38 protein-coding genes (2 of these 38 cut by a window edge) are annotated in these 57,671 nt (G+C 48.3%); 9 read left to right on the top strand and 29 right to left on the bottom strand.

Translation table 11 applies throughout. The features are described from left to right. The 10 genes from CSD97_RS01460 to CSD97_RS01415 all read right to left on the bottom strand — a co-directional run. Positions 1–758, bottom strand: the 5' portion of a protein-coding gene (locus CSD97_RS01460) for an MFS transporter (RefSeq protein ID WP_005824990.1). It extends 622 nt beyond the left edge of the window; the window shows 758 of its 1,380 coding nt (coding positions 1–758); it begins with the start codon at positions 756–758; the stop codon falls past the left edge of the window. Between the two features lie 17 nt (positions 759–775). Next, positions 776–1,948, bottom strand: a complete 1,173-nt coding sequence (locus tag CSD97_RS01455; protein ID WP_098031869.1) for a glycosidase — start codon at positions 1,946–1,948, stop codon at positions 776–778. A 22-nt stretch (positions 1,949–1,970) separates the two neighbouring features. Continuing rightward, on the bottom strand, positions 1,971–3,086 hold the full coding sequence (locus tag CSD97_RS01450; RefSeq protein ID WP_098031882.1) for a glycosyl hydrolase: 1,116 nt from the start codon (positions 3,084–3,086) through the stop codon (positions 1,971–1,973). A 131-nt stretch (positions 3,087–3,217) separates the two neighbouring features. Next, positions 3,218–4,678 carry a PD40 domain-containing protein gene (locus CSD97_RS01445; protein WP_005834841.1) on the bottom strand — a complete coding sequence of 487 codons (1,461 nt, stop codon included), beginning with the start codon at positions 4,676–4,678 and terminating at the stop codon, positions 3,218–3,220. A 10-nt stretch (positions 4,679–4,688) separates the two neighbouring features. Beyond that, the gene (locus CSD97_RS01440; protein ID WP_098031868.1) at positions 4,689–6,455 is read right to left on the bottom strand and encodes a DUF6057 family protein; all 1,767 of its coding nucleotides are present in this window, start codon (positions 6,453–6,455) and stop codon (positions 4,689–4,691) included. Between the two features lie 50 nt (positions 6,456–6,505). Next, complete coding sequence (locus CSD97_RS01435; protein ID WP_098031867.1) at positions 6,506–7,981, bottom strand: PD40 domain-containing protein; 1,476 nt, start codon at positions 7,979–7,981, stop codon at positions 6,506–6,508. Between the two features lie 3 nt (positions 7,982–7,984). After that, positions 7,985–9,436: a DUF6057 family protein gene (locus CSD97_RS01430; RefSeq protein ID WP_098031866.1), complete on the bottom strand. Its 1,452-nt coding sequence runs from the start codon at positions 9,434–9,436 to the stop codon at positions 7,985–7,987. Further along, entirely contained in the window at positions 9,408–10,022 is a 615-nt protein-coding gene (locus CSD97_RS01425) for a DUF4369 domain-containing protein (RefSeq protein ID WP_034532693.1), read from the bottom strand. The genes CSD97_RS01430 and CSD97_RS01425 overlap by 29 nt, the downstream gene beginning before the upstream one ends. A gap of 79 nt (positions 10,023–10,101) precedes the next feature. Next, positions 10,102–11,229, bottom strand: coding sequence for a Rid family hydrolase (locus CSD97_RS01420; RefSeq protein ID WP_098031865.1), 1,128 nt, complete (start codon positions 11,227–11,229; stop codon positions 10,102–10,104). A 260-nt stretch (positions 11,230–11,489) separates the two neighbouring features. After that, positions 11,490–12,815 (bottom strand): VapE domain-containing protein, encoded by a 1,326-nt coding sequence (locus CSD97_RS01415; RefSeq protein ID WP_098031864.1) that lies wholly within the window; start codon positions 12,813–12,815, stop codon positions 11,490–11,492. 359 nt (positions 12,816–13,174) lie between these two features. On the opposite strand from CSD97_RS01415, the gene CSD97_RS01410 reads away from it, so the two are divergent. Next, the gene (locus CSD97_RS01410) at positions 13,175–13,816 is read left to right on the top strand and encodes an HU family DNA-binding protein (RefSeq protein ID WP_098031863.1); all 642 of its coding nucleotides are present in this window, start codon (positions 13,175–13,177) and stop codon (positions 13,814–13,816) included. Between the two features lie 321 nt (positions 13,817–14,137). Here CSD97_RS01410 and CSD97_RS01405 read toward each other — a convergent pair whose 3' ends face one another. The 14 genes from CSD97_RS01405 to galA all read right to left on the bottom strand — a co-directional run bounded on the left by CSD97_RS01405 (position 14,138) and on the right by galA (position 39,044). Beyond that, positions 14,138–14,860 carry a hypothetical protein gene (locus CSD97_RS01405; RefSeq protein ID WP_005825006.1) on the bottom strand — a complete coding sequence of 241 codons (723 nt, stop codon included), beginning with the start codon at positions 14,858–14,860 and terminating at the stop codon, positions 14,138–14,140. 70 nt (positions 14,861–14,930) lie between these two features. Next, on the bottom strand, positions 14,931–15,788 hold the full coding sequence (locus CSD97_RS01400) for a hypothetical protein (protein ID WP_005834823.1): 858 nt from the start codon (positions 15,786–15,788) through the stop codon (positions 14,931–14,933). Between the two features lie 26 nt (positions 15,789–15,814). After that, positions 15,815–17,584 carry a RagB/SusD family nutrient uptake outer membrane protein gene (locus tag CSD97_RS01395; protein ID WP_057256130.1) on the bottom strand — a complete coding sequence of 590 codons (1,770 nt, stop codon included), beginning with the start codon at positions 17,582–17,584 and terminating at the stop codon, positions 15,815–15,817. A 12-nt stretch (positions 17,585–17,596) separates the two neighbouring features. Next, positions 17,597–20,845 (bottom strand): TonB-dependent receptor, encoded by a 3,249-nt coding sequence (locus tag CSD97_RS01390; protein ID WP_098031862.1) that lies wholly within the window; start codon positions 20,843–20,845, stop codon positions 17,597–17,599. 405 nt (positions 20,846–21,250) lie between these two features. Further along, entirely contained in the window at positions 21,251–22,948 is a 1,698-nt protein-coding gene (locus CSD97_RS01385; protein WP_098031861.1) for a glycosyl hydrolase, read from the bottom strand. A gap of 67 nt (positions 22,949–23,015) precedes the next feature. Next, the gene (locus tag CSD97_RS01380; protein WP_098031860.1) at positions 23,016–25,001 is read right to left on the bottom strand and encodes a hypothetical protein; all 1,986 of its coding nucleotides are present in this window, start codon (positions 24,999–25,001) and stop codon (positions 23,016–23,018) included. A 21-nt stretch (positions 25,002–25,022) separates the two neighbouring features. Next, positions 25,023–26,324 (bottom strand): glycan-binding surface protein, encoded by a 1,302-nt coding sequence (locus CSD97_RS01375; RefSeq protein ID WP_005834814.1) that lies wholly within the window; start codon positions 26,322–26,324, stop codon positions 25,023–25,025. 16 nt (positions 26,325–26,340) lie between these two features. Continuing rightward, positions 26,341–28,062, bottom strand: a complete 1,722-nt coding sequence (locus CSD97_RS01370; protein WP_005825019.1) for a RagB/SusD family nutrient uptake outer membrane protein — start codon at positions 28,060–28,062, stop codon at positions 26,341–26,343. Between the two features lie 20 nt (positions 28,063–28,082). Then, positions 28,083–31,349, bottom strand: a complete 3,267-nt coding sequence (locus CSD97_RS01365; RefSeq protein WP_005825021.1) for a TonB-dependent receptor — start codon at positions 31,347–31,349, stop codon at positions 28,083–28,085. Positions 31,350–31,583: 234 nt separating this feature from the next. Next, a complete protein-coding gene (locus CSD97_RS01360) occupies positions 31,584–32,555 on the bottom strand; it encodes a glycoside hydrolase family 5 protein (protein WP_098031859.1) in 972 nt (323 codons plus the stop codon). Positions 32,556–32,667: 112 nt separating this feature from the next. Beyond that, positions 32,668–33,960 carry a beta-galactosidase gene (locus CSD97_RS01355; RefSeq protein ID WP_005825026.1) on the bottom strand — a complete coding sequence of 431 codons (1,293 nt, stop codon included), beginning with the start codon at positions 33,958–33,960 and terminating at the stop codon, positions 32,668–32,670. Positions 33,961–34,051: 91 nt separating this feature from the next. Beyond that, positions 34,052–35,335, bottom strand: coding sequence for an acetylxylan esterase (locus tag CSD97_RS01350; RefSeq protein ID WP_005834805.1), 1,284 nt, complete (start codon positions 35,333–35,335; stop codon positions 34,052–34,054). Positions 35,336–35,407: 72 nt separating this feature from the next. Further along, positions 35,408–36,295: an AraC family transcriptional regulator gene (locus tag CSD97_RS01345; RefSeq protein WP_009037794.1), complete on the bottom strand. Its 888-nt coding sequence runs from the start codon at positions 36,293–36,295 to the stop codon at positions 35,408–35,410. Between the two features lie 304 nt (positions 36,296–36,599). Beyond that, on the bottom strand, positions 36,600–39,044 hold the full coding sequence (galA, locus tag CSD97_RS01340) for a beta-galactosidase GalA (protein ID WP_098031858.1): 2,445 nt from the start codon (positions 39,042–39,044) through the stop codon (positions 36,600–36,602). A 222-nt stretch (positions 39,045–39,266) separates the two neighbouring features. On the opposite strand from galA, the gene CSD97_RS01335 reads away from it, so the two are divergent. The 5 genes from CSD97_RS01335 to CSD97_RS01315 all read left to right on the top strand — a co-directional run bounded on the left by CSD97_RS01335 (position 39,267) and on the right by CSD97_RS01315 (position 46,381). After that, a complete protein-coding gene (locus tag CSD97_RS01335; protein ID WP_005834800.1) occupies positions 39,267–41,753 on the top strand; it encodes a glycosyl transferase in 2,487 nt (828 codons plus the stop codon). An 18-nt stretch (positions 41,754–41,771) separates the two neighbouring features. Further along, positions 41,772–42,776 carry an aldo/keto reductase gene (locus tag CSD97_RS01330; protein WP_057256137.1) on the top strand — a complete coding sequence of 335 codons (1,005 nt, stop codon included), beginning with the start codon at positions 41,772–41,774 and terminating at the stop codon, positions 42,774–42,776. A 6-nt stretch (positions 42,777–42,782) separates the two neighbouring features. Then, positions 42,783–44,798, top strand: a complete 2,016-nt coding sequence (locus tag CSD97_RS01325) for a glycoside hydrolase family 97 protein (RefSeq protein WP_098031857.1) — start codon at positions 42,783–42,785, stop codon at positions 44,796–44,798. Positions 44,799–44,989: 191 nt separating this feature from the next. After that, a complete protein-coding gene (locus tag CSD97_RS01320) occupies positions 44,990–45,628 on the top strand; it encodes a DUF4136 domain-containing protein (RefSeq protein WP_005834796.1) in 639 nt (212 codons plus the stop codon). 123 nt (positions 45,629–45,751) lie between these two features. After that, positions 45,752–46,381, top strand: coding sequence for an outer membrane beta-barrel protein (locus tag CSD97_RS01315; RefSeq protein WP_005834794.1), 630 nt, complete (start codon positions 45,752–45,754; stop codon positions 46,379–46,381). Between the two features lie 107 nt (positions 46,382–46,488). Here the strand turns inward: CSD97_RS01315 and CSD97_RS01310 are convergent, their stop codons facing one another. The 4 genes from CSD97_RS01310 to CSD97_RS01295 are packed head-to-tail and all read right to left on the bottom strand — an operon-like array spanning position 46,489 to position 54,280. Next, positions 46,489–49,533, bottom strand: a complete 3,045-nt coding sequence (locus CSD97_RS01310) for a glycoside hydrolase family 3 N-terminal domain-containing protein (RefSeq protein ID WP_098031856.1) — start codon at positions 49,531–49,533, stop codon at positions 46,489–46,491. A gap of 20 nt (positions 49,534–49,553) precedes the next feature. Beyond that, a complete protein-coding gene (locus CSD97_RS01305; protein ID WP_098031855.1) occupies positions 49,554–52,568 on the bottom strand; it encodes a glycoside hydrolase family 3 N-terminal domain-containing protein in 3,015 nt (1,004 codons plus the stop codon). A gap of 1 nt (position 52,569) precedes the next feature. Beyond that, entirely contained in the window at positions 52,570–53,487 is a 918-nt protein-coding gene (locus CSD97_RS01300; protein ID WP_098031854.1) for a metallophosphatase, read from the bottom strand. A gap of 22 nt (positions 53,488–53,509) precedes the next feature. Further along, entirely contained in the window at positions 53,510–54,280 is a 771-nt protein-coding gene (locus tag CSD97_RS01295) for a 5'-nucleotidase (RefSeq protein ID WP_016273980.1), read from the bottom strand. A 259-nt stretch (positions 54,281–54,539) separates the two neighbouring features. Here CSD97_RS01295 and rplS point away from each other — a divergent pair, with 259 nt between their 5' ends. Further along, positions 54,540–54,893 carry a 50S ribosomal protein L19 gene (rplS, locus tag CSD97_RS01290; RefSeq protein WP_004292313.1) on the top strand — a complete coding sequence of 118 codons (354 nt, stop codon included), beginning with the start codon at positions 54,540–54,542 and terminating at the stop codon, positions 54,891–54,893. Positions 54,894–55,650: 757 nt separating this feature from the next. Here the strand turns inward: rplS and CSD97_RS01285 are convergent. Next, on the bottom strand, positions 55,651–56,631 hold the full coding sequence (locus CSD97_RS01285; RefSeq protein WP_005825067.1) for an ROK family protein: 981 nt from the start codon (positions 56,629–56,631) through the stop codon (positions 55,651–55,653). Between the two features lie 176 nt (positions 56,632–56,807). On the opposite strand from CSD97_RS01285, the gene CSD97_RS01280 reads away from it, so the two are divergent. After that, the gene (locus CSD97_RS01280; protein ID WP_005825069.1) at positions 56,808–57,524 is read left to right on the top strand and encodes an ABC transporter ATP-binding protein; all 717 of its coding nucleotides are present in this window, start codon (positions 56,808–56,810) and stop codon (positions 57,522–57,524) included. Positions 57,525–57,578: 54 nt separating this feature from the next. Next, a protein-coding gene (locus tag CSD97_RS01275; protein ID WP_005825072.1) for an ABC transporter permease crosses the window boundary here: on the top strand, positions 57,579–57,671 show its beginning. Its footprint extends 1,167 nt past the window's final position; 93 of the gene's 1,260 nt are visible here — the first part of the coding sequence; its start codon is at positions 57,579–57,581; the stop codon falls past the right edge of the window.

Here is a 57,671-nt window from a genome sequence, read left to right as displayed (position 1 = left end):
TTGAAGAAGTAGGCGGCAGTAGCTCCGCGTACCGTATTGAAGAAATTCGACAACAACGCCGCACCATTCAATATCCACCAAGGCGAATTGCGCACCAGTGACTTCACATCCTTACCGATGGATTCGGACGCCACACTCTTGACATGCTCGCGCGTCATGCTAAAGCAAAACAGAAAACCCAAAAAGCAGAGCGTGGCAATGCATACCATGGCATATTGCCAACTGGAAGCATTGCTATAGTCCATTGATTTAAACCAATTACACAATGGCTCCCATGCTCCCAAAGCGATAAAACTACCTCCGTATGCAAAAAACATACGGTAAGAAGAGAAAACCGTTTTTGTATTCGAATCATCAGTCATTACTCCCAGCATAGCCCCGTATGGTACATTGATTGCCGTATATACCGTCATCATCAGGATGTAAGTGACATAAGCCCATACCAGCTTACCCGTTGTCCCCATGTCGGGCGTTGTAAAAAGTAAAATCCCGGCAATGGCAAAAGGAGCTGCAATCCACAACAAATAAGGACGGTATTTGCCCCAACGCGTATGAGTACGGTCTGCAATGACTCCCATCATCGGATCGGACACTGCATCCCAAATACGTGTCACCAGCATCAGCAATCCTGCATCAGCCAAGCTCAAGCCAAAAATATTCGAATAGAAGAACGGTAAGTAATAGGAGAATATTTTCCAGAACATAGAGGAAGACATATCCCCAAAACCATAACCGATTTTCTCTTTTAGTGTTGCCATAGTATGTTGTATTTTTATTATTTCATTATCTGCAAATTCTTGTCTATCAGCTTCTTCAACGTTTCTACCGAAGCTGATGAAGACAAGCCGTCAGCAGGCGTATTCATGCAATAGTCCACCAGCTTGTCAATGGTAGAAGTGGCTACATGCATCCGCGTGTCGGAAGAAGCGTAGTAAATAAATACAGCTCCGTCTTCATCGGCAATCCAGCCGTTGGTGAAAAGCACATTGCTTACGTCACCTATACGCTCCTCACCCTCGGGTACCATAAAGGCCCCACCGGGAGTGGCAATCAGTTTCGTCGGATCTTCCAAAGAAGTCATGTACATATAAAGCACATAACGCAATCCGGCGGCACAACCGCGGACACCATGAGCCAGATGCAACCAGCCTTTCGGAGTCTTGATGGGATGCGGACCTTCACCATTCTTCACCTCCTTGATGGTGTGATAGTAGCGCTGGTCGATAATCTTCTCTTCCTTCACCTCGGCATGGGTTATGTCGTCCACCAGCGCCCAGCCGATACCACCACCGCTACCGGCATCAATAAAGCCATCCTGCGGACGGGTATAGAGGGCATATTTGCCATCTACAAACTCCGGGTGCAGCACCACGTTGCGCTGCTGACTCTTGGTCTTCAGGTCGGGCAGGCGTTCCCAATTCTTCAAATCCTTGGTGCGAGCAATGGCAGCTGTAGCCGTAGCCGAGGACAAGTCACCGGCGGGCGCATTGTCGTCGTGGCGTTCGGCGCAGAAGATACCGTAAATCCAGCCGTCCTCATGAGCCGTGAGGCGCATGTCGTATACATTCGTTGCCGGAATCGCGTCTTCGGGCATGGTGATGGGGTAATCCCAAAACCGGAAATTATCAATGCCGTTGGGACTCTCGGCTACGGCAAAGAACGACTTGCGGTCAGCGCCCTCTACACGTACCACCATCAGATACTTGCCATTCCACTTAATGGCCCCCGAATTCATGGTCGCATTCATACCGATACGTTCCATCAGGTACGGGTTGGACTTCTCATCCAAATCATACCGCCAGAATACAGGTGTATGAGCAGCCGTCACTACCGGATATTTATAGCGGGTGAATATGCCATTGCCGTCTTCCACGGCCACATTCTTTCTCGTAATCAACTCTTCGTGTCTCTGAAAGAGCCTCTCTACCTTTTCTTTAAAAGCTTCCATGTCTGTTATATTGATTGTTTGTTTATTGATACAGATTTACATCAGCTGCAAACAGCGTCTTGGGATTGTTATAGAACTCCACAAAATCCTCCGCAGATGTCTGTCCCGGATAGGGGGCATAGTAATGGGTCACCTTTTCACGGGCATTGCGCCACACCAGCACATAGGCAAGCGGATATTTCTCCAACGCAGGCAGCAGAGTACCAGTCCACCATTTGGCATCGGGAATTCCTTCGTAACCGGTTTCGGTCACAGCAATCACCTTATTATGTGCTTTCCCTATACTGTCGATAATGGAAAGTGCCCTATCCATCCCGGCAAGATAGGTATCCCGGTCGAACTGATAAGTATCGAAGCCGATAACGTCTATCAACTCGTCGCCCGGATACTTCTTCAAGTATTCCGTCGTGTCCTTGGGTTCCGTGCCCGGAGAGTAAGCATAGAGTGCATTATCCACTCCCCTGGCCTGCAGAGTATCCACTGTCATGTGCCACAATGTCTTATACTCTTCAGGGGTACACAGTTTTTCGCCCCACCAGAACCAGCTGCCGCTGTGTTCGTGCCAGGGACGGAAAAGTACGGGTATCTTCACGCCGTCTGCCGTCTTCAGCGAATGAAGGAAATCGGCCACTCCTCCCAACCAGCCGGCAAACTTCTGATGATTCTCGCCACCGGGCAGGATGGACTTCACCACCGTCGTATCCGATACATCCCAGGCATCACCGCCCGTCTTGGGATTGCGCGCATGCCAACTGAGCGAAACCATGCCGCCCCGCTGATACTGATTGATTATCTCTTTCCTGATTTTATCGAAGGGCACCTTATCCAGATTGGCGGCATTCCCTAGTTCCAGCTCTCCCAAATCAAAGCTGATGACAGCCGGATAGTCGCCACACACGCTTTTCACATCCGAACGGCCTTCCTCACCTTCCCAGCCGATACCATATACCGTATCGTCATGATGGCCGAGCATGATACCTTTGGAAGGGATTTTTTTCAAGTTAGCCAGTAAGTTCTCCGTTTCCTGCGTACGCGCAGCAGCCGTCTCTTCATTCACACTCTGTTCTTTCTTGGAAGAACCGCAGGCGGTCAACAGACTTGCCGCCAGAATCATCATAGCAAATTTTACTTTTCTCATATCCATGTTTTTCAATCTGGTATTGTTATTGGTAACACTAATTCCTGGCACAAAGATAGCGGATTGCACCAAGAGAAAATGATACAATTTTATCCCTTTACTGTATTAAAAAGCAGAATATAAAAAACGTATCATCTAACTTTCACCGGAACGCGCTTCCGCGAGACAATTCCCCGTTCCACTTTCCGGCGTTCCAGCTTCACCGGTTCGCTTGTAAAATCGGGAACATTGTACGAGTAGACCAGACGGTCGTAATACTCCCAAGGATTTTCCTGAGGAAGCAGGAAAGGCTTGCCCACCACCCCATTCTCATCCATACTTGCCAGATACAGACGGGTATAAAGCCCATCTCCCCTGCGGCTACTGAACACAAACCATCGGGAGTTACTGCTCCAGTTATGGAAACTTTCCGTATCATCGCTGTTCACCTCCTTTATGGGACGCATACCGCCATCCTTCAAATCCAACAGCCATAAATCGGCTTCTTTATGCCAAATTGAGAAATTCCCGTAATCCGACAAAGTAAACATGATATACTCGCCATCGTACGAGGGTCTCGGGAAGGAGATGCTTTTCTTCATAGCTGCCGCATTGACCAGCGTATCTATCTTTTCGCCAAATGTCCCGTCTTCCGGATTGAAATCTATACTACACAAGCTATAACGTATTTCCTTATATTCCGCCGGTATCGGCTTGGCCTCCGCAGTACAGAAATACAGTTTGCGTCCGTCCGGTGAAAATACTGGAAAGGTTTCGAAGACTTCCTTCTTCTGAAGCAAGGGAGAGAGCAGTAATTCATGTGTCTCGGGATGATAGACCAGTACATCCGATTCCAAGTCGAGCACTTCCACACGCTCATCCTTCACCGCATGGAAAGACTGGCGCGTATTGTTGACAGAATAGGCAATATATTTGCCGTTTGGATGCCAATAAGGGTACACCCCCGCAGAGAGAGTGGAATCCGTTTTCGTATCCAGCATTTCGCGCTTCCCGTCTATCTGCATCAAGGTCCCTCCGTTCTTTCCACGGATATGCAGGCTCAGATGGTCCGGATTTGTTTTGTTGAAAGCATGACAATTCAGGCACATGCCCGGCACCATGGTATTCTCCAGCAAGGGACGCTCCTCGAACGAAGCAAGGTCACGCTCATAAATGCCCATCTTGCTATAAACTTCATATCCGGGAGCCAGCTTGCGGTATACCACCCCATAATCTATAGGATACGGACTGACATACATGGGAAAAGAGCGGTACTGTTTCCACTCGCCGTCTTTCCGGATACATACCGTAAACAGAAGGCTATCACCCTTATTCTCCTCCAAAAGCTCTTGCCATGCATCTTGCGGAAATGATACTATTTTATCATTTACGTGCATCTCTCCGGACTTTCCTCCGGTCACGGTCACATCCACACGTTCGTACGCTCCACCAATACAATTGAAATTCATAGGAGCAATGGTTGCAGGAATAGTCACACCGATATAGTCGGGATAGATATCCGGCCATTCATCCACCCTTTCCGGGGAAGTCACCGGATTGCCGCAAGCGGCAAACCACCATGCAGCCATTATGCAAACAGCTATATTCTTCATCTTTTTCATTTTACTTTCTTAGTAGCAAATAATTCCAGTATGTACTGCCGAAACGCGCCTCCAACATCTGCCGGGCATTCTGCTGCGAGGTATATATCCGCGCAAATTCCGTTACATCCCGCACCACTTGGGGCGAAATGCTCCACGGCATACCCTGGAAGTTCTTGTGCGTCTGTGTCCATACATATATCAACGCCTCTTGATAGCTGCGGGGAATATGGTCGTAGCCGGCATGCTTACCCAGCGGATAGTACTTCATGAAACGTTCCAAATCACGTTGCTGCAGGACATAGGCCAGCATATACTCAAATGCCATCCGGTTCCGGTGGTTGTGCTGGTAAAGCAACCCCAGCATGATGTCCGTTTCCTGGCTGCTGAACAAGAAGTCTTCCGTATAGCGTATCTGCCTCAACCAACCCCACTCCTTGTGGGCATTGATTTTTTCCTCATTATACAGATAGGTCATGGCATCCTCTGCCCAATCCTTGTAGAAGATTGTCTTCCTCAACAAACGCAGGTACTTGGCTGCCACTTCGTATTGCCCGTTTATCAAGTTCGTCTCCGCCAGACGCTTGAAGCAACGGCCACTCTTGTTGAAGTTAGGTATGGCCTCCATCGCCTCAAAAGTGAAACGCTGTGCCGTATTGACCATACCCAAATGATAATATGCCTCACTGGTGGGCAACGGAGAAGTAAAATCACGCTGAAACTCCGGCAGCAGCCCTTCCGTCCCGTTCTGATAAAACTCGAACATACGGTCGCCCATCTGTCCCGTCTTTCCCAAAGCAAGATTCAGGCAGGTCACGCCGAAAGGTGAAACCGGTGACTTCTCTTCTGCCTTTTCTATAATCTCCTGCCATTGTTTATTACGTACCAGCTGGTCATACTCCATCGCTTCCTCTTTATCCATATCGCAACCGGCCACCACGTAGTAATAGCCGAACAATGTTACCGCCACCACTTGCAGAACTCCATAAAATACCGGCTTCTTCTTCAAAGCGGGCAAAGCGGACAGCAGGAAGGGGAGAACAACCAGTAATACGGCAAGCCCTATCTCTATCCAGGGAATCACTGCCGGGAAACGGTAATATCCTATACCGCCCATCAGACGGTAAATGGGGAATTGTACCCACATGCTTGCCAATAGCGGACAACCGATACCCCACAATCCTACACCCCAGAACACTCCGACACCACCCCAGAAATTCTTACCTTTAAGATTCAACCGGAACTCGCGTACAATCACCCAGCCCATAAAGATGAAGTGTGCCGCACCCGCTGTCCAGTAAAGCAGCGGAAGGACTATCAGAATGTATGCCACACGCTGCCACTTCCCTTTCAAATCCGCATACCAGCAGGATGCAGACAATGCTAACAGCAGAGCCACCACCAATGACAGCATCGCATTTTCATCACCCATGAAATGCCACAAGACAATGATGGGCAGAAAACTCAGCGGATAATACACATCAGCCGCACCCTGCTCCTTCGCCAGTTTCCAAACCAACCGTTGCAACAACACGTACAAAAAAGCCAGAATACAAGCTCCCGCCCACACGTGATAATAGAACTGCGTCAGATACTCAGCGATATAATCGGCCAACCCACCGGGAACCACTATCCGTTCCCACCAGTAGTCGGCATCGAACAAGAAAAGCTGGAACTGCTCCTGATAGGAAATATGGGCCGGATATACGCTTCCCCAAAAGAGAAGCACCGCTACGCCAAAAAGTATCGACAACCCTATCTTCCAAGTCTTTTTCAGAAATAAGAACATTTACTATTTACAATTTATTATTTACAATTTGGTACTCTCTGTATGTCTTGTCATTTGAATTCCTCAGCCTTCAGTTGCCGGTTTATCCGCTTGATGGAAGAAGCATCAAAAGGAACGGGAGTAGCCGACAAATCGGGAATATTGTAGGATTTCAATGTCAAATCGTCTTTTTCAGGGTCCGACTGGGGTAGCACAAAAGGCTTATGCGCCTTCCCTTCAGCATCCAGATAGGCAAAATAAACCCGCCCGTACTGCCCGTCACCCCGCTTGCTGGCAAAGGCAAACCAACGGCTGCCTGACGACCAACTGTGATAAGTGTCCGAACGGCTGGAGTTGACCATTGGCAGGGAGTCGATGGCGCCCGTCTGCAAATCCATCAGCTGCAATTCCGTCTCCCGGTGCCAAATGGGGAATGTTCCATAATCAGCAACGGTATAAAGCAGGTAGCGTCCGTCCGGTGAGGCTTTCGGATGACACACGGAGCCTTTCTCCAGCCGGGCATTCCAAAGGGTATCCACGCGGTCACCCCATGCGCCGTGATTGGCATCGAACGCAATGCGGCAAAGCGAATAGCGTAATTGCTGTACGCTGTCCGGCAATGGCACAGTCGGAGCTGAGCAGTAATATATCCATTTCCCATCGGCAGAGAATGTGGGAAAAGTTTCCAATACGGTGGAATCCGCCGTAAGCGGAGATAGAATCATCCGGTTTCCGTCAAAATCGGCGACAGCCAAATCGGAGACGGTATCGTAAACTTCCAGACGGCGGTTACTTTCCGTATGGAACATGGGAATAATCACATTAGACGAGAACACACCATACCGCCCGTCAGGATGGAAATCCCCGTAGACAGCCGCAGATATCATCTGTTCATTCTTCAAGGCAAGCTTACGGAGCTTGCCGTCACGGTTCAGGACAGTCCCCCCTCCCTCACCCCGAAGATGGAACATCGAAAGGTTGCCACTATTTCCTCCGTGCACATGACAGTTCATGCACTTGCCGTCTGTCTGACTGTTATCCGCCAAAATACGCTCTTCGAAATTCTCAATACAACGTTCACGTATCTGCAAGGCATTCCATACCTCATAACCGGGCTCTATCAGACGGTAACTGACATAGGCGTCAAGCTTGTCCGCCACTACCTGCCATGCAAAGGAAGGATAGCGCAGCCAGCGGCCGTCGGTACGGGCAGTAACAACTACTTCCAAAGTATGTTCCTTCTCCGCTTCCAGCAATGCACGCCAAGCTTTCAAGGGGAATATCGCCTTGTTCCCGCGCGCATTTATCTCCAAGCTGTCCGATGCTCCCTTTACACTCACGCACACCGCATCCACCCCTTCATTTCGCACAAGGAAATTCAAAGGAGCCACATTGTAGGGAATGGTTACATCCTGATATTCCGGATAGAGCACCAATAACCGGTCTGCAGGCTGTACAGACTCCGGACGGGGACTGCAAGCATATAGGCAGTAGCACAGTAACAGCCCCACAACAACTTGTATATATTTCATATCTATGTTCATCATAAATCACTTCCCCTTTTTCATCGTAGCATAGTGGAAATAAAACCAATATGTTTTTCCGTATTTGGCTTGCAAAGGGGCACCATTACCATCGTTTGCCTCGTACAGCCGGGTATATTCACTGAATTCATCCAATACTTGAGGCGGTATATTCCATTTTTCCACTTCATCCAACGAAGCCTTTTTCCCGGCAAGATAGATAAGTAAACCTTCGGCATACAATCTGGAAGGAAACTTCTTTGCAGCAAACTCCCGATAATCTCCGGCGAAAGCCCCAATATCCTTATTCAGCAAATCAAAGCAGAGAAGGTAATCGCATGCCAACGTATTATCAGGTTTGTTACGCAACAGATGACGAAGTGAAAGCGGAATGTCGGCAGAAGAGCGCAAAGTATCCGTTGCAGGCAACAACAACCGCTTCCGTTCCAGCCATTGGCAGACTTCGGCCGTCTGTTTTCCGGGAATACGCCGTTCTGCCCAATCACGGTAACACATTGTCTTTTGCAGGAGACGAAGATATTTCATAGCCGCCGCCTCATCACCGTTCACCAGGTTGATTTCCGCCAAACGCTTGACAGCTCTTGCTCCGGTATGATGCGGAGAAAAAATCATTCCCAGAATGGCAGCATGTTCAGCCATCGTCATATCTCCCAACGCAAACCAGACTTCATTGGCTGCATAAATAGTGAGGTAGGTAGAATGGGGAGCCACGGGCAGAAACAGCCCTTGCGAAGCCGGTTGATAACCATCCATCAGCCGGTCGGGAAGTCGGTCCTGCTGTGCATTCAGCAAATTATAATAATAGGCAGTGAACGGAGAGCGGTATTCACCCTCCGCCAACAGTTTCCGTACTTTTTCCGAACGGCCGAAATACATTTCCGAATCCAACTCCAAAAGATATTCTCGCCCTAAATCGGGCATATTGTACCATCGTGACGACCAATCGCCACAGCCAAACAGCCAATAGCCGGACAATACCGCCAATATGCTTACCGGTAAGCCCGACTTCCACGAACGTCGCATGCAGCTACGACACAACAACAAAACACCTCCGATACCGGTTAAAGCGATTGTGCCGGAAAGCGGATAACTCAATCCGCATTGCCTTCCTGCCTCCCAAGCCACCGCCAACACCGTAGGAACCCACGCCCAACGTCCCATGTACGGAACCAACAAACGAAACACCACCACTCCCCAAAGCAACAGCACGACAGCCATTATGGCCGGACCACCCCCTTCGTAATAAAAGAATTGAGTGAGGAAATCTCCTGACAGACGTGCCAGAGCCGCCGGATGCCGCAGATACCCGGCCAATGGTTCGGTGGCAAGCAAAAAGAGCTGTGTCTGCTCCCGATGGAACAGATGATAGGGCAATATCCGGAAGAAAAAAAGGAACAACGCCAAAGCGCCGATTCCTGCCGCTCCCCATTCAATGTATTTCCTTCTGCAAGCTTTCATCCAACAGTTTTTGTTGTTCTTCCGTCAAGGAGCCACGCACCATCTTCCGCATGAATGTTCCCAACGTATTGTTTCCCTGCTCTTTCAGGAAAAGAAAGTTCGTTTCCTGCTCCTGCATCCTCAGACTGTCACGTATCCGTATCAGATGCAGTGAATCTTTTCCGGTGGCATTCCGTAGTCCCGTCCGGATGAAATGGTAAGCCTCTTGCATCTTTTCCCTCCCCTCTTTCCATTTCTGAAGGGCATCATTTTGTGGAGTGCCCGTTACCGAACCGACAGAGTCGGCCTTCACATGTATGGTTCCCGGCTCCGTCACCACCAGCAGTTCCTGGATGTAGATACGCAGCAGATGGCGCAGACGCAACACCCTCATCTCCTCCCCTTGTCCGGAAAAAGAAAAAGAGGCATTGGTTATCTTTACAGAATCCACCCGCCCCGGCGCATTCTCCATCGGCACGAGGTATATCCATTCCCCGTCGTATTTCACCGACGGCAACGTTCCTTCAATCACATAATTCTGTCCGGAATTTCCACAACTTGCCCAAAGAAGGCAACTGATACAGAAAAGCAAGATACGTGTTTTCATCCTTATACATTAGAATTTCAACAAAGGTAGGCGTTTACCAACTGTCAGCCTAATATTCAATTAACCAAAGATAATATTTTTAATCAGAGATTTTCTTCACCGCCATACACTCCATTTCCACCAGCCACCCCGGGCGACAGACGGGAGCCAGCGTAATCACTCTCGGCGTATCGGGAAAACGCTTGTCAAACATCTTTTTCACTACAGCATAATCCGCAATATCACGCAGATAGACAATGATATGCCCTACATCTCCAAAGCCGCAGTCAGCTTCCTTCAGCAGAGCCTCCACATTCTCCCACATCCGTTCTGTCTGATGGCGTACATCTCCGGCATACATCACTTCCCCACGGTTGTTGATACTCGCCGTACCGGAAATGAGTACTTGCCGACGGTCGTCGTAATCCACCGCCGTTCCCCGTTCGAAACTGACTCCATACTCATAAGTGGGGTTCAGGTGTGTGCGGGCATAGAGATATTTGATTTGTCCGGGCTTTAATCCCGCTACAGCAAAAGCGTCAAGCATCACCAATGCTTTCGGATCGGCATGACGCCCACCGATACCGGTACTGGCAATATAGTGCGTGTTCTCCGTCAGGTTCTGGGTGACGAACATCTCATTGCGTGCCTTGACTACACCGGCATAATTGCAATCCACATTCTGCACAAATATCCAGGTACGCAGGCAATTGTCGGCCAGAGTACACCCTTCCTCCATCAGTTGCATGGCATAGTCGTTGAGCAAAAGACGCATCTGGTATTCCGAATTGGCGGCACGATTGAAGCTGCCTCCCATCCAGAGCTGGCGGTAAGCACCGTGTTTCACTTCATACAGTCCGTTCGGCAGCACTCGTGTCTGCACATCGGTCTGCAGATAGGCCCACAAAGCAATCTTGGTGCCATCCAGCGGAGGCTGTTCCACCACAGACAGCGCGCAATCGGAGCTTTCTGCCGTAGCGGCAAGCAACAGTTCCGCTTGGTTGGCGGCATCACTCAGGAAGTATCTTTTAAAAACCGCCACGGCTCCGGACAGTTCTTTTTTCAGTAAAGCGGCATACGCATCCAACACGACATTCATCTGTTCACGATAGGTCTGTTTCGGGTCAGTGGCATGTATCATCACATGGTATTCCGTCACTCCGCCGGTCACAACAAATGCAGCCACTTCCGCCCTGCCTGAAGGATAAGAGTATGATGTGTATTTCATATCATTAACAAGAGATTGTTTCAATCGCAAAGATAAGTTTTTTATCCGACAAGGAGTAGTGAAAATCGCAACTTTCGCTTGTTTTGTTCTTATAAAAAAGTTACTTTTATAGAAATCTATAAAATATACAGTTATTATGAGCGAAAATATTTATCCCATCGGCATCTACAACCTGAATTAATAGGAATCTATGTCAATCCGTAATGAGACTATAAACCGGCTTTCTCTTCCTTCACCCCTTCACCTTTCGCATTATTTCCCTATCGTTCAACCCTTTCCGGTGAAACTTCTTTCTTCCTTCTCACCACCTCATATACATTGCCGTACTTCGTATGCCGGCGTTTCAGTCCCACCCGCAGCAGCACCGAACCGAACTGCATGGGATTGCTGCCACGCATCAAGGCGGGATGCGTTTTTTGTAACTCATCAAAGATGTCGGCGGCAGTCAGGTCGAAGCTCTTCTCTGCCGGAAGCGGGGTACGAAACAAGCTGTGAACCGCCTCCTCCACAAGGCTGACACGATAGAAAGCCTCGTTATGCCATTGCAGTTCCTCCTCCGGCTTGGTGAACCAGTTGCGCCGCCCGGCAATGAGTTCCGCTTTCAGTTGGGCAAAAATCTGGTCGTGCTCTATGCCTATGCAGTCAATATTGTGCTTCACCTCGATGCAGAGGAAGCGCCGGCTCCCGGTGGGGTCGGTCAGCAGGTCGAACCGGTTGCTGGTGCCGATGAACGAGGCGATACGGGGCAGTTGCCTGAAGTTCTGCTGATAGGCCTTGCGGATGTTGAGCACCGACATCTGCATCAGATTTTTCAGTAAGGGCATTTTGTTGTCGGCATACTTGTCGAACTCGTCCATATTGAGCAGCCCCATTTCCGCCAGCATTCTCTCAGCTTGTCCCTGCGAGGTCAGTTTCAGGTTGTCGGCGTAGTAACGCGTCAGCACGTCAGGCATCAAGGCGCGACAAAAGCTGGATTTCCGTCGTCCCTGCTCGCGGCTGACGAGAACGGGAGCCACGCTGTTGGCATGCAGTCCGGACACGCCCATCCATTGCGAGGCAAGTCCCAGCATCCAGGTATGGAATCCCCGCACCCAGTGAGGCCGAGAAGAGACGCGGCAGGCAAGCGCAGTCAGCCGGTCCTTGCCGTCCCAATCGGGCAGTTCGTCCATGTAGAGCAGGAAGGGATGGTAGGCAGGGATGTAAGTGGAATAGACGTATCGGTTCAAGTCCTTGTCCCAGCAAGGAATACCTTCGGCATGGGCTTCGATGCAGAAAGTGTTCAACTCGCGCTTGCCCACGGGGATGAAGGCGGCAGAGCGTTGTCCGGCGGGGCGGAACTCGGTTTCATCCGTCAGCAGATTATAGCGAAAGTCGTAGCGCGAAGTGAGGAACTCCTCGATGTCGCCGCTCAGTGCAGTCACGGTGCTTGCGGCTTTCGCGCTCCGGCGGCGCTGCTCTTCCCGCTCCTTCCAGTTTCGGTCGGTCGTTTCTTTTTGTGCGTGTTTCAGCCTTTCGGAAAAGGCTATCAGTTGTCCCGCTTCCTTCAAGAGCCGGTGTTGCTGCAAAGTCATCAGTTTTTTCTTCATAAATATTTTTTATTAAAATGATTATTGGGAGGTTTCGAGGAAGGGAATCATCCTTTCTTTCCTCTCGCCTCTTCGCCAAAGTTACTGCCTGCCGAGGGCGTTTTGCAAACCATTCTCCGCTTATTCTTCAAAAATCATTCCTGCCGACAAACATACTTATTTATGCTTCGGAACCCTTTATTTTCAGTACCTTTGCACGGTTCTTTATAAGTGAACGCCCCGGGTCGTCCAATCGACTGACTTAGGTCGTTCAATCGAACGACCCGGGTTATTCGTTCGGCCGACCGGAGTCGTTCACTTACAGGAAGACACTTCCGAGGGAAGAAACAAGTATGTTGAACGCACTAAAACCTATTGATATGGCAATACTATATGACTGGTACGAGAATCCGGGCACTAATGAGGAAGCCCCTGAAGAGAGAGGCCTCCATCCCCGCCCGTTGCTCAACGGGAAAGTAACCATGCGGCAGCTCTACAACCGCGTGCATGCCCGCAGCTCGCTCACGGTGGGCGACGTGATGAACGCGATAGACTGCCTGGCGCAAATTTGCGGCGAAGAACTGCGCGACGGCCACGAGGTGCACATCGAAGGGCTGGGCTACTTCGCCCCCACCCTGGAAGCCACACAGAAAGTGACCCGCAGCACCCCGAACAAGCACCTGAAACTCCGGCTGAAAAGCATCAGCTTCCGTCCCGACGTCAGGCTGAAACAAGCGATGACGGGAGTCAGTGCCATCCGCAGTAAATACACCCGCCACTCCCTGAAGCTTTCGGAAGTGGAGATAGACATGAAGCTGAAAGAATACTTTGCCGACCACGACGTGCTGATTCGCAGTGACTTCCAAGCGCTCTGCGGCATGGCGCGCACCACCGCGAACGTCCACCTGAAACGGTTGCAGCAAGAGGGCAAGCTGAAGAATGTGGGGAAGCCCACGCAACCCATCTACCGGGCCATGCCGGGATACTACGGCGTGTCGCGCGATGCAAAGGCGGGGCGATGAGGGTGGAAAGCGGTTTCACCGGGAAAGCCAATGAACAGGAGGATGGGAGAAGGAGGTGAAGGAGATGCAGGGATAAAAAGAAACATTCTGCGCCCTGAAATCAGGGGTAATACAAAAAGGAATGTGAATTGCATCCGGAAAGGCAATAGAGAATGAATGCGAAAAGGCGAATCTCACGACTCGCCTTTTCCTGATTTAACCATTAAACAATTGTACTATTCGGTTAATGCATTTACAATTATCCGATGTTACGGGCGACTAATAAAGTCGGGGGGGTAACGACAACTGCTTTGAGTTGAATAATTCATTTATAGATTATTCTTAAAGTGCCTTTTTAGAAAACACAATGGAGAAGAATGACGCAGGAACTGTGAAAGTCCTACCAGCAGAAAGCGGTTGTCTAACATTTCCATACTCCAAATAAATATAATTTCCATTGGTAGCACTCAAAGATTTTATAGTGTATGTGCCTGGCTTAATGTAAAAGTAATGAGCACCGCCTATATGTCCGGTATAATTAAAGATACCATATTCTTTTTTGTCAGAATCAACCAACACCCCACCGCCGTTTGTCTCTATTCCATACACTTTCATTATATTGTAACCTACTTTGGAAGGAGGAACATTATCATCAGTACCCGATGCTTGAACAATACTTGGAGTAGAGATTGTTCCTATATAATTTAAAGAAATATAGCCACCTCCTGTCACTTCGAAAATTGTACCAACCGTAAGTGCGCCCCAATTAGATTGTGCTGTACAATCCTCTAAAGCGACCACGCGGTAAACGCCATAAGCCAAGAAATAACAATATGGAGCAGCATTTGGGGTAGTAGTTCTCAAAACATACTGTTGACCACTTTCGTCACAAACAGTTATGCTTACGGCTACCGAAGCGTCAGCACCTCCTATCGGAAGTACAACCCGAGCATATCCGGTTGGTGTGGGAGGTACATTACTATCCATTGTATACGGTCCCAAAACATCCGCTTTAACAAAAAGAGCACAGAAGAACAGTAATATCAAAAAGAAAGTTCGTTTCATTGTTGCATTTTTTTAATTAGTAATAAAAGTATACGAGTGGTCGTTACCCACCCGTACCTTTCAATATTAACTATTTTTTCTTGAAGTTCCAGAACCATGCCGTACCCCAAGCGCCAGCACCGGGTTCAGGAGCACAAAGACGAAGTTCATCTTCTGTAATCTTCAAAATATGATACTCATACTGACGTGCATTTCCTTGATTCGGCTGTATACCTAACAATGGAATAGTACCAGAGAACTCCATAGTACCTACATCCCAACCGGATTGCACCACATCTTCTGACACCTTGACAGAACCACTTTCACCACGACTTGTCTGAACACCAGTCAAACTAAGTGAGAACCAACCGTTTAATCCATCATCAGGCAATCCTTTTCCTACAGCTTGTTCATCAATTTGCCCTCTACCGTTTCCGACATCTCCCACAGCATCACAAATCCACCAACCGGGGCCGGTATTGCCGAGATAACCTCCATTACCCCAACAACCGTCTGCAGCTTCTGTATTCCAGACCCAAGTGGTTGTTCCATAACCACCGTCCGGAGTTGTGCCGAATACATCAGCATAAATAGCGGGAAGATCTGTATACTCCGTTACTGCTATTGATTTGGAAGCCGATTTTGTTATGGAGCCGTCCGAATTAATGGTTGTTACATATACTTGCAATTCTTTATTAGGAGGAGCTACTTGAACCGACGGAGCCGTACCTTCTGCCAACTTGATATCAGACGTAGCATCATAAACCTTCACATAACGTGACGGAGTAGGAACAATCTGAATGTTGTTGTTTCCCTGGTTCTTGGCCACAAGTTCAAAAGTAAGATTTTCCGGTGTGACATTGGGATCCGGACTGATTTCATCCACTATCGGATCGCAAGCCACCAGCAGCATTGCAAACAAAGGTATTGCGAATAATATCTTTTTCATATCTTTTTTCATTTTAAATTCATATTCTATTCTTGCCAACCATTATACTCAGCACTTGCATCCGTATAACCTTCATTTTGTTCTACCTTTCCTTCATTCAAGAGGACTTGGTTTTCGGGAATCTTCTGGAAACCTGCCGTAGCCTTATAACGTGCGGCATAACCACCGTTCTGCGCCACATTACGGCTTTCAGCCCCATTTGTATAAACCTTTGCTCCCGTCTGTCTTTCAAGGGCATCGGCAGCAATATGCCAACGGCGAATATCGTTCCAGCGAGTACCTTCAAAACATAGTTCCCAACGGCGTTCATTCTGCAATGCAGCCAACGAATATGTACCAATAGGTTCAAGTCCGGCACGACTACGCACTCTGTTTATACCGGAAACATCTTCCTTCAATTCAGACTGCATCAACAATACATCCGCAAAACGAATCAAAACCAAATCATGAATAGAACCGGTTTGCATCAGATTATCATTAATCCAGCCGTCGGCACCATACATTATCTTCTCAAATACCGGTTCAATCGTTTTATTTCCAGCCGCATCCGTACTATAAGCCATGATAGAACCTATTTTCATCTGATAATAATCCGTTTCTTGGATAAAGCCGTCACCACCACCTTTATTATAACTCGGCATATCCTCCGTCTTGAATACGGAGGCCGGACGACGGGCATCATCTTGTTCTGCCACACTCCAATCATTATAAAGATTGGGAGCTACAGGACCGGCACCCCATCCTTGTCCGAAGGGGAAAGAATTGGCCTGATCATTGCCACGTACACCAAAATGCAGAGCATAACCGTTACCATAACCGATAGTAGTGCTCCAAGATGCAAGTTTATTATATTTAATGGCAAACATGGATTCGGGATTTACCGCTGCATCATCTTCTACCCACTTCAATCCCTGACCGGCAGTAAACGGAAAATCTTCTACCGTACATTTATTGGTATATGCCCACAAATTACGAAACTCAGGAACAAGACTATAACCAGAATTATTCACACAATCATCAATATACCCAACCACATCCTGCTTGGTCAAAGTTGTCCCATCAGGCAAATCAACTGAAGTCAACGGACTATAGTTCGTACTAACCAAATCGTTCAGAGTTTCACCATTGCCATACATACCAGTATAATACAACCAAGCACGTCCTAACATAGCTTCAGCCGTATATTTATCAACATGCCCATCCGACTTGCGAACAGCCGGCATATTTGCAGCCGCATCGCGAAGATCCTGCAGAATCTGCCCCCAGATAACAGCGGCAGTCGGAGGGGTAGTATCTTCGGGCAACAAAGCAGTAATCACCAAAGGTACGCGCCCATACATGGAAGCCAACTCGTAGTAATAAAAAGCACGAAGGAACTTGGCTTCGCCCTCAGCCTGCGCTCTTACTTCCGGATCCATTTCAATACCAGCAAGAGCCTCCAACAACGTATTGGCACGGTTGATTCCTTGATAGCGAGCCACCCAGTAATCCTGCGTAGCATTTGTACCCGTATTACAAATAAGGTCCAAAGATTGCATCAACTTATCATTGGGACCACCACCACCCAACATATCATCGCAAGCCAGCAGAGAATTATACAAGAAAGACTGCTGTGGAAAAGCATTGACATTATTCAGGTTCTGATATATGGCAGCTAAAGCCTGATTGGCATCTTCAGCCGTTTTAGGAAAATTGGTCGTATCTTTTTCCGTCAGACTCATCGAGTCCAAGCTACAAGAAGCAAACATTCCTGCTATCATCAAAGCTGCACCTATTAAATATGCTATTTTTTTCATCGTGTATCAATTTTAGAATTTAACATTAACACCTACCATATAAGTACGAGGTTGAGGATAGTTACCTACATCAACACCGGTTACCCACGGTTCTTTGTCATTGAGGGCTCTACCATTCTCCGGATCCATCCCTTTATAACCGGTAAAAGTAAATAGATTCTGTGCAGCAGCATACACACGAAGTTGCTGGAACGGACAGTTCTTCCAAATTCTCTTGAAATCGTATCCTATAGTCAGATTTTGAATGCGAACATAGTCGGCATCATCAATATAAATATCTGAAATGGCCTGGAAATTCTGTCCACTATTTCCCGGCGCAAGCAGCGGATATCTGTTTGAGGTTCCTTCGCCATGCCAGTAATCGTAAACTTCCGTCGTATAGTTTTCATACTGTCCGTCTGAGAACTTTCGCCAAGAGCGAGCTACCTGTGCACCAAAAGCGCCATAGGTTGTTACAGAGAAATCAAATCCTTTATATTCCGCACTTAGCGTAAGACCCATTGTCACGTCAGGATGAGGATTACCCAAATCAGTCTTATCGTCATCATTAATCACCCCATTTCCATCAACATCCACAAACTTCAAATCGCCCGGTTTAATACTTGCACCTTGCTTAGAGTTTGCCGCATTTCCTTTACAATTCTGGTCAAGATATGCCTGCAAGTCATTCTGGTTCTGAATGACACCATCCGTCTTATAACCATAAAAATAGCCAATAGGATGTCCTTCTTCCATACGGACAAACCGACCCGTACTCTGAGCCAACAAATCATTACCGCCTTCAATAAAATGATTGGCGTTATTAACCTCCGTTACTTCATTTTTATTATAGGCCATATTGACATTCACCCCATACTTGAACTCCTTACCAATCTGATCTCTCCAGCCCATTGAAAGTTCAAGGCCAGTATTCTTTACCGTACCAGCATTTTGATATTGAGTAGCGAAACCGGAAGCCGCATTGGTACCCACTTCCACTAACAAGTCTTTCGTCTGCTTGCTATACCAGTCCATGGTAAAACTCAGACGGTTATCCAAGAAACGGGCATCAATACCGATATTGGTCTGTTCTGAAGTTTCCCATGTCAAATCGGGGTTAGCCAAACGATTCGGGTAAGCTCCGGTTGTACCTCCATTCTTATCCGAGCCAAATGTATAAAGACCATAATCGCCAAACTCGTAACCGGCACGCCAATTTGAATTAGGGATATTGTCATTACCATTCTGTCCCCAACCAGCACGGACTTTCAAGAAACCAAGCCAAGAAGCAGTATTCTTCATAAAAGCCTCGTTTGAAATAACCCAACCGGCAGAGAATGATGGGAAATATCCCCATTGATTGCCTTTCGCAAACTTAGACGAGCCATCGGCACGAATGATAGCAGAAAACATATAAGTTTCCTTAAAGTCATAATTCAAACGTCCAAAATAAGACATCTTAGAACCATAATCCGAGGGATAACCATTTACTGTAGCAGTAGCTTTACGTTCTGTATTATGCAAATAAGCATGTGTAAAGTCACCAAAAGCACTATTATAACCGGTTGCCTCTACTGATTCGCCATAAGTTGGTCTTGATTTAGAATACTCTGTACCAGCCAAAACATCAAAATGATGTAAGTCTGTAATATCAAACCGATAACTCAACGTATTAGTCAAACTCCAGTTCCAACCCAAAGACACGTTATTTATCGTTTGGTCTTTATCACGGCTATCTCCCTGATTATTAATTTGGTAAACGGGAAGATATGAACGCCATGAACTTGACCATTGTTTGTAACTAACCTGACCTTTATAAATAAGATTCTTAAGTGGTTGTACTTCCAGATATGCCGCTGTGTTCAGATTAAAATTCTTATTCTTATTATTCCCAGCCTGATTATATACCATGTGAGCCATCGGATTAGAAGCATATGCAGTATAATCAAGTATACCATTAGCACTCGTTCCAAAATTCTTCAAATCATCATACATGAAGAAATCACCATTTTCATTATATACAGGAATCAGAGGAATAGCACGCAAAGCATTAGAAAGGTCATTCGAATATTGATTACCTAACTGCACACCTTGATTCTGTTTGTGCTGATAATATATATTCTCACCAAACTTTATCACATCCATATCTCCCTTACGATATATCACATGCTCAGAATTAATGCGGAAAGTAAAACGACGATAGTCAGTCTTCACCGGACCACCGAATGCACCATCCTGATACTGATAGCCTATACCTGTCGAAAATTTGGAGAATTCAGAACCACCTGTTACATTCAACGCATGATTAGTAACCACAGCATTTTTATTCCGGAATTCTTTTACCCAATCTGTACCAGGATTGGTACCATTCTGATAAGCAGTCAGCAAATCAGCATCTACGAATTTTGACCAATCATACGGTTGGCCTCCATTATTATAGGCTACTTGATCCATTACCGCCATATATTCTTTGGCATTCAGCATATCAGGCATCTTATATATATTTGCCCAACCTATGTTTCCATCATAAGATACAGAAACCTTTCCTACCTTACCCTGCTTTGTAGTAATAAGGATAACGCCGTTGGCACCGCTCGAACCGTAAATTGCACAAGATGCAGCATCTTTCAACACGTCAATACGTTCAATATCGGCAGGATTCAAGGCGTTAATATCGCCACCGGCTACACCATCAATAACGTAAACTGGAGCTGTATTTCCGTTAGTACCAGCACCACGAATATTAATTTTAAACCCATCACCCGGCTGACCGGAAACGGCCTGAATATTTACACCCGGAGACTGGCTTTGTAAAGCGCCCAATGCCTGCGTAGTATTTAATTTTGCGATGTCTTCGCCTTTTACCTCAACCGTAGCACCTGTCACCAGTTTCTTCTTCTGTACACCGTAACCCACTACGACTACTTCATCCAACAATTCCGTATCTTCCTTTAGCTGAATCTTGAAACTAGTCTGGTTACCTACCACTATTTCTTGCGGCTGATAACCTATAAAAGACACAACAATCGTTGCTCCCGGCTGAACATTCAATGTGAAATTACCGTCAATGTCGGTAATGACACCATTTGTGGTTCCTTTCTCCAATACATTGGCACCGATGACCGGTCCCATTGCATCTGTTACAGTACCTGTGATTTTTTTTGCTTGCTGCACAGCATCTATTGCATCGACCGATGCGGCGAAAAGTTGCGGAGTATAAGTCAGGCTGACAGCCGAACAGATACCCACGAGCAGCGCGGTTCTTCTGAAATTTAAATTCATACTTGTATTTTTCTTAGATTAATGAATTGGTATTGCCTGGCGGCATCTACCGTTTAATATAAGGTTAAACTTCTCTTTTTGAGGAAAAATTAAATATACCTTATTCTATAAAGTGGTTGGTATACATATCACTCCTTTCTCATAGGCATTTTTCATTTCATTAGCGGTTAAACATTATATGATTATTATCAAATTTTAATTAGGCTTGACAAAAGTAGACTTTTAGCAGCAAACCTTATAATACTATTTTATCAAATAACGACACTCATTTAACATCCATTACTATTTTTCCTAAAAAGTATAAAGCATGAATTCTATAACCAACAACTAAAAGCTATAAAAGACAGAAAGGGTTGCCCCGATACTAACCAGAGACAACCCTTTCTATTTTATTATTAAAAATTGCTATTCCATAGAAGGAAGCTCTTCACGGGAAACAACAAATTCCTGGCTCATAGCATCCTTCCACCACGCCTCATCAGCATGGACTGCCGGACTACCATCCTCATTTGTGCCATCATACCACGGCATGAACCAACTCCAACGTGCACCAGATGCCCATTGTTCGGAAATAAGTCCGACTGTGCCACATTCACTCAGCGAAACAATCTTGTTTCCATAATTTCCGGCAATGGAAGTATATTCTGAAACACAATCTGCAGTTTCCTTATTATAAACATCACGTCCCACGATGTCTACATATTGGTCTCCCGGATACCAATCGGAATCATTGCCCTCGGTAGTCCAAACCCAGATAAGATTATCCAATCCTTCAGTCTTGAAGTAGTTGAACATAGCAATCCACAGAGATTTAAAGCTGGCAGCATCCTTACCCCACCAGAACCAGCCACCGGCTGCCTCATGGAATGGGCGCCACAATACCGGAATATCCGCATCTCTCAACAGCTTCAAGTAAGCGGCAGCATTTTTCAAATCTTCGGTAAACACCTTGTTTTCCCAAGTGCCTTCCACCGTGGCATTGGCAGCGTCAAACTCCGTATCTGCCTTATAGAAGGCATAATCCTTATTCGGGTCGAGGGCTGTACCGTTACTTTCAAGATAAACAGCAACTGCCGTATAATCATGTCCGCCAATGATGAGGCCACCTTCTTGCAGGGATTTCAAAATATCCTCGGTAATCACCAATGTATAGTCTCCGGATATGTCAAAATAATCAGTTCCTGAAGCAATCTCGCTCCAACCACTGTTTTTGAACGAACCTTGCGCCCCCTCTGCCACATCTTTCACAGCCACGCGTATCACCTGCCCCACTTGTGCATCGGCAAAGACAGTTTTTGCAGCATCATCCGTCATCTGTACATTTCCACTCCAATCACCCGGCATTACCGTCTCTCCTTCCCATATCCGGGTAGAAGAAGCTTCCCCTACAGCTTTCTTGGGTACATTCCAATGCCACATGGCAGCTACGATGCCACCTTTGTCAGACCAATCCTTAACGGGAGTAATGTCACCGTAATTAATCCAGTCTGCTCCAGCTACAGATGCCGGCAGATGAACATAGTCGAAACAGTTGATAGCCGGATATTTTCCGGTCCATCCGTACACCTTTTCGGACATTTCCGTATTCCAGGCAACATTGGCCATCATAGCTGAAAGCGTCTTCGTCTCGAAGTTATCCAATAGATAATTGTACAGTTTCACAGCTTTGGCCGAACTAGCGGCAACCAGTGCCTTGTCCAAAGCGACAGTAGAGAACTGAACCGATACAGCCGGAGCAGGCATCTGGTTCGGTCCGGTTACTATTCCCTCGGGGATAGAGAGAGAACAAGCCGTCTCTCTCCCGGGAACATTCACTTTTACAGTCAGTATATTGCTTGCGCCAAGTACATCGGCACTTATCAGTTCACCACCGGTAAACTTGATTTCGCTCAGATTGTCTGTTGCAAAGAATATATTCTTGTCATATTTCACCTCAATAGTGATTTCTCCCGTTTTCACTTTGGCTGCTCCACTTTCAGGAGTAGTAGACACCAATACCGGTGCATCCACTGCTGGGATATCATGATCGACATCAGTATCGCAGGAGGCAAAAGTAAAAGCTGCTATCAACGAAAGCATCCATTTTATATTCAGTTTCTTCATCTTAATTATGATTTTATTTCATTCTTAATCAGGGCATCCATAGTCACATTCTTCAAGCCACAATTCATCAATTTACAATCGTTATTTTTGTAAACGTCAAATCACTGCCCTGAATAATGATACCTACATTTGTCTGGTCTTCACAATCTCCTTGTTTAGCTTGAATATTATCAAGTATCTCCTGAGCCAACGTCAACTCCATCACACGGCTCTCGAAACTCCAGCCGTAAATGTCTGTCGGTACCATAGTCGTATCAAACAAAGAGAAAGCTATGCCACTCCAATCGCCATAGTTAAACTGAGCCTGTGCCCAAGTCTGGTCTTTCTGATCAAAATAGACTTTCATGACAGTGCCTGCCGTTACCTTGGCAAAAGATACAGCCGGTACCAACACACGTCCTCCATCACCCCAACTAATATCGAGCGGACCAGCCCAAACTGTTTCTTCATTGGCAACTACAAGAACATCATAAGCAATTTCACCATTTGAAGAAATCAGTTTTAGGCTATAAGTTCCATCCAGCTCAGCCGGTACATTCAACATCAATACCCCTTTAGCTGCATCATTGATATACTGAACAGCAGCCTCATTCAGCAATACATTTGTCAGCTTATCAGCATTAACAATCTCAAGTTCCACAATTCGTCCCCGAACCAATTTGTCAGGCAATGCCGGCAAATAGGCGCATACCGGTTTCTCTATTGTCAGAGACGGTGCTTCCACAAATTCACCATTGGCCATTTTCAAAAGTAAGGCCCCAGTTTCGGCAGTTGTAGGTACAGTCAAAGAAATGGCAGTAGCAGTGGCATCGGATACGGTAACTTCCACATTACCACTGAATACAACAGCCGAAACTACATCCATATTTATTCCTTTGACAGTCAAAGCCTCTCCTGCCGGGACCGTCGCCGCACTATAAGAAATGTTTTCCGGCTTTGCCGTTGCAATAGATACGGCAGTTGCTTTTCCACTATTTGTATTCAATTGCAAATCACCACTAATAGCCGCAGCCGGCATCAAGACCTTTATTTCAGTCGAGTTTTGTGATTCCAATCCTACTGCTTCTTCTACACCAGGGAACGTTACATCAGTCACCAAATCCATATTGGTACCTTTCAAGGTAATCATATCTCCACCACGCAAGTTTACAGCAGGAACAGCCACTACGTTCGAAGGCGTAGCTACTACAACAGTAGCGACCACAACTTTTACATCCGAAGCAGGAAGTACCGTAACTTCTCCGTCCGAGACATTATCCGGCAATGTAAAAGTAAGTTCATCTCCTTCGGAAGAGGCAGTCATCGTAAATTCAACTTCATCCCCATTCGGCATCTGCACTTTCTTCACCAAATCAAAGTTTTCACCAGAAACTCGAATGACATCCCCCGGCTTCTTATCTACCAGGTCGAGTGGAGCCTCTACCGATGGCAAAGTAACCTCCAGTTCCCCTTCAGAATAAATCCAATTGGGGATTTCAGCTCCATCAGACAAGATGAACTTACCGGTCTGAGCAGAATCAGGAACAATAACTTTAATCTCCTGACGGCTTTGACTGACAAACTCATCAGCAGGCACTGTTACCTCGTCAGCAAATATCACTTCTTTAATCAAATTCAAATATTCACCAGTAATGGTCAATTCACTACCAGGCTTTACTTCTGCCGGTGCAAAAGCCTCCAAAGCAATCGGCTCCGTAAATGTCAACTCGGTTTTTGTTGTAATATCCCCTTTCGGAGTCTTCAAGACAACCAACCCCGGCTGGGCTGTCTGAGGTACAGTGACACGGATTTCCGTATCACTGACTACTTCGATGTCTGTTATATCGTCGCAACCGGGAATAGCGACCGCAGTCACTTTATCCATGCCACTGCCTAGGAAACGGAGTACACCGCCGCGGGATACGGGACTCGGTCCGAATACATTCAGACTGATTCCCCCTTTATATTGGTTGGTATCTTCATCATCCCCATTGTCGCAGGCCGTAAACGTCAAGCAACTGAAGAGCATCAGGCACATCATCCACAGTGCCGGAAATTTATATGTTTTATTCATATCAGTATTCTATTTAAAAGGTTATTCAATAGGTACCACACGGATGTTGTCAATCATAATCACCGGATTGCAATCCTTACCTTCCACACCACCTGCCCAGACAAAGAATGTCAATCCGGTCAGCATAGTCTTGTCAAAAGTTCTATCACACTTATTACCTTCATGCGTCTTGTTGAACTCGGACAGATTCATGGAAACGGTTGTCCATTTACCACCCGTATCATACGAACCCGTATTCTTCCAAGGCAACCACAAACCACGCGGCACATTCGTATCACTAAAATAAGCATTAGTTCCCGTCGCATAAGTCACCACATCATTACCCGTAAACATCACTTGTAGAGCGCAAGACTGCCACGGATTGGAAGAAGGAATATTCACCTCGAATTTCAGTTGCAAGCCATTGACGCCATACTCCTCGAGCAGTTCTGCAAACTCAGGACGTGCAGAAAGTTCGGGATAACCGGCAGACGGTTCCGGCCAATAGTTGAACGAGAACTCATCTTCTGCCCAAGTAGCTCCGATAGCACCGTCAAGTGCTCCGGTGAGACAGATATAAGCACCGTCAATACTGTTTTCATCGGCTTCTCTCAACACCTTGCTACCATCGCGCCAACCGTGGGCAATAGCCATACCGCCATGAGAACCGTCCCAGTCAAAGAGAATGTTACGTGTATCATAATAGCGGAACTTGGAACGTCCGGTACCATAAATGGACTTCACGTTGATATAGCCTGCAGGAGCATTGTCCGGAAGAATAAAGCTGACCGCAGTCTTGGTTATGTTCGTAATATTAGTCACTTCCACATTACCGGCCATCGTAATGGTCAGCGGCACATTCGGGTCATCAATGAAATAGTCACCAATCAGTGTCACCTCACTACCCGGCTTTGCAAACTCACAAGAAATGGAGTTCACGGTAGGAGCCGGAACCAACACCTTGAAATCATAATCTATGGTATCCTTTGCTTTGGTCACCATATAAATCTTATCAGTCACTACCGAAGGAATCTCTTTCGGAACATCTACCATAAGTGTATGGTCAGTGATGTAACTGGTATTAAGTATCGCCTTCTGGTCATTGAAATAGAGCTCGTAAACACTCCGCAGATTTTCACCGACCAGACAAATCGTATTCGCCATATAAGCCCCCGTCAGCAAAGAGTCTGCCGCTGCCGGATCAGGGACACGAACATATTTCAAGGTAGGCTTTCCCCCTGCCACTTCATATTTATCCGGTTCATCCTCACAAGCCGCCATGGAAAAGCCTGCTACAACAACAGCTGCCGCGAAGAACCAATTCGTATATCTATTATTTTTCATCTTTTCAAGCATTAAATTAATAACTGAATTCAGAACGTACATCTACGTGTACCGGGTCTTTCATCAAATTAGGATTGAACACCACGTCTTCTGTCGGGAACGGCAATGTAAAGCTGGAGACTGTCACATTCGGCGCCTTTGCATCCGGATTGTAACGGGTCTCGTCCGGATTCACCGTCCAACTGCCGTTTTCATAATAAGCCTTATAAGTAGTACCCAGACTATAATAAACATCACGGCGCTGTGCCTTCAGCTCATTGATAGCACGCTGGGAATCATAATATGCCAAACGTACATAATCATACCAACGGTCGCCTTCGCAAGCCAGTTCCAGCCGGCGTTCCTTCCAGACGTCCTCCCAAGTAATGGAGGTTTTCGGAGTAACTCCCGGAATGGCACGGCCACGTACTGCATTGAAAGCATCCAGTGCACTCTGGTCTGTAGTAGAGGTAGCCAGTCCCATTTTCGCCTCGGCATATACCAGATAGATATCGGACAGGCGCAGGATATGGGTTGCCAGGCCGCTGTACATATTACCAGCCGATACGCCCAAGCCCAATACATGGTCATTATTGTTACCATAGAGATGCTTCACGTGATTGGCACCGGTAGGAGACTGGTAATCGCCATTAGGTCCTCCCTTACCATATTCGGCATCATAAATAAACCGCAGATAATCAAATCCGCCCTTGTCCTGCCAGAAATAATCGTATACATCACCTGCCATCATCATAGTAGCCTTACGACGGGTATCCGTATCCGAACGCGTCTCAGGACTTTCCAAAGCGGAAATTCCAAATGCATCCTGCAAATCAACCGACGGACCTGCATAGCCACCCCAGCAATCACCAAATTCATCGAATCCCACCATTGCCAAGTCCGACTGCAACGTATTCTGCTGTGTCCAGGGGTCACGTCCTGCCGACCAGTGCCAGGAGAAGAGACACTCTTCATTCTTGTTGTTTGCCAAACGGAAAACATCGGAATAGTTAGCCAGCAAGTTACGGCCGGAATTATTAATTACATCCTTGGAATATTCTGCCGCTTTCGCCAAATCATCCGCATTGCGGGTACCGGAAAGGCCACTCTTAGTCAGATACACCTTAGCCAAAAGACCTTCGGCACAATAGCGGTCAATACGTCCCGTTTCACCTCTGGCCGGAAGCAACTCCATAGCTTTCTCCAGAGTCATAATGATATATTCGTACACATCTGCTGCCTCCACTTTGAATTTGGAGTTATAATTACCGGAATTCAATTCGTCCGTATTATCATGGATAATGGGTACTGCGCCAAAACTACGTACCAAATAGAAGTAAGCCATGGCTTTCCATGCCAGACACTCGCCCATACACTGATTTTTCACTGCTTCTGACGCATTTGCCGTCTTCAAACGAGTATATACAGTATTGGCATGGCCAATCACTGCCCATAGAGAATAGGACATGTTCACAAGGTTTTCATCCGTACCATTCACCGTAAAATTCAAGTAAGGGCTGTTTCCCTCGTATACGTTTCCAGACAAGATTTCACCGACTTTAATAAAACCGCGCTGAAAGTCATACCAAGGTGAGTTATAAAGATAATTAACCCCCTGCACACATTGTTCGTCATTCTGATAGAAGTTCGATTCGTTATAATTGTCTTCGGTAGGACGGTTCAGGAAATCCTCGCATGAAACTGTTCCCATACCGAGTACAGCTGCAAACGCCCAATATTTAATATATCTGATTTTCATGTTTTCTTCAATTTAAAGTGTTAGAATGAAACATTCAAGCCGAATGAATAAACTGTAGGAGACGGATAACGTCCGTTGTCCAAACCATAGACATTGACGCTTGAAGTGCTGGCACCAATTTCAGGGTCATAGCCGTCATAACCGGTAATGGTCAGCAGGTTCTGGATATTGGCATAGATACGCAAGTTGCTCAGTCCCAGTTTATCAATCGTCTTTTTCGGGAAAGTATATCCCAAAGAGATGTTCTTCAGACGGATATAAGAACCATCTTCAATATAACGGTCACTGATACGGTCGTTGTCATTCGGGTCATTGATAGTGGCGCGTGGAATGGAAGCTCCCGGGTTTGCCACCATGACGTTAGACACATCATTATACCACATCGTTCCATCTTCGTAGACCTTGTTCGGATTGATAGGAACAAGCTGTGCACGTCCGTTTACAGCATTCAGCTGGTTAGTCCAGGGAGAGTTCATATGTGTCAGCTTCATGGAAAGGTAGTTGTACACCTTGTTGCCATAGGAACCGTTGATGAAAACAGACAAGTCGAAGTTCTTGTAACGGAAAGTATTAGTCCAGCCAAAAGTAAACTTAGGCATCGGAGAACCGATATTGGTCTTGTCATAGTCGTCGATAACGCCATCGGGCACACCGTCAGGACCACTGATATCCTTATATTTCACATCACCCACCCATACGGTATTGGTACGGTCGAATACACCGTTTGCCGGATACTTGGCAGGTTTCGGAGAAGTCTGAAGATCCTCCAGGTCCTTGTAAACACCATCACAAACAAATCCATAGAAGTTATAAAGTGATTCGCCTACACTGGATACACTGACTACATCGGTCCACTGTCCGTAACCCACAATCTGCGCATTGGCTGTACCAGCCAATCCTTTCAGTTTGTTCTTGTTGAAAGAAATCTGGAAGTCAGAATCCCATTCAAACTTACCCGTAATAGGATGTGTGTTCAGAGAGATTTCAAAACCGGTATTCTCTATGTCACCATAGTTACCTTTCGGAGCAGCCAATGCAGAAGAGGCATTACCGGAAGTACCCATATAAGAAGGCAACTGCAACGGCATCAACATATCACTGGAAGTTTTCTTGTACCACTCTACCGTCAGGTTGATACGGTCGTGCAGGAATCCCAAATCCACACCGACGTTCCATTGCTCCTGGGACTCCCATTTGATGGAAGTATTCGGTATATTGGAGGGGCGATACCCCATACCCAGACCGGAAGGCATACGACTCATGGATGTACCCCAAGCATAACCACCGATGTTGGCATTACCAGTTTGTCCCCATCCCAGACGCAACTTACCGTTACTGATGACCTTCTTCAACGGTTCAAAGAACGTTTCGTTGGAAAAGCGCCAGGAAGTAGCCAATGAATGGAAGCCTGCCCAACGGTTCTCGGGACCGAAGTTTGAAGAGCCGTCATAACGATAGGTATAAGTACCCAGATAACGGTCGGCATAGTTATAAGTCAGACGTGTAAAGAAAGATGCCATAGACGAGCTTCCAAAACCTGCATTGATAGTCGGGGTTCCCGTACCCAAGGCAGGATTGTGCACTTCATCCGAAGGCAGACCGCTATTGAACACACTCGTGAAGTCATAGCTGGACTCCCAGCACTCCTGACCCACCATGGCTGTATAATGATGCTTGTCGCCTATGTTTCCGGAATAGGTCACATAGTTCTTCAATTGCCAGAATGTACTGCTGTTTTTCTGGATATTGCTTTCATTACTGGAACGTACCCATCCACCCAAATCAACCATCGGCTTGTAGCGCTCACCTTTGCTGGAACTGATGTCATAACCCAATTCGGCATGCCATACCAGATTTTTAATCGGAGTAACCTCAAAGAAAATATTACCCGTCAGTTTCTGACGGTCCAGCAGAATGTCATCCATCATGGCAAGGGCAATCGGGTTAGGATTCGTGTAGCCTTCGCGAACAACGGTGGCATAGCTGCCATCCAGATTATAGATAGGTATATCAGGAAGAGTGGTCAACGAGTAGTTAATCAAACCTTCATCACTGTCTGCCAGTTTCAGGTCATCACCCGTTGCTGTATAGGTGGCGGTCAAACCGAGTTTCAACCACTTCTTCAGTTGGGCATCCAAGTTGGCACGGAAGCTGTAACGGTTAAAGTTTGAACCGATGATGGTACCGTCCTGATCCATATAGGAAGCTGATACGTAGTATTGTATCTTCTCTGTACCACCTTGTGCCGAAATCTGGTGCTGATGCTGCAAAGCAGTCTGGAAGATGGCGTCCTGCCAGTTTGTACCTACTCCCAGCAGAGAAGGATCGGCATAATAATTACTAGGGTCAGAGATTTCACCCATGTTTGCCAAATCATTATAATAAGTGGCATACTCACGCAGATTCATCATATCCAGACGCTTTGTCTGGCGTTGAACGGCAAACATACCGTCATAAGTAAACTTAGCCTCACCCGCCTTACCACGTTTGGTCGTAATCAAAACCACACCATTGGAACCTTGCGCACCGTAAATGGCGGTTGCCGAAGCATCTTTCAGAATTTCCATACTGACGATATCAGCAGGGTTGATGGTGGAAAGCGGAGAAATGGTGGAAACCGAGCCATTACCCAGTGCATCGCCCAAACCATAAGATGAACCGCTTTGTCCCTGACTCTGTACAATCACACCGTCAATTACATACAACGGCTCGGCATTAGCATTGATAGTGGCCTGACCACGTACGCGGATAGAGGAGGAAGAACCCGGAGCACCGGAAGTGCTGACTGCCGTCACACCGGCAGCACGCCCTTGAAGGGACTGGTCGAGATTGGTGATAATAGAACCCTTAATCTTGTCTTCACTCATGGAAACGGAAGCACCGGAAAGGTCGCTTTTCTTCATCGTACCGTACCCCACAACCACCACTTCGTCCAACATCTCGGAGTCTTCCTTCAGCGTGATGTTCACTGTTGTCTGGTTCGTTATCTTTATTTCCTGGCTGACATAGCCTATAAAGGAGACTACAATGGTAGCTCCTGGTTTCACATTCAAGGCAAAGTTACCGTCAATGTCGGTAATTACACCATTCGTTGTACCTTTTTCCAATACATTGGCACCGATAATAGGGCCCATAGCATCACTGACGACACCCGTAATTTTCTTTGTTTGCTGCACTGCCTCAACGGTATCCGTCGATGATACTGCGAAAAGCTGAGGAGCATAACCCAGACTGAACACCGAGCATATCCCCGCAAGCAGCGCTGTCTTTCTAAAATTCAAATTCATACTGTATTTCTTAGATTTAAAACAAACACAAAACCTCCCAAAAGAAGATTTTTTTAGTTAACAAAAATGAGACTGAGTCAAAAAGCCCTGATATACTATCACAGCCTTGACATTTAGGTTTACTTCCAAACAGTCCATGTCTTCATAGTTCCGTTTTTCCTTTTTTCCCATAGGCACAATTCTTTTTTTCTTAAATTATTAATGGTTAAATCATATTGCTTTTTCCCGAAAGGGTCATTTCTTCAGTTCGTCCCGTACCATTCTTCCCCATTCCTTCATATCTGCATCTTTCCAGTTTCCCTCGGAAGAAGCCGACGGATAGAACATGGAGCAAGTCTCATCCTTGTCAGACAAAGACCAGGCCACCCAGCTGATGGAATGCCGCTGCATCCAGTCCAGCCAATTCCCCCACTCTTCTTTACTGATGGGGCCGTCCCCACTTGCCTCCATACCGGCGCATTCGGAAACGAAAATCGGCAAGCCCTTGCCCAGAGCATAGTCGGCGCGGTCGCGCAGCCACTGTCCGTGGGTGTTGGCATAAAAGTGGAGTGTATACATTATATTGCTATATCCGGTAATAGGATCGTCCGCTGCCAAATGGATGTCCTGGTCCCAATGCGGACAACCAACGAGGATAACGGCATCCGGTTCTATGGCACGAATCGTCTTGATAACCTCCACAGAGTATGCCTTCACCTGCTCCCAACTGTCTTCCACCGGTTCGTTGAAAACCTCATAGATGACATTAGGAACCCCTTTGTAACGGGTAGCCATTTGGGTGAAGAACTCCTTTGCTTCTTCCTGCCGCAGATTGTGGCTATGCCAGTCGATGATGACGTAAACGCCGTTCTCGATAGCAGCATCCACCACTTTCGTAACACACTCAATACCGAATTCGGGCTTGTTCACATAGCAGGCGCTATCCAAATCCACTCCCATAGAGGCCCGAAGCACTTGTGCGCCCCAGTCATTGACCAGATAAGCAACCGAAGAGGCATTGTAGAAACGGGGCCAGAACTGATGCCAGCCATAGCTGACACCGTGCAATACCACCGTGTCTCCTTCGGTATTCATCAACTGCGTACCATTGACCACCAATGCCGGTAGCGTTTCCTTTACATTTTCATTCTTCGACGGGTTTGTTCCACAACCAATGGTCATACCTAGGCAACAAACCGCCAACATAACTTTCCATATGCTTTTCATATCATACTTAGTATTTAGAGTAATAATCTTTCTTATATAACGGTACAAACGCTTTGTACACGCTTACATTCTAATTTTCAGGCAGGGATTACACGGAAAAGCACGGATAGGTTCAATTTTGCAGCTTCCGGTTTTCCGCTTTAATTATTTCAATAGTGCTGTCTGTGGCAAAGACAGAGTTCAGTCCTTGTTGTTCTTGAGCCGGGTCACCGGTATAGTCATCTCCCTTTTCCCAGAATACATGGTCGGGATTTTGTCCGGCAAAACCACCCCATGCCCAGAAGTTGCATCCGGCAAAGAGTCCGCCGCTCTCACGGTCCTGGCGGATGAGGTCGAATACATAACGGTAATATTCATCGCGGGCAGTGGTCGGTGCCTCTTTGGAAAAGCTGAAACCGTCACGGGGAAAACCGAACTCCTCCAAAACAATCGGCTTGCTGTACTTCCGAGCAATGACCATGTGGTCATCTATATACTTCTTAGTATTTTCCTTGGCACGCGGAAGAAGTTCCTTCAGGCTGTCCGCCTTCACCCAACTCCAGTTGTAAGGCCAGATGTGGATATTCAGATAATTGATGTTGGGGTCGGCATGAATCTTCTCGAAAAGATTCATATCCATTTCGCATCCCCACGAGCCCTCACTGCCGGAAGACACCATGTGGTTCGGGTCAAGTGACTTGATTTGTGCAGCCACATCGGCCATCCAGCGGGCAAACGGTTCCTTGTTCTCGTCAGAGAAAGCGCGAGGCTCGTTACCAATCTGCCAAGACATAATAGTGGGGTCATCCACATATTTTATCTGATTATACCTATTGGTGCGTGAAACAATATAATTGACATGATTGGCAAACAAGGCCTTCGCGCTGTCCGATTGGGGGAACTGCTTGACATACTCCATATAGGCGGGCCATCCGTCTACGGCAGGTACCACGGCATCACCGTGTCCGGACCATTGCAGGTAAACGGAATAGCCACCGCTCCATTCCCAGGAATTGTTCAAATAGAGGACAGCTGTCATATCACGTTCACGCAGTTCATTCATAAAATAATCCAATCCGGCTAAAATAGTATCATTATAGACGCCCGGTGCCACTTGTAAAGAGGGCTCTACCCGCGTCTTTATGCCATTTTCACCGTCAGCACCCACCAATACGCGCAGGTTGTTGATGCCAATACTTTTCAGAAAGTCCAGCTCCTTATGCAACCGTTCACGATTGCCGCCTTCACCTTCGGAACCAAGAATGGCACCGTACCAGAAATTGGTACCTACAAAATAATAGGGTTTTCCGTCGCGAACGAACTGTCCATCGGCATTGACCTTAATAAACGAATGCTCCGCAGGCTTAGGGGCACATGCCCCCAAAAGGAATAAAAGTACTGTCAGCAAAAGGAATTGTTTCTTCATATTATCAGTTTTTAAGCGATACACAAAGATACGCGGCTCATATCATAAAAAATGATACTATATTATCAGATTAATGTGCCAATGTGATTAATCACATTGGCACATTAAGTTGTCTCCGTATCCAGTCCAGCCATTCATCCCACTGTTCCTGATACCAGTAATGCCCGGTTTCCAGATAAGGATGCAGTTCCTTCGGAGAAGAAATCACATTGTAGGCTGCATACATGGAAGTGGGAGGACAGACCTCATCGTTATACCCCCAACTGAACCAACCGGGCACATTCAGCAGGCGGGCAAAGTTTGCCGTATCATAATAGCGCACCGTTTCAAGCTGCTTTTCATCGGGAGCACCGTAATAATAGAAATAATGGGGCCAGCCGCAAGCGCGCTTCTTGAAGAACGCTTCGTGGTCGCATAAGGCAGGATGAACAGCCGCCAGGAAAGTAACGCGCGAATCAAGAGCCGCCGTAATCACAGACAAGGCACCGCCCTGGCTGGAGCCCGTAACGCCCAGCGCCTTCCCGTTGTACTGCGGCAGCGAACAGATAAAATCCACAGCACGCAAAGCGCCTACCACCACACGGTTATAGTAAGAAGCATCCCGGCTGTCGCGGCCGAACGTCCAGTAATTGCTCAGCGCCCCACCTGCCAGCGCATCATATACAGACTGCTGCATCGTGACGGGAATGCCGTGGATACCCACCTCCAATGTAATCACCTTTCCAGGAGCCGTATACGTATCTCCCGCATAAGGGCGGACACCCGCACCGGGCACACGCAGCAAAGCCGGATACTTCCCTTCTTTCTTGGGAATACTGAGAATACCGTAAAAACGTCCTCCCCAAGCTTTTGTCTGGAAGCTGACCTGATATACATTATCCGTTTCCGTACAGCGTTCGGGAAGCAGCGTCATAAGGGGATTCAACGGAGTCTTGCGCGCCTCTTCCAAGGTCTTGGCCCAATAATCCCGAAAATCGGCAGGAAGTTTCGTCACAGGTTGCAGCTGCTCGGGAGCATAGGCCGATGTAGCCAGCCCTTCATAAGTCCGGCCGTCCACATGCGCCTTGACCTTGCAACGCAAGAAGCCTGCAGTCTTCATCGTGCCTTGCAACTTCAAGGTACCATCTTTCAGCACCACGTCTTTCTTTACTTCAGTAGGATACATCTCGGGGCCCAGTTCATAGTCAATCTTGACATCGGACAAGAGGTTCTGTGCCTTCAGCACCCGGACGGTAAACGTACACTTCTCATTCAGACGATACACCCAATCGCTATGGTCAGGTGAAACGACTACACGGATTTCATTGCCGCGTATCTGCGCCGTCACAGCACATACACACAGCAGACATAAAAATAAGGAAAAAACTCTTTTCATGATATCAGATATTAGTATTAATCATTGGTGCAAAAATAGGCACTTTCAATGAAGAATACCAATACTTTTTTATCATATCACCAGCTTCTTTTTCCGATAATTCTCACGGAATTCCTTCGGCGAGCATCCCTTCTTCCGCTTGAACATACGATTGAAATTGGACAGATTGTTGAAGCCGCAGTCATAGCACACCTCTGCAATGGTACGCGTGGAATCTACCAACATACGCGTGGCAAAGCCCAGACGGATATCAATAATGTAGTCGGAAAGCGTCTTGCCGGTGCGCAGGCGAAAGAAACGGCTGAAAGAGACCGGGGTCATGCCCACCATATCGGCCAATGAAGCCAACCGGATATCCTCCTGATAATGGGTGGAAATGTATTTCTGCACCTTCTGTACCCGGCGGCTGTCAGAGAAAGTCTCTATCTTGGCAAACGAAGAACTGGACAACACCCGGGCATTGTCATAGAGGGAAAGTTCGTAAAGGATACGGAGAAAGTTCATCACGGCATAAAAGCCCTGCTCCTCGGAAGCCAGCTTATCCAGCCAGTTGTACACCTTCATGATGGCCTGCATGGGGAAACTAAGTCCGCACTGTGCACGCTCCAGCATCCGACGGATACTGTCGAACTGGTTCTTGTTGACAACGTTCCCGAAGAACAAGTCGGGAGAGAACTGAATGGTAATCTCCCGAATATCCCCGGAGGTACATTCATGTTGCTCCCATACATGCTCCAACTCCTTACCGGTTATCAGCACCAGGTCATAATCACCGATAATCTCGGCAGAATCGCCCACCACACGACGTACGCCGGAAGCATGTTCCGTGAAGTTCAGTTCATACTCTGCGTGACAATGGATGGGGTAGGTAAATTCTGTTTTGCGACGATCGGCAATATAGAAACAGTCACGTTCCGACAGAGGGGTTATTTCCCTCATGATATAGTTCTGGTTTTCCATAGGCATTGGTTAAAAAAATATCATGCCACAAATATACTCATTCTTTTTAATCCCACAACAGTACCATTTGTTACATTTAGAGGTAATAATTGTTATATATGAGCAGATACCCGGGAAAGTCCCACCCGGAAAAGCAAAACTTCCGTTCTTCTCCCCCTCAGGCTCTAATGTAAGGATGTATGAGATGCGCATCTCGTACACTTACACACTATAGTTTGAGGAAGAAAGAAGCGGAGATCCCTCTCTTGCCCCATAAACAAAAGAAAGGTCTCCGCTTCGCCGGATGATATGAATGATAAGTCGCTTACTTCTGCAGCTTCAAGACGCAGGAAGTTTCCGGCAGGTTTTCCGAAACGACCGTCATTGTGGCTTCTCCCACTTCGCCGGTACTTTGCAACAGCACCTGTGCAAGTCCATTGAATGCCTTTACCTGATAGGTGCGTGCATCAGCGTCGGCCGGACGTTCCGTAGCCCGATAAGCGGGGTCTCCATTCCCCACCCCAAGGATGCGTACCGGACCGGAGACGGTTATTGTCAAGTCGTTGCAGGCAGTGGGGACAAAACGTTTCTTCTTGTCCTGCAACTCAATGTTACACACTGCCACATCCCGATTGTCTGCCTGAATGACGGAACGGTCTGCCGTCAGGGAGATACGGGCAGGAGCACCGGTAGTCTCCACAGTACGGGCCAATATTTTTTTGCCGTTCTTATAGCCTACAGCCTTCACTGCACCGGGCTGGAAAACGGCTTTCCAGGAAAGATGGCCGTTTCGGGGCATCGGTTTGCGCTCCAGTTTCTTGCCGTTCACAGTCAGTTCCACTTCATCGCAATTACTGTATACCCAAATGTCGATGCTATCACCTTCGTGACCTTGCAGATTCCAGTGGGGAAGGATGTGCAGCACCGGCTCATCCGTCCACCAGGACTTCAGATACCAGGCTTCGTCCTTGGGAAAGCCACAGTAGTCCAGAATGCCGAATTGTGAGCCCGTAGCCGGGAACTTCATGGGGTTGGGTTCACCGCGGTAGTCGAAACCCGTCCAATAGAAAAGACCTGCCAGATAGGGGCGTTCGTCATAGAATTTCCAGCCACGCTCGATGCAGTTCAGCAGGCTGTCAGGCCCGTTCGGTTTACGGTTGTGCGCCACCATGTGGCCTTTGCCGTGGGCATCAAAGTAGATGCCGCGCGTACCACAGCCCGTGGTCTCTTCCGAACCGAGCGCCCGGCGACCGGGATAATCCTTGCGGTGCTGCTCCACAGGGTTCTGAAGGATGTAGTTATAACCGGCCACGTCTGCGGGAATCAAGATGGCAGGGCCACTGCTCGAAGCAACGGTCATGAGGCGCGTAGGGTCGAAACGGTGGCAATATTCGCGCATCGTGGCAGCAATGCGTGTACCGCTTTCTTTCCACTCGATGCCCCACTCCTCGTTGCCTACACTCCAAAGGATAATGCACGGATGGTTGCGGTCGCGGTCTATCATGCGTTTCAGCAGGCGAGTATGTTCCTCGTTGACACCCGTCAGACGGTTTTCTTCTATCACAAGGATGCCGAGGCTGTCGCAGGCATCGAGCATTTCGGGAGTCATCGGGTTATGGGAAGAACGGTAGGCATTGCAGCCGAACTTCTTCAGTTCCTTCAGTCGGTACACTTGCAGGGCATCGGGAATGCCGGCACCTACTCCGGGGTGGTCTTGGTGCATGTTCACACCTTTCAGTTTCAGAGGCTGTCCGTTCAAGAGGAAGCCCTTGTCGGCATCGAAGCGGATGTCACGAATACCAATCGGGGTGGCCACCACGTCCACCTGCCTACCGTTTTGCCAGACGCTGGTTTCCATTTTATAAAGGTAAGGATGTTCTGTACTCCATAGCTGGGGATTCAGCACTTTGGTACGCACCTTTACGCTACGCGTTTCTTGCGGCAGCAGGGTTATCTCTTCCGCCTCGTCCTCCATCTGCACTTGTCCGTCGGCATCAAGCAGACGGCACCATACTTTGCCGGAGACGGGGTCTTTTCCCGAATTCTTCATCTGCACTTCGGTCACCAGCACAGCCTTGTCGAAAGGAGCTTCCAGCGTGGAAGATACAAATACGCCGAAAGGAGCTACATGCAACGGCGCCGTCTTGTTCAGCCATACATGGCGGTAGATGCCCGCACCCTCGTAAAACCAGCCCTCCTCGAGCGTGGCATCCGCACGGACGCAGATAAGATTCTCTTCTCCGTAATTCAGGTATTCCGTAATGTCGTATACCTGCGTGGCATAGCCGCTGGGTTCGTGTCCCAGGTAGAAACCGTTTATCCAGATACGGGCATCACGGAAGATACCGTCGAACTGAAGATAAAGATGCTTGCCGAGGTCCTCTTGCGGAACAGTGATACTTTTCCGATACCATCCCACAGAGTTTTCGGGGAATTTATAGCCGACGGCTTTATAACCATGACTGTGGCTCGCCTCTTTGGCATAAGGCAAATCAACCACCCAGTCATGCGGAAGGTTGACCGTCTTCCAGTCCACGCCCCACTTCTCCGGATTGAACTTGGGGGAGTAAGGACCCTCGTTATGGATAGAGGCTGCCTTGGTCAGATAGTTGAAGTACTCCGTTCCGCAGCCGAAGTCTTTCTCCGGTGAGGAAGCATTGCCAAAAGCAAACTGCCAGCCGTCGTCCAGCAAAATACGTTCGCGGACGGATTGGGCAGAAAGAGAAAAGGTAATTCCAAGAAGGAACAGAAATGCGAATAAGTGTTTCATATCGGTTAATCATAAAATGTGTTTACAAAGATAGAGCGAAAAAGATTCGTGCGGTGATACTTTTGTATCATTTTCCGGTACTTCATGTTTCCGAGGGGAAAAAACACGCCGGGCAAACAAGGGTGATAGGAGAAAAGTTTTTAAATTTGAAGCGTGCTTCCGGGAAAATGGCCGGATGGCACAACTAATGAAGAATGTATCAAACTAAATACAAGAAATAATATGCAAGACAAAAGATTCGGATATTTCGATGACGACAACCGCGAATACGTCATTACCGACCCCAAGACACCTTGGCCATGGATTAACTACCTGGGCAATGAAGATTTCTTCTCACTCATCTCCAATACTGCCGGAGGCTATTCCTTCTACAAGGACGCCAAGTTCCGCCGCATCACCCGCTACCGCTACAACAACGTGCCGATGGACAACGGGGGACGCTACTTCTACATCAATGAAGGCGGCAACGTATGGTCTCCCACCTGGAAGCCCTGCAAGACTGCACTCGACAGTTACGAGTGTCGCCACGGCATGAGCTACACCCGCATCACCGGATCCAAAGACGGCATCGAAGCCAGCCTGCTCTTCTTCGTCCCACTGAAGACCTGGGGAGAGGTGCAGAAGCTGACCTTGCGGAATACTTCTGCCAAAGTGAGAAAACTCAAACTATTCTCCTTTGCCGAATGGTGCTTGTGGAATGCCGCTACGGACATGGAGAACTTCCAGCGTAACTTCTCCACGGGAGAGGTGGAAGTGGACGGGTCTGTCATCTACCACAAGACGGAATACAAGGAACGCCGCAATCACTACGCCTTCTACAGTGTCAATACACCCGTAGACGGTTTCGATACCGACCGCGAAACATTCGTGGGACTCTACAACGAGTTTGCCGACCCGGAACGGGTAGTAGAAGGCAGACCGGGCAACAGCATTGCCCACGGTTGGAGTCCCATCGCCTCGCACTATCTGGAAGTAGAACTGCAACCCGGCGAAAGCCGCGACTTCATCTTCCTGCTGGGCTATGTGGAAAACAAGCAGGAGGCAAAGTTCGAGGAACGTGAAGAATCTCTGCATGAAGCGTTCAAGCAGAGTGTACCCTCTTCACCTATTATAAATAAGGTAAAGGCTAAGGCGATGATTTCGGCCTTCGACACTACCGCCAAAGTAGATGCTGCCTTTGCCGAACTGAAAGCCTACTGGGACCGCCTGCTGGACATCTACGTCGTGAAGACCGACGAAGAAAAACTGGATCGCATGGTGAACATCTGGAACCAGTATCAGTGCATGATTACCTTCAACATGTCCCGTTCCGCCTCTTTCTTCGAGAGCGGCATCGGTCGTGGAATGGGTTTCCGCGACTCCAACCAGGACCTCGTGGGCTTCGTGCATCAGATACCGGAACGAGCCCGCGAACGAATCATCGACATAGCTTCTACCCAATTCCCCGACGGAGGATGCTACCACCAATACCAACCGCTGACCAAACGCGGCAACAACGACATCGGCGGCGGCTTCAACGATGACCCCATGTGGCTTATCTTCGGTACGGTGGCATACATCAAGGAATCGGGAGACTTCAGTATCCTGGATGAGCCCGTCCCCTTCGACAACAAAGAAGGTTCGGAAGTGTCTCTGTTCGAGCACCTGCGCGTCTCCTTCAACCACGTCATCGAGAACCTCGGCCCCCACATGTTGCCCCTCATCGGCCGTGCCGACTGGAACGACTGCCTGAACCTGAACTGCTTCTCCTGGGATCCGAATGAATCCTTCCAGACCACGGAAAACCAGACGGAAGGCAGCCAGGCAGAATCGCTGATGATTGCCGGCTTGTTCGTGGTATGCGGACGCGACTACGTGGAGCTGTGCCGCCGCCTGGGTAAAGACGACGAAGCAAACAGAGCGCAAACCTACATAGACAATATGGTGGAAGCCGTAAAAAAACACGGCTGGGACGGAGACTGGTATCTGCGCGCCTACGATTACTTCGGCCACAAGGTAGGCTCCAAAGAGAACGAAGAAGGACAAATCTTCATCGAATCGCAAGGCTGGTGCACCATGGCAGGCATCGGACTGGAAGAAGGCATGGTAAAAAAAGCGCTGGACTCCGTAAAGGAACGCCTGGACTGCGAGCACGGTATTGTACTCAACAATCCACCCTTCACCCGCTATGTTGTGGAGTATGGAGAAATCTCCACCTATCCCGCCGGCTACAAGGAGAACGCAGGTATCTTCTGCCACAACAACCCGTGGGTCATCATCGGAGAAACCGTACTGGGACGGGGTGACCGTTCCTGGGAGTATTTCCGCAAGATATGCCCGTCGTACACCGAAGAGCACAGTGCCCTGCATAAAGTAGAACCTTACGTATGCTGCCAGATGGTGGCCGGCAAGGACGCCGCCCGCCCTGGTGAAGGCAAGAACAGCTGGCTGACTGGAACGGCTGCCTGGATGTGGTATGCCATCACGCAATTCATACTCGGCATCAAGCCTTCGTATGAAGGTCTGGAAATCAATCCTTGTATCCCGGCAGGCTGGAAAGGCTTCAACGTGAAGCGTAGGTTCCGCGGGGCAGAATATCATATTACCGTGAAGAATCCCGATGGTGTGTGCAAAGGCATCAAGTCCGTCACAGTAGACGGCCAGCCGATAGAAGGCAATGTGGTGAACCATCTGCCGGGCACGCATACAGTAGAAGTAATAATGGGATAACCCACAAAATACAATATCATGATAAACCCTATTTATTCTCCAGCGCCCGAACGCTATGACAACGGCATGAAATTCCGCCGTTGCGGGCAAAGCGGCATCCTGCTGCCGGAAATATCACTCGGATTGTGGCACAACTTCGGCGACATGAACACATTTGCCAATTCCCAGGCCATGGCGCACTATGCCTTCGACCGTGGAATCACGCATTTCGACCTCGCCAACAATTACGGTCCTTCCTACGGTTCCGCCGAAGAGACTTTCGGAATGATTATGAAGAAATCCTTCATGCCCTATCGGGACGAACTGTTCATCTCCACCAAGGCCGGACACGACATGTGGCCCGGCCCCTACGGGGAGTGGGGCTCACGCAAGTACCTGATGAGCAGCCTCAACCAAAGTCTGAAACGGATGAACCTGGAGTATGTGGACATCTTCTACTCCCACCGCTACGACCCGGATACTCCGCTTGAAGAGACCCTGCAAGCACTGGTTGATATCGTACGGCAAGGCAAAGCACTCTATGTAGGAATCTCCAAATATCCCAAAGAGGCGGCCGAGTTTGCCTACAAATACCTGGAAGAACGGGATGTACACTGCCTGCTCTATCAAGGCAGATACAATCTCTTCAACCGCGAACCGGAAGAAGAAGGTATCCTGCAGCAAGCCAAAGGGAACGGAACCGGCTTCATCGCCTTCTCCCCGCTGGCGCAGGGCCTGCTGACCAACCGCTACCTGAATGGTATTCCCGAAGATTCGCGCATGGCAAAGGGGGCTTTCCTGAAGAAAGAAGCACTGACCGACGAGACGCTGCAAAAAATCAAGGCACTCAACGAAGTTGCTGCCTCACGCGGGCAAACCCTTGCCGAGATGTCACTTGCCTGGCTGTTGAAGGACGACCTGGTGACAAGCGTCATCATCGGAGCGAGCTCCGTTGCCCAACTGGCAGATAACTTGAAAGCGACTGAAAATACAGACTTCTCTGCCGAGGAACTGGAGAAGATAAAGAAAATCATTCAAAAATAAATCAACATGAAAAGCCTCCTTATTCAAACCTTTTGTTTATTATTCCTTTGCTTGGGCACGGTCCGTGCACAGCAATACCAACTTGCATCACCCAACGGAAAACTATCCGTTACGGTAGATGCCGGAGAAGCCCTCACCTGGCAGATAGCACACGACGGAACCACGGTGCTGCAACCCTCTGCCATCGCCCTGCAAGGCAGAGATGAAAAATCAGCCAAGAAAGCAATAACTTTCGGTAAAAATGTAAAAGTAATCCGTGCAGAACGCAAGTCCGTGGAGTCCTCCTTCCCCACTCCCCTCTATAAAAAAGCAAGTGTGAAGGATGTCTACAACCAGCTGACACTGAAATGCCGCGGAGGCTACAGCGTACAGTTCCGCGCATACGATGACGGCGCTGCCTACCGCTTCATTTCCGAACAGAACAAGCCGTTTATCGTCCTCAACGAAACTGCGGACTTCAATTTCGACAAGGATTACCAGGCATTTGTACCTTACATAAACGACAACCGCAACGGTGAGCGCTATTGCTTCTCTTTCGAGTCTTACTACGACGAAGCCCCGTTGTCCAAAATGCACACCGACTCACTCTCCATCACCCCACTGATGGTTTGCCTGGACGGAGGAAAGAAAGCCGTTATCATGGAAGCCGGATTGGAAAACTATCCCGGCATGTTCCTCACTGCAAATCCCCAGACACGTCAAGGAGTGCAGGCAGCATTTGCCCCCTATCCGCTGGAAGAAACAATCGGCGGACACAACCGGCTGAACCTGATACCGACAAAACGTGCAGACTACATCGCCCGTTGTGCCAAGCAGGAGCTCCCCTGGCGTGTGGTGCTCGTCACCGAAAAGGACACGCAGCTTGCCGACAATGACATGGCACAGCGTCTTGCCCCCGCCTGCCGCATCAAAGACATTTCCTGGATTAAACCCGGCAAAGTGGCTTGGGACTGGTGGAACACCTGCAACTTGACTGGCGTAGACTTCAAAGCCGGCATGAACACCCCGACTTATAAGGCATTCATCGACTTTGCCGCCGACAACAACCTGGAATATATCATCATCGATGACGGCTGGAGCGGAAACGAATCCTTATTGAAAGACCTGAATCCGGATATCGATTTAAAGGAACTGGTAGCCTACGGAAACCAGAAGGGCGTCGGCATCATTCTCTGGGCAAGCTGGCGAAATTCTGCCAAAGATACGGAAGCCGCATTCAGCCACTATGCACAGATGGGTATCAAGGGCTTCAAGATAGACTTCTTCGACCGTGACGACCAGCCACTGGTACAGTCCGTAGAACGCATTGTAGCCTACGCCGCCGAGCACCGCCTGGTATTGGACCTGCATGGCCTCAAGCCATACGGTATACAGCGCACCTATCCCAACGTCCTGAACTTTGAAGGTGTAAAGGGATTGGAGAACGCCAAATGGGAACCGATAGTGAACGGAGCCCCCCTCCACAACTTCCCACGCTATGACGTGACTGCTCCCTACCTGCGCATGCTTGTCGGCCCGATGGACTACACACCGGGAGCCATGATGAACGCAACCCGCGAAACCTTCCGTGCCGTCAACGACCATCCGATGAGCCAGGGTACGCGCGTCCACCAGATGGCGATGTACACCCTCTTCGAAGCCCCGCTGCAAATGCTTGCCGACAGCCCCAGCAAATATATGAAGGAGCAGGAATGCACGGACTTCATTGCCAAAGTGCCTACCGTTTTCGACGAGACCGTGGCACTGGACGGTGAAGTAGGCGAATACCTTACACTGGCACGCCGCAAGGGAGACGTCTGGTACATCGCCTCCATGACCGACTGGACACCACGCGACTGTACCATCGACCTTTCCTTCCTCGGAGAAGGAAGTTACGAAGCCGAAATCTTTTCCGACGGCATCAATGCCGACCGGGAAGCAACCGACTACAAGAAAGAAGTACGCACCGTGACCTCGGGAGACAAGCTGAACATACACATGGCACCCGGAGGAGGATGGACAGCACGGATATGGAAAAGATGATAGGGTGATAAAGTAATGACATGATAAGTGCAATAGGGTGACAGTTACGTTAAAAGTGCTGTCACCCTATTCCTTTATCACTTTTAACATACCTCTACGTGAACCTTTTATATCCTATCTTGTTTTTTCTCACAAAAGCCTAAGGTACCATAGGGCAGGAATTTATATTAAACCTAAACAATTATAAAAGTATGAAGAAATTTATTCCCCTATTATTAGCGGTCTTTGCAGTGACGCTTGCATCTTGCGAAAAAGACCCTGACATGGATAAGCTGGACAATAATTATCTGGTTTATACCAACTATGACAAGAAGGCGGATTTCAAAACCTTCGAAACTTATTACTTGCCGGACAGCATTCTGGTCATCGGTGATAAGGAAAACGCCGAATACTGGAAAGATGAGAATGCCCAGGAAATTCTCAGCGCTTATGTTGCTAACATGAACAGCCGCGGCTACATCCGTGTGGATGACCGGGAAGAAGCCGACCTTGGCTTGCAGGTAAGCTATGTCAGAAGTACCTATTACTTCACCGACTACGGACGTCCCGAATGGTGGTGGAACTATCCAGGCTACTGGGATGCTCCTTACTGGGGCAACTGGGGCGGATGGTATTATCCCTATGCCGTGAACTATTCCTACAGTACCGGTTCCTTTATCAGCGAATTGTTGAATCTGGAGGCGCCGCAAGGCCAGAGCGAGAAACTTCCTGTTCTGTGGACCAGCTATATGAGCGGCTTGCTGAGTGGTTCTACTTCTGTCAATACCAAACTTGCCGTGCAAGGTGTGAACCAAGCTTTCACTCAATCAACTTACCTGACTAACAAGTAGTGACAAGCTACGAGCTATAAGTGACAAATGACGGGTTACCCAATATTAAGGTAACAAGAATAATACGGCAGCATCCTTTCCGGACTGGGAAGTTGCCATTGAACCAAAAAACAAGAACAAAGTATGAAAACAATAAAATATCTTTCCTTGAGAGTATTTGCGGTTGCCGCTCTTGCTCTCGTCTTCGCCCTACCGACGAAGGCACAGATGACCGATAACGGTTATGCCAATATCGACTGGCAATATAACTTTCCCCTCAGCAACAACTTCGCCGACAAATCAAGCGGCTGGGGTATGAATTTTGAAGGCGGTTACTTCCTGACAGACAATTTTGCATTGGGAGCTTTCTTGAACTACCATAGCAACCATGAGTATTTCGGTCGCCAGACACTTCCCGTAGGCGAAGGCGGCAGTCTGAATACCGACCAGCAGCACACTGCATTCCAGTTGCCTTTCGGTCTGGCCTCCCGCTATGTATGGAACCGTGGAGGTGCATTCCAGCCGTATGCCGGTGTAAAACTGGGTGCTGAATATGCACAGTTGAAGTCAACTTTCAACGTATTCGAAGCCAACAAAGATACATGGGGTTTCTATGTATCTCCTGAAATTGGTTTCAATGTGTATCCTTGGGCTTATGGACCGGGCTTGCATTTCGCAGCCTATTACAGCTACGGTACGAACAAAGGTGACCTCTTTACGTACAGCGTAGACGGTTTGAGCAATTTCGGTCTGCGCGTAGGTATTGCGTTCTGATAAGACACACACTTAAAGCTTAACAGATAGAATTTAATTGTTTCAAAATTGAAGAAGAAAAGAGCCTTTCCTGCGTGAGCAAGGGAGGCTCTTTTTAATTCTACCAGTTATTTTTTTCCTCCCAGCATCGCCTTATATACAGCTTCCTGAATCCTCGTCCTTATATCCAGCCTCATCAACTTGTTATTCCACACATCCGGATAGGTGCGGTTGCTCAAAAAGACATAAACCAAGCCGTTCTCCGGGTCTGTCCAGGCGCAAGTACCCGTGAAACCGGTATGACCATAGACAGAAGCAGGGGCAGACTCTGCGCAGGGACTCTTCTGGGGATTATGCCGGTCGGGCTTATCAAATCCCAGCCCCCGGCGGCTTATCCTTGAGACAGTGGTAGTAAATACCCTGCAGGTCTCCTTGCTCAAATAGCGTTTACCGTCCAGTTCACCCCCATTCAGCAACATCTGATAGACTTTTGCTACTTCTTCGGCAGTGGAGAACAGCCCGGCATTACCGGAAACGCCACCCTGAAAAGCTGCGGATTCATCATGTACAAATCCTTGCAAGGTAGTCTTACGCAAGAAAGGATCTGTTGATGAAGGTACAATATCTTCCTTCTTCAAGAAGCGCAGAGGAAGATACCCCGTACGCTCCAATCCCATCGGAGTATAGAATTCCTTGGCCAAATATTCGTCCATAGACATGCCGGTGCGCGCCTCGACCAACTGCTGCAACAAGATAAAGCCCACACAACTATAACGGTAACGTTTATCTCTAAGCGGAGTATCCACAATCTTCTGCAAGTACTCCTGCTTGAAAGAACGGTTCAGCCAAAGGCTGTCGGACACTTGCATCGTATATTCCGGTGTCTGCACCTTCGACGTCAGTCCCTGACGGAAGCGGAACTTAGGGTTCGCCCAAGTCTGCCGTCCGATGCGTGCGGAATGCCGGGCATCGGGACGTGCCTTGAACAAAGTGCCGGTGTAGCTCTCTTCATCAATCGCTTCCTGATAGAATAGCAAGGTAGAAGGTAGACCGGATTCATGCATCAGCAGTTCGCGTACCGTAATATTCTTCTTGTCCGTATCCTGTAGGAAAGGCAGATAATCCGACACCCGGTCTGTAAGATTGAGGCGTCCGCCATCGTACAACTTCATCACAGCAAGCAGCGTGGCTGTGGTCTTTGTCAGCGAAGCGATGTCGTATACATCCGTCTTCTTTACGGGAAGCGCCTTGCTTCCGGCCTCGTTCCAGACGTGGGTACCGAAAGCTTTATTATACATCTCCCTACCATCCTTCAGCACCACCACCTGGCAACCGGGGTAAGCCCCTTCACGAATGCCTTCTTCAGCTATCTTGTCTATTTCAGCCAGCAGACGGGAATTCATACCATGCTCTTCGGGTACAAAGCGGGGGGCGCTTTGAGGAGTCAGCGTCACTCCCGCACCGGCAGCAAACCGACTACCGATACTGGCAGACAAGCGTCCCTCTGAACAAGCGCTGCCATAAACAATCCGGGCAACCTGCCGCTGTACCTCCTCGTTGGAGGAGTGTGCCAAAATCACCGCTTCAGCAGCAGCGTCCCCTTGTTTTATCTGCAATACCTGCTTGCCAGGAATAAAGAACAGATAAACCACCGGTACGTCAGGAGCGAACTTTGCAAAGAAATTCTGATAGGGCGTCAAACGGTGTTCGGTGACACAGACCAGAATACGTTTGTACTTGGCCAGCGCATTCCTCAAACGGTTCCCGTCAGCCTCCGGCAGATTCTTGCCCAAATGGAACTCCACAGGACGGGTATACTGCGACAGTTCCTTGAGGAACGGCTGGATTTCCTGCGCTTCTCCCACATTGAGCACGGCAACTTCACCGATGGAAGGGTCCAGCGGAAGTACCTCGTCCCGGTTATCCAGCACAGTGATGGCCGCCAAGTTCAGCCGGCGCATCAAATCACGCGTTTTCGGAGTATTGATGCGGGTCCCCAAACCTGAAAGCTGTACATGGGGTTTCTTTTCCAACCCAAGGGCATATTTATATTTCAGTACTTTACGGCATTTCGCCTCTATCTCTTTCTCTGTCAGCTCCCCTTTTTTCACAGCGGCAAGCACAGCCTCCACTTCTTCCTTAATACGCCGGGGGACAAGCAGCAAATCATTGCCGGCTTTCAGCGCCTGCAAACAGATGCTTTCATTGCCCGATACCCCTTTCATGGCAAGGGCATCTGTAAAGACAAGCCCCTGAAAGCCGAGGTCATTCACCAACAGACCGGAAACTACCTTACGCGAAAGCGAAGACGGGAGCCCCTTTTGCGGCTCTATGGTAGGCACCTCCAAGTGCCCCACCATCATTCCTCCCAATCCGGCACGAATGGCTTTTCTGAAAGGATAAAGCTCTATACTGTCCAGACGGGCACGGGTAAAAGGCAGCACGGGCAACGCCTTATGAGAATCCACATCCGTATCCCCATGCCCCGGAAAGTGCTTGCTGACAGAAAGTACACCACCATCCTCCAACCCTTTGGAGTAGGCAACAACCTTGTTCGCCACATTGAACGGACTTTCACCGAAGGAACGGGTATTGATAACCGGATTCTTGGGATTGATATTCACATCCGCTACAGGAGCAAAATTCACTTGCACCCCCAGTTCACGGCATTGGCGGGCCACTTCGCGCCCATATTCATAAATCAGTGTATCGTTCTGTATGCAGCCCAGCACCATGTTTCGCGGAAAGTTCGGAGTACCGCGGAGGCGCATAGCCAGTCCCCATTCACCGTCAAAGGTAATCATCAGCGGAACTTCCGCCATCCGCTGCGCCTCATTGGTCAACATCACCTGGTTCTGCATCAATCCGCCGGAGAATAACAGACCGCCTACCTTATAGTCCTCCACCACCTTACGCAGCAGTTCCTTGTTGGCCTTGTCCTGCTGGGGGGCAATCGTATAGATGAACAGTTGTCCGATGCGTTCTTTCAGAGTCAGACGCTGCATGACGGAATCCACCCACTGCCTGCACCGCACGTCACTGTTCAAGAGACGTACAAGCGAAGGGTCGTTCGGCGGCACCGGAGTAAACGGCATCGGGCCAAGCTGCGCTTTCAGAAGCGGACAAAGACAACACAATATAGTGATATAGGCAAGCAGGTATATTCTCTTCATTCCTTATAGATAGATTGTTTTTAGGGGATTTGCGGAATAATACTTTTATAAATCAATTCCTGGATATCTCTTCTTATATTCATGTCACCCAGTTTCGTGTTCCATACATTGGGGCACAAGCGGTTGCTGAGGAATACATACACTGTCTTGTTTTCCGGGTCCACCCAAGCACAAGTACCGGTAAATCCGGTATGTCCATATACTGCTTCCGGAGCGGAAGGAGCACAAGGGCTGCGCTTCACAATGGATACATCCGGCTTGTCGAATCCCAGACCGCGACGGCTGATGGCAGATTTCTCCGTCGTAAACAAACGGCAGGTTGCCTCACTCAAGAAACGCTTGCCATTGAATTCACCGCCGTTCAGCAACATTTGATAAACCTTTGCCACCTCTTCGGCCGTAGAGAAAAGTCCTGCATTACCGGACACCCCACCCATGCAGGCAGCAGTCTCGTCATGCACATATCCGCATATATCCTGGCGACGCAGGAAGTCATTGGATGCCGTGGGCATGATTTCCGCTTTGGTGAACTTCGTCAAAGGCAGAAACATAGTACGTTGCAATCCCATCGGGGCATAGAACTCACGGGCAAGGTACAAATCCATCGGCAGCTCCGTCACCTTCTCCACTACCTGCTGCAACAGCACGAAGCCGAGGTCGCTGTAAACATAACGTTTGCCATCCAACTCGCACTTGGCTATCCGCTGAAGGATAGAATTCTTGAAACTCTTGTTCAGCCACATGCCATCTGCCATGTGCAGGGTATAGACCGGTGTATTCTTGTCGGACACCATCCCTTTCCGGAACTTAAAATCGGAACAATAATAGCTATGCTCGCTTACCTGCGTACGATGCCACTCGTCCACCCAACTCTGGGAGTACGGACCGTGTACCGAATTCGGGTCTATGATGTCCAGGTAGAAGCGGATATAGGGAGGAAGCCCCGATTCGTGGAACAAAAGTTCGCGGATGGTAATGTTCCGCTTGTTGCCATTGCGCAAGAAGGGCAGATAAGCGGAAACCTTGTCATCCAGTTTTATCTTGCCCTCATCATACAGTTTCATGACGGCAAGCAACGTAGCCGTAGTCTTGGTCAGCGAAGCCAAATCAAAAAGGTCCGAAGAACGGACAGTAGTGGTATCCTTATCAGAGTGGGTTCCGAAGCCTTTGTCATATACCGGCAGTCCGTCTTTCCACACCAGCACGCGGCAACCGGGATAAGCTCCCGCTTCCAGTCCCTTCCGGGCAACGGCATCGATACTTTGCAGCACATACGATTTCATGCCGTAATCTTCCGGAACAGTCTTCCCCGGTTTCATGCCCGGTTCAATCATACAGCCCGTTCCCGCTGGAAACAGTTTACCGATACTCATCGACATTCTGCCACTGGCCGGCTTTTTGGCAAAAAGAACATCAGCCACGTATTGCTGCAAATCCGTCTCTGCCGAATGTGCCAGCACCACAGCGCTGGATTTGGCAAGTGCGGGCATCAGAGGTTGCAATGTACGGTAAGAGGTAAAAAAAGTATAGACCAGCGGAGCACGCAGGTTCAAGCCTTCCAGAAAGGCCACATCACGGTCGCTGACATAAGCCGAACCGGTGATGCTGATAACCACGCGACGGAAAGCAGCCAACTGCCCCTGCACTTCCTGCCAGAGAGCCTCATCGGCATTCCAAGGCAAGTGGAAATGGCTGATGCCTGCATTCTTTTTCATAGCTTCCACAAAGGGAGCATCCGCCTCCTTCTCTCCGATGCTGAGCACGGCAATATCACCTTCCACCGGTGCCAGCGGGAGGACATCGAAATAATTGTTCAATACAGTCACTGCCGAACGGCGCAACTTGGCAGCCAACGCCTGCGCTTCCTCCGTATTGATGCGATAGCTCATTCCGCTGACCCGAAGTTGCGGCTGGCGGTTTCTCAAACCAAGCATATACTTGTACATCAATACCTTGCGGCACTTGGCATCAAGTTCGTCCTTACTCAGTTGTCCCGACTCCACTGCATCTACCAGCTCCTGCACCGCATTCTTCGTATTGAACTGTACCAGCACCATATCATTTCCCGCCAGCAGCGCTTTGGTAGTTACCTGCGGAATGGCAGACACACCCTTCATGTCCAAGGCATCGGTAAACACCAGCCCTTTAAAGCCGAGTTCATCCTTCAACAACCCGGTCACCACATTCCGCGACAAAGAAGAAGGAGTCACCCCGTCCGGGTCCAGCGCCTGCACTTGCAGATGGCCTACCATGACACCCCCCAATCCGGCACGTACCATTTCCTTGAAGGGATAAAGTTCCACACTGTCCAGGCGTACACGGTCGTAGTGCAAGGCGGGAAGCGCCTTATGAGAATCCACATCCGTGTCGCCATGCCCGGGGAAATGCTTGCAAACGGAAAGTATGCCCCCGCTTTCGAGCCCACGGCTGTATGCCACCACCTTTTCTGCCACCCGCTGCGGGTTTTCGCCAAAGGAGCGTACGTGTATCACCGGGTTCAGCGGATTCGTATTGACATCCGCATCGGGTGCAAAATTGACGTGTACCCCCAATTCGCGAAACTGGCGGGCCACCTCACGTCCATATTCTTCAATCAGGCCATTGTCCTCGATACATCCCAAGGCGGCATTACGGGGATAGTCCGGAGCGCCTTTCAGCCTCATTGACAGTCCCCACTCTCCATCGAAAGTAACCATAACGGGAATCTTGGCATCCTTCCGGGCCATATTGGTCAAGATAGCCTGCTCTTCCGGAGTACCTTCGGAAAACAGCAAGCCACCGACCTTGTATTTCTTTACCAGCTCGCGCATCTGCTTTTTCGTGGCCTTGTCTGCTCTGGCCGGAATGGTGGCAACGATGAGCTGCCCCACTTTTTCGTGTACATTCAGACCTGACAACACGGAGTCCACCCATTGCCGGCACCGGTTGTCTGCAGCCGAAGGAAGAAACGGGCCTCCCGTCTGGGCGTGAAGTGAAGATAATCCCAATATAAACAATCCTGCAACCCATAAAAGGAGGGTGAGTCTTTTCATCATGCTATTTTTCAGTTAAAGTAAGTACCATTTCTCCTACGTAGATGCCACTCTTTCCGGTGTGCAGCACGGGAACGCTCTTGCCGTCCGCATTCAGATAAACGGCAGGCTTTTCCATAAAAGTATGCGAATGTCCTCCCAAAATGACATCAATGCCACGCGTCTTGCCTACCAGGTTCTCGTCGGAAGCGCCTTCGGGATTTGCACTGCGGATACCCAAATGAGACATGCAAATCACAACCTCGCAATTCTCCTTCTCCCTGAGAAAGTCTGTCATTTCTTGGGCCACCTTTATCGGGTCGTTGTAGACAATGCCTATGCATTTATCCGCCTGCACCAGCCCTTCCATCTTAGGGGCCAGGCCGAAGATTCCGATTTTCACCCCTTCGCGCACCAAGGTGATATAAGGCTTCACCAGCCCTTCGAGTACCGTACCCGTCACGTCATAATTGGAACAGACCACGGGAAAATCCGCCATACGGAACAATTCCGCCATATTCTCAAGTCCGAAATCAAATTCATGATTACCTATCGTCATGGCATCATAGCCCATGAGGTTCATCATCTTGACCTCCAGCTCGCCTTTGAAAAAGTTGTAATAAGGGGTACCTTGCGAGATGTCTCCGCAATCCAGCAGCAACATATCCGGATGCTTGCCGCGAAACTGCTTTACAAAACCGGCACGGCGCACCACACCGCCCATCCCGGCATACTCGTCGGCAGCCTCGGCACTGATGGGTTCTATACGGCTGTGCATATCGCTGGTATGCAGGATAAACAGTTGTTTTCCGGATTGGCCGGACGATACAGAATCGGTGGACACCAGGCAAAGGGGTTCTTCAGTAATGACACGCTCCTCTTGTTGTGCCGATGCGGGGAGCATGAAAAACAGCAGGGCTGCCAAGGAATATATATGTTTCATAGAACTTCTGTTTTTTTAATGCTTACTCTTTAACGACCACTCTTCCCTCCATGCGCGAAGTCACCTTCTTGCCGGCTGCCGTCTGCTTCTCCACATACTTCATGAACAGACCACGCAGTGTAGCCCCATCCGGGCACTCCCTTTTATCCGCCTGCAGGAAAGCCGTCATTCCATCGTTTCCATCAGCCAGATAATCAATCGTGGCAACCGTATAGTCACGGTCATCCTCCACCGGCTTGCCGGCAATGGAAGCCTGGAGCAGCTTGCCATCCTTGCTGATTTCCAACTGTATACCACTCACCCCTTCACCAAGTCTCACCGCAATGTTTTCAAACAAGTGCTTCATGGCAGAGCCTTTCATCGTCAGCACACAGAGCGAATTCTCAAAAGGCAATATCTCATAGATGTTTTCGGTAGTGATATCTCCTTCCGTCAGGGAATTCCGGATTCCACCGATATTGATTAGCCCCATATCGGCCGGTTTGCCCAGCACTTCCACCGCAGCCTCACGCAGTACATCTGCAATCAGATTGGATAAAAGGCTTTCGGGCCGGAATCTGTCCATCGACATTTCTGCGGTTCCCACCACATGATACATAACGCTGTCCATCCGGGCCTTGTAAGGCGCCAGCAGAGCCACGGCTTCGGCATCCGGCTCGGCATCCCAGACAGAGTTCATGGGAATTCTGCCTCCCTCTACCTTGGTCACTTCGTAGGAAGAATGGCAGGAAACCAATAGAAGTGCAACCGCCAACACTGCCCCCGCAAGGAGACTGAAAGTTTGTTTCTTCATATTCATTTAGTTTTAAATTGCTACAAATATACTTTTCTTTTGCGACTGAGCCACACAATTAACCGATTATTTAGACTTGCGTTTAGCAGAATGAAACGCTCAAAAATCATCCCAACTGGCGAAAAAAAGCTTGAAGCACTTGTGTATCTGGCAAATAATTCGTTCCTTTGCACCGCTTTCGCGCAATCGCTGTCAGGACACCAAGAGAGAAGCCTGGTATGTTGCGTTGTAACGATGAAACAATTTAATAATAAAAACAATGGATTTAATTAAAATTGCAGAAGAAGCATTTGCTACCGGAAAACAGCACCCGAGCTTCAAGGCAGGTGACACTGTAACAGTAGCATATCGTATTGTCGAGGGTAACAAGGAACGTGTACAGCTGTACCGTGGTGTTGTTATCAAGATTGCCGGACATGGAGACAAGAAGCGTTTTACAGTACGTAAGATGTCAGGAACCATAGGCGTAGAACGTATTTTCCCGATTGAATCACCGGCTATCGACAGCATCGAAGTGAACAAGGTGGGTAAAGTTCGTCGCGCTAAACTGTACTACCTGCGCGCTCTTACCGGTAAGAAAGCAAGAATCAAAGAAAAAAGAGTTAACGGTTAATTCCAGACTCCTATTTCGAAATAAAAAAGGGAAACTGACAATGTCGGTTTCCCTTTTTTAGTGATATACACAGTAGGCATACACACCATGCGATACTCTACTGCTACTCCCTCATTCAAAACATTGTAAGCCTGCGCTCCTTTCCTTTCACATAAGCCTTCCTTCTTGCTGATATGTTAGTTTATCAGCGCCCAACGGCCGTGAGACGCTCTGCTAACGACCGTCAACAAGGTGCTTTATGGCCGTTAGGCGAACGCCTCACGGCCGTTAAACAGCTCTCATATGCATAGCTTGCCTATACTGAATACCTATCTTATCCATACCAAAAACCTGACTTCCACCTATTATCGCACGGGCTTTTACGAAGTTAATACCGTGTTTGCAGGAAACCAATAGCTTGTTTACACGATATTGGCAAATTGCCCCATATCCTATTAATTTATTGTACTACAAGACATTAATAGATTATTTGGCGTAAATTTAAGGTGGAAGCAAAAGTTGCTTCCACCTTTTCAAGTTGCTTCCACAGCATCCGCAACCCCAATGAATAAAGGGATACAGAGAATGGGTGGAAGTGTGGAAGCAACTTGTGACATAACTTTATTGCTGAGGAATATGTGCCACCAAAGAAAAAAAGGTGTGTCGAAACTCTCATAAACTAAAAATCACCCTCGCCACAGATAGGTGTAGCGAGGGTGACTTCGATAGAAGGGGAGTTTTGACATATCCCCTCCTTTATCAGTTTCCCTAATATTGATTACTTGATATCTCTCAGCTCCCAGCCCAACGCACTGGCACCCAGCACTGCAGCATCAGAGTCCTTCAACTCGGAAGCCAGCAACTTGGTCTTACCTTTGTAGATATTCAATACATTGTCGTCAATAGCTTTCTGGATAGGCTTGAAGATATAGTCTCCCGCTTTTGCCAGACCACCGAACAACACGATAGCTTCCGGACTGGAGAAAGCGATGAAGTCAGCCAAAGCCTCACCCAAGATGGTTCCGGTAAACTCAAAGATGTCTTGAGCAATCTTGTCACCCTTCACCGCTGCATCATACACATCCTTGGAAGTAATGTTTTCTGCCGGAATGTCGCGCAACAAACTCGGTTCGGTACTCTTGGTCAAGAACTCACGTGCAGAACGCGCCACACCCGTAGCCGAACAATAAGTTTCCAGACAGCCGTGACGTCCGCATCCGCAGAGACGTCCGTTTTCACGACGGATAATAGTATGTCCCAACTCTCCGGCAAAACCGTCATGGCCATATACCATCTGACCGTTAATAACGATACCGCTACCTACACCGGTGCCAAGAGTTATCATGATAAAGTCTTTCATACCACGAGCCGCACCGTAAGTCATTTCACCGATACCGGCAGCATTGGCGTCGTTTGTCAAAGCGGTAGGGATACCCAAGCGCTCTTCAAACATGGCAGCCAAAGGAATTACACCCTTCCAGGGAAGGTTCGGGGCAAACTCAATAGTACCGCTGTAATAGTTTCCGTTAGGAGCACCGATACCGATACCTTTTATCTTGTCTACTCCACCGTTGGCAATAATGAGCGGCAACAGATTCTTGCAAACTTCGTCTACGTAATCATTGACGTCCTCATAAGCTCCGGTTTTGATGGAACTGCTTGCAATAATAGTTCCGCGTGCGTCTACAATACCAAAGACGGTGTTTGTTCCGCCTATGTCAATGCCCACTACATAGGGCTTTTCCATGTTTGAATTCATGATATTACTTTTGTTTAAAGGGTTAGTTAATCACATTCATGGTTACAAAAATCACAAAGAAAAACGACACTGCAAAATCTTTTTTTAAAAAAGTTTGCAACTTTTGCAACTTTTCGTAGCATTGCTGCGTCTAATAGTGAAAATTAATAAGAGTAAAGCAATAAACAGGGAAAACAGTGATACAACTAAAAGACATTAACAAGACCTACAACAACGGAGCACCGCTGCATGTGCTCAAAGGTATCAACCTCGACATTCAGAAAGGCGAATTTGTTTCCATCATGGGCTCATCGGGTTCGGGAAAGTCCACTTTACTCAATATACTGGGTATTCTGGATAGTTACGACACGGGGGAATATTATCTGAACGGTACCCTCATCAAGAACCTCAGCGAAACGAAGGCAGCCGAGTACCGCAACCGTATGATTGGTTTCATCTTCCAGTCCTTCAATCTCATTTCCTTCAAGAATGCAGTGGAGAATGTGGCGCTTCCTCTCTTTTATCAAGGAGTGAGCCGCCGCAAACGTAATGCGCTGGCACTGGAATATCTGGACCGCCTGGGGCTGAAAGAGTGGGCACACCACATGCCAAATGAGATGTCCGGTGGACAGAAACAACGTGTAGCCATCGCCCGTGCCCTCATTACCCAACCGCAGATTATCCTTGCCGATGAACCTACCGGCGCGCTCGACAGCAAGACTTCCGTAGAGGTGATGCAGATTCTAAAGGAACTGCACGATACGGGCATGACCATCGTAGTCGTGACCCACGAAAGCGGTGTTGCCAACCAGACGGACAAGATTATCCATATCAAAGACGGTATCATAGGTAGCATCGAGACGAATCTGAACCACGATGCAAGCCCGTTCGGAAAAGACGGATTCATGAAATAATAAAGGAAGAGCCCCCTCCCCCTTTAATTTTTAATTCTTAATTTTTAATTATCAATGATAGACCTTTGGCAAGAAATATACGGAACCATCAAACGCAACAAACTGCGTACATTCCTGACGGGCTTTGCCGTGGCATGGGGAATCTTC

The organism is Bacteroides sp. AR29, assembly GCF_900217715.1.
Taxonomy (GTDB): domain Bacteria; phylum Bacteroidota; class Bacteroidia; order Bacteroidales; family Bacteroidaceae; genus Bacteroides; species Bacteroides uniformis.
The sequence above is the reverse complement of the archived record's forward strand: the minus strand, read 5'-3'. Positions and strand labels throughout refer to the sequence as shown.

Bases quoted from the DNA above. Each gene is read 5' to 3' on its own strand.
- CSD97_RS01455 (WP_098031869.1), bottom strand. From the start codon at position 1,948: ATGGAAGCTTTTAAAGAAAAGGTAGAGAGGCTCTTTCAGAGACACGAA.
- CSD97_RS01450 (WP_098031882.1), bottom strand. From the start codon at position 3,086: ATGAGAAAAGTAAAATTTGCTATGATGATTCTGGCGGCAAGTCTGTTG.
- CSD97_RS01445 (WP_005834841.1), bottom strand. From the start codon at position 4,678: ATGAAGAATATAGCTGTTTGCATAATGGCTGCATGGTGGTTTGCCGCT.
- CSD97_RS01440 (WP_098031868.1), bottom strand. From the start codon at position 6,455: ATGTTCTTATTTCTGAAAAAGACTTGGAAGATAGGGTTGTCGATACTT.
- CSD97_RS01435 (WP_098031867.1), bottom strand. From the start codon at position 7,981: ATGATGAACATAGATATGAAATATATACAAGTTGTTGTGGGGCTGTTA.
- CSD97_RS01430 (WP_098031866.1), bottom strand. From the start codon at position 9,436: ATGAAAGCTTGCAGAAGGAAATACATTGAATGGGGAGCGGCAGGAATC.
- CSD97_RS01425 (WP_034532693.1), bottom strand. From the start codon at position 10,022: ATGAAAACACGTATCTTGCTTTTCTGTATCAGTTGCCTTCTTTGGGCA.
- CSD97_RS01420 (WP_098031865.1), bottom strand. From the start codon at position 11,229: ATGAAATACACATCATACTCTTATCCTTCAGGCAGGGCGGAAGTGGCT.
- CSD97_RS01415 (WP_098031864.1), bottom strand. From the start codon at position 12,815: ATGAAGAAAAAACTGATGACTTTGCAGCAACACCGGCTCTTGAAGGAA.
- CSD97_RS01410 (WP_098031863.1), top strand. From the start codon at position 13,175: ATGGCAATACTATATGACTGGTACGAGAATCCGGGCACTAATGAGGAA.
- CSD97_RS01405 (WP_005825006.1), bottom strand. From the start codon at position 14,860: ATGAAACGAACTTTCTTTTTGATATTACTGTTCTTCTGTGCTCTTTTT.
- CSD97_RS01400 (WP_005834823.1), bottom strand. From the start codon at position 15,788: ATGAAAAAGATATTATTCGCAATACCTTTGTTTGCAATGCTGCTGGTG.
- CSD97_RS01395 (WP_057256130.1), bottom strand. From the start codon at position 17,584: ATGAAAAAAATAGCATATTTAATAGGTGCAGCTTTGATGATAGCAGGA.
- CSD97_RS01390 (WP_098031862.1), bottom strand. From the start codon at position 20,845: ATGAATTTAAATTTCAGAAGAACCGCGCTGCTCGTGGGTATCTGTTCG.
- CSD97_RS01385 (WP_098031861.1), bottom strand. From the start codon at position 22,948: ATGAAGAAACTGAATATAAAATGGATGCTTTCGTTGATAGCAGCTTTT.
- CSD97_RS01380 (WP_098031860.1), bottom strand. From the start codon at position 25,001: ATGAATAAAACATATAAATTTCCGGCACTGTGGATGATGTGCCTGATG.
- CSD97_RS01375 (WP_005834814.1), bottom strand. From the start codon at position 26,324: ATGAAAAATAATAGATATACGAATTGGTTCTTCGCGGCAGCTGTTGTT.
- CSD97_RS01370 (WP_005825019.1), bottom strand. From the start codon at position 28,062: ATGAAAATCAGATATATTAAATATTGGGCGTTTGCAGCTGTACTCGGT.
- CSD97_RS01365 (WP_005825021.1), bottom strand. From the start codon at position 31,349: ATGAATTTGAATTTTAGAAAGACAGCGCTGCTTGCGGGGATATGCTCG.
- CSD97_RS01360 (WP_098031859.1), bottom strand. From the start codon at position 32,555: ATGAAAAGCATATGGAAAGTTATGTTGGCGGTTTGTTGCCTAGGTATG.
- CSD97_RS01355 (WP_005825026.1), bottom strand. From the start codon at position 33,960: ATGAAGAAACAATTCCTTTTGCTGACAGTACTTTTATTCCTTTTGGGG.
- CSD97_RS01350 (WP_005834805.1), bottom strand. From the start codon at position 35,335: ATGAAAAGAGTTTTTTCCTTATTTTTATGTCTGCTGTGTGTATGTGCT.
- CSD97_RS01345 (WP_009037794.1), bottom strand. From the start codon at position 36,295: ATGGAAAACCAGAACTATATCATGAGGGAAATAACCCCTCTGTCGGAA.
- galA (WP_098031858.1), bottom strand. From the start codon at position 39,044: ATGAAACACTTATTCGCATTTCTGTTCCTTCTTGGAATTACCTTTTCT.
- CSD97_RS01335 (WP_005834800.1), top strand. From the start codon at position 39,267: ATGCAAGACAAAAGATTCGGATATTTCGATGACGACAACCGCGAATAC.
- CSD97_RS01330 (WP_057256137.1), top strand. From the start codon at position 41,772: ATGATAAACCCTATTTATTCTCCAGCGCCCGAACGCTATGACAACGGC.
- CSD97_RS01325 (WP_098031857.1), top strand. From the start codon at position 42,783: ATGAAAAGCCTCCTTATTCAAACCTTTTGTTTATTATTCCTTTGCTTG.
- CSD97_RS01320 (WP_005834796.1), top strand. From the start codon at position 44,990: ATGAAGAAATTTATTCCCCTATTATTAGCGGTCTTTGCAGTGACGCTT.
- CSD97_RS01315 (WP_005834794.1), top strand. From the start codon at position 45,752: ATGAAAACAATAAAATATCTTTCCTTGAGAGTATTTGCGGTTGCCGCT.
- CSD97_RS01310 (WP_098031856.1), bottom strand. From the start codon at position 49,533: ATGAAGAGAATATACCTGCTTGCCTATATCACTATATTGTGTTGTCTT.
- CSD97_RS01305 (WP_098031855.1), bottom strand. From the start codon at position 52,568: ATGATGAAAAGACTCACCCTCCTTTTATGGGTTGCAGGATTGTTTATA.
- CSD97_RS01300 (WP_098031854.1), bottom strand. From the start codon at position 53,487: ATGAAACATATATATTCCTTGGCAGCCCTGCTGTTTTTCATGCTCCCC.
- CSD97_RS01295 (WP_016273980.1), bottom strand. From the start codon at position 54,280: ATGAAGAAACAAACTTTCAGTCTCCTTGCGGGGGCAGTGTTGGCGGTT.
- rplS (WP_004292313.1), top strand. From the start codon at position 54,540: ATGGATTTAATTAAAATTGCAGAAGAAGCATTTGCTACCGGAAAACAG.
- CSD97_RS01285 (WP_005825067.1), bottom strand. From the start codon at position 56,631: ATGAATTCAAACATGGAAAAGCCCTATGTAGTGGGCATTGACATAGGC.